The organism is Halococcus sp. PRR34 (assembly GCF_028617175.1).
Taxonomy (GTDB): domain Archaea; phylum Halobacteriota; class Halobacteria; order Halobacteriales; family Halococcaceae; genus Halococcus; species Halococcus salifodinae.
Genome location: NZ_JAQJDA010000010.1, coordinates 1 through 57671, shown reverse-complemented (window position 1 = coordinate 57671; position 57671 = coordinate 1). Strand labels below are relative to the sequence as shown.

General features: G+C 55.5%; 41 protein-coding genes and 2 pseudogenes (1 of these 43 running past the window's edge). 28 read left to right on the top strand and 15 right to left on the bottom strand.

Annotation, left to right across the window (positions count from 1 at the left end):
• Positions 1–794: the 3' portion of a hypothetical protein gene (locus PHA81_RS12905; protein WP_006078571.1), read on the top strand. 202 nt of this gene lie to the left of the window's left edge; the window shows 794 of its 996 coding nt (coding positions 203–996); the start codon falls outside the window, past its left edge; it ends in the stop codon at positions 792–794.
• Positions 795–1026: 232 nt separating this feature from the next.
• Here the strand turns inward: PHA81_RS12905 and PHA81_RS12900 are convergent, their stop codons facing one another.
• The gene (locus PHA81_RS12900) at positions 1027–1269 is read right to left on the bottom strand and encodes a hypothetical protein (protein WP_161606457.1); all 243 of its coding nucleotides are present in this window, start codon (positions 1267–1269) and stop codon (positions 1027–1029) included.
• A gap of 219 nt (positions 1270–1488) precedes the next feature.
• Here PHA81_RS12900 and PHA81_RS12895 point away from each other — a divergent pair, with 219 nt between their 5' ends.
• The 5 genes from PHA81_RS12895 to PHA81_RS12875 all read left to right on the top strand — a co-directional run bounded on the left by PHA81_RS12895 (position 1489) and on the right by PHA81_RS12875 (position 5437).
• On the top strand, positions 1489–2313 hold the full coding sequence (locus PHA81_RS12895; RefSeq protein WP_273837019.1) for an IS5 family transposase: 825 nt from the start codon (positions 1489–1491) through the stop codon (positions 2311–2313).
• A gap of 89 nt (positions 2314–2402) precedes the next feature.
• Entirely contained in the window at positions 2403–2561 is a 159-nt protein-coding gene (locus PHA81_RS12890) for a hypothetical protein (protein ID WP_006078573.1), read from the top strand.
• Positions 2562–2991: 430 nt separating this feature from the next.
• Entirely contained in the window at positions 2992–3252 is a 261-nt protein-coding gene (locus PHA81_RS12885; RefSeq protein WP_273837018.1) for a hypothetical protein, read from the top strand.
• 444 nt (positions 3253–3696) lie between these two features.
• Positions 3697–5034 carry a hypothetical protein gene (locus PHA81_RS12880; RefSeq protein WP_273837017.1) on the top strand — a complete coding sequence of 446 codons (1338 nt, stop codon included), beginning with the start codon at positions 3697–3699 and terminating at the stop codon, positions 5032–5034.
• Positions 5035–5176: 142 nt separating this feature from the next.
• Entirely contained in the window at positions 5177–5437 is a 261-nt protein-coding gene (locus tag PHA81_RS12875; protein ID WP_273837016.1) for a UPF0058 family protein, read from the top strand.
• 115 nt (positions 5438–5552) lie between these two features.
• On the opposite strand, the gene PHA81_RS12870 is transcribed toward PHA81_RS12875, so the two are convergent.
• Positions 5553–5915: a hypothetical protein gene (locus tag PHA81_RS12870; protein ID WP_273837015.1), complete on the bottom strand. Its 363-nt coding sequence runs from the start codon at positions 5913–5915 to the stop codon at positions 5553–5555.
• Between the two features lie 154 nt (positions 5916–6069).
• On the opposite strand from PHA81_RS12870, the gene PHA81_RS12865 reads away from it, so the two are divergent.
• The 3 genes from PHA81_RS12865 to PHA81_RS12855 all read left to right on the top strand — a co-directional run bounded on the left by PHA81_RS12865 (position 6070) and on the right by PHA81_RS12855 (position 7823).
• Complete coding sequence (locus PHA81_RS12865) at positions 6070–6363, top strand: hypothetical protein (RefSeq protein ID WP_273837014.1); 294 nt, start codon at positions 6070–6072, stop codon at positions 6361–6363.
• A gap of 536 nt (positions 6364–6899) precedes the next feature.
• Positions 6900–7184 (top strand): hypothetical protein, encoded by a 285-nt coding sequence (locus PHA81_RS12860; protein WP_273837013.1) that lies wholly within the window; start codon positions 6900–6902, stop codon positions 7182–7184.
• Positions 7185–7322: 138 nt separating this feature from the next.
• Positions 7323–7823 carry a hypothetical protein gene (locus PHA81_RS12855; RefSeq protein ID WP_273837012.1) on the top strand — a complete coding sequence of 167 codons (501 nt, stop codon included), beginning with the start codon at positions 7323–7325 and terminating at the stop codon, positions 7821–7823.
• Positions 7824–7836: 13 nt separating this feature from the next.
• On the opposite strand, the gene PHA81_RS12850 is transcribed toward PHA81_RS12855, so the two are convergent.
• Positions 7837–8301 carry a hypothetical protein gene (locus tag PHA81_RS12850; RefSeq protein WP_273837011.1) on the bottom strand — a complete coding sequence of 155 codons (465 nt, stop codon included), beginning with the start codon at positions 8299–8301 and terminating at the stop codon, positions 7837–7839.
• A 425-nt stretch (positions 8302–8726) separates the two neighbouring features.
• Here PHA81_RS12850 and PHA81_RS12845 point away from each other — a divergent pair, with 425 nt between their 5' ends.
• Together PHA81_RS12845 and PHA81_RS12840 are read left to right on the top strand one after the other, a co-directional pair.
• Complete coding sequence (locus tag PHA81_RS12845; protein WP_273837009.1) at positions 8727–8879, top strand: hypothetical protein; 153 nt, start codon at positions 8727–8729, stop codon at positions 8877–8879.
• Positions 8879–9121: a hypothetical protein gene (locus tag PHA81_RS12840; protein WP_273837008.1), complete on the top strand. Its 243-nt coding sequence runs from the start codon at positions 8879–8881 to the stop codon at positions 9119–9121. The genes PHA81_RS12845 and PHA81_RS12840 overlap by 1 nt, the downstream gene beginning before the upstream one ends.
• Before the next feature lie 1013 nt (positions 9122–10134).
• On the opposite strand, the gene PHA81_RS12835 is transcribed toward PHA81_RS12840, so the two are convergent.
• Positions 10135–15447, bottom strand: a complete 5313-nt coding sequence (locus tag PHA81_RS12835; RefSeq protein WP_273837007.1) for a DEAD/DEAH box helicase — start codon at positions 15445–15447, stop codon at positions 10135–10137.
• Between the two features lie 130 nt (positions 15448–15577).
• Here PHA81_RS12835 and PHA81_RS12830 point away from each other — a divergent pair, with 130 nt between their 5' ends.
• On the top strand, positions 15578–17059 hold the full coding sequence (locus PHA81_RS12830; protein ID WP_273837006.1) for an IS66 family transposase: 1482 nt from the start codon (positions 15578–15580) through the stop codon (positions 17057–17059).
• A 70-nt stretch (positions 17060–17129) separates the two neighbouring features.
• On the opposite strand, the gene PHA81_RS12825 is transcribed toward PHA81_RS12830, so the two are convergent.
• A complete protein-coding gene (locus PHA81_RS12825) occupies positions 17130–17753 on the bottom strand; it encodes a hypothetical protein (protein ID WP_273837005.1) in 624 nt (207 codons plus the stop codon).
• A gap of 55 nt (positions 17754–17808) precedes the next feature.
• Between PHA81_RS12825 and PHA81_RS12820 the strand changes: the two genes are divergently transcribed.
• Positions 17809–19197: an IS1182 family transposase gene (locus PHA81_RS12820; RefSeq protein WP_273837004.1), complete on the top strand. Its 1389-nt coding sequence runs from the start codon at positions 17809–17811 to the stop codon at positions 19195–19197.
• Between the two features lie 99 nt (positions 19198–19296).
• Here PHA81_RS12820 and PHA81_RS12815 read toward each other — a convergent pair whose 3' ends face one another.
• Both PHA81_RS12815 and PHA81_RS12810 read right to left on the bottom strand, forming a co-directional pair.
• Positions 19297–20571: a hypothetical protein gene (locus tag PHA81_RS12815; RefSeq protein WP_273837003.1), complete on the bottom strand. Its 1275-nt coding sequence runs from the start codon at positions 20569–20571 to the stop codon at positions 19297–19299.
• Positions 20568–22022 (bottom strand): hypothetical protein, encoded by a 1455-nt coding sequence (locus PHA81_RS12810; RefSeq protein ID WP_273837002.1) that lies wholly within the window; start codon positions 22020–22022, stop codon positions 20568–20570. Before PHA81_RS12810 ends, PHA81_RS12815 begins: the two co-directional genes overlap by 4 nt.
• A gap of 150 nt (positions 22023–22172) precedes the next feature.
• Here PHA81_RS12810 and PHA81_RS12805 point away from each other — a divergent pair, with 150 nt between their 5' ends.
• From PHA81_RS12805 to PHA81_RS12790, 4 genes are read left to right on the top strand one after another with little or no spacing between them, the layout of a single operon-like run.
• On the top strand, positions 22173–24362 hold the full coding sequence (locus PHA81_RS12805; RefSeq protein ID WP_273837001.1) for a Druantia anti-phage system protein DruA: 2190 nt from the start codon (positions 22173–22175) through the stop codon (positions 24360–24362).
• A 39-nt stretch (positions 24363–24401) separates the two neighbouring features.
• Positions 24402–25961 carry a hypothetical protein gene (locus PHA81_RS12800; RefSeq protein ID WP_273837000.1) on the top strand — a complete coding sequence of 520 codons (1560 nt, stop codon included), beginning with the start codon at positions 24402–24404 and terminating at the stop codon, positions 25959–25961.
• Positions 25962–25973: 12 nt separating this feature from the next.
• Positions 25974–27470: a hypothetical protein gene (locus PHA81_RS12795; protein ID WP_273836999.1), complete on the top strand. Its 1497-nt coding sequence runs from the start codon at positions 25974–25976 to the stop codon at positions 27468–27470.
• On the top strand, positions 27467–32068 hold the full coding sequence (locus tag PHA81_RS12790) for a DNA translocase FtsK (protein ID WP_273836998.1): 4602 nt from the start codon (positions 27467–27469) through the stop codon (positions 32066–32068). Before PHA81_RS12795 ends, PHA81_RS12790 begins: the two co-directional genes overlap by 4 nt.
• A 169-nt stretch (positions 32069–32237) precedes the next feature.
• Here the strand turns inward: PHA81_RS12790 and thrC are convergent, their stop codons facing one another.
• The 6 genes from thrC to PHA81_RS12760 all read right to left on the bottom strand — a co-directional run bounded on the left by thrC (position 32238) and on the right by PHA81_RS12760 (position 37775).
• On the bottom strand, positions 32238–33497 hold the full coding sequence (thrC, locus tag PHA81_RS12785) for a threonine synthase (RefSeq protein WP_337958937.1): 1260 nt from the start codon (positions 33495–33497) through the stop codon (positions 32238–32240).
• A gap of 73 nt (positions 33498–33570) precedes the next feature.
• A complete protein-coding gene (locus tag PHA81_RS12780; protein WP_273836996.1) occupies positions 33571–34284 on the bottom strand; it encodes a helix-turn-helix domain-containing protein in 714 nt (237 codons plus the stop codon).
• Positions 34285–34515: 231 nt separating this feature from the next.
• Positions 34516–35298, bottom strand: coding sequence for an aspartate/glutamate racemase family protein (locus tag PHA81_RS12775; protein ID WP_273836995.1), 783 nt, complete (start codon positions 35296–35298; stop codon positions 34516–34518).
• Positions 35288–36127, bottom strand: coding sequence for an ATP-binding cassette domain-containing protein (locus tag PHA81_RS12770; protein ID WP_273836994.1), 840 nt, complete (start codon positions 36125–36127; stop codon positions 35288–35290). Before PHA81_RS12770 ends, PHA81_RS12775 begins: the two co-directional genes overlap by 11 nt.
• Positions 36115–36984 (bottom strand): ABC transporter ATP-binding protein, encoded by an 870-nt coding sequence (locus PHA81_RS12765; RefSeq protein WP_273836993.1) that lies wholly within the window; start codon positions 36982–36984, stop codon positions 36115–36117. The genes PHA81_RS12770 and PHA81_RS12765 overlap by 13 nt, the downstream gene beginning before the upstream one ends.
• A gap of 2 nt (positions 36985–36986) precedes the next feature.
• Positions 36987–37775 carry an energy-coupling factor transporter transmembrane component T gene (locus PHA81_RS12760; protein ID WP_273836992.1) on the bottom strand — a complete coding sequence of 263 codons (789 nt, stop codon included), beginning with the start codon at positions 37773–37775 and terminating at the stop codon, positions 36987–36989.
• Between the two features lie 646 nt (positions 37776–38421).
• Here PHA81_RS12760 and PHA81_RS12755 point away from each other — a divergent pair.
• Positions 38422–39750 (top strand): hypothetical protein, encoded by a 1329-nt coding sequence (locus PHA81_RS12755; protein ID WP_273836991.1) that lies wholly within the window; start codon positions 38422–38424, stop codon positions 39748–39750.
• Between the two features lie 130 nt (positions 39751–39880).
• The gene (locus tag PHA81_RS12750; RefSeq protein WP_273836990.1) at positions 39881–40534 is read left to right on the top strand and encodes a hypothetical protein; all 654 of its coding nucleotides are present in this window, start codon (positions 39881–39883) and stop codon (positions 40532–40534) included.
• A gap of 288 nt (positions 40535–40822) precedes the next feature.
• Here the strand turns inward: PHA81_RS12750 and PHA81_RS12745 are convergent, their stop codons facing one another.
• Both PHA81_RS12745 and PHA81_RS12740 read right to left on the bottom strand, forming a co-directional pair.
• Positions 40823–42202 carry an amidohydrolase family protein gene (locus PHA81_RS12745; protein ID WP_273836989.1) on the bottom strand — a complete coding sequence of 460 codons (1380 nt, stop codon included), beginning with the start codon at positions 42200–42202 and terminating at the stop codon, positions 40823–40825.
• A gap of 1 nt (position 42203) precedes the next feature.
• Positions 42204–43466: a Zn-dependent hydrolase gene (locus PHA81_RS12740; RefSeq protein ID WP_273836988.1), complete on the bottom strand. Its 1263-nt coding sequence runs from the start codon at positions 43464–43466 to the stop codon at positions 42204–42206.
• Positions 43467–43557: 91 nt separating this feature from the next.
• On the opposite strand from PHA81_RS12740, the gene PHA81_RS12735 reads away from it, so the two are divergent.
• From PHA81_RS12735 to PHA81_RS12695, 9 genes and pseudogenes are all read left to right on the top strand, one after another.
• Positions 43558–45177, top strand: coding sequence for a D-aminoacylase (locus PHA81_RS12735; RefSeq protein ID WP_273836987.1), 1620 nt, complete (start codon positions 43558–43560; stop codon positions 45175–45177).
• Between the two features lie 172 nt (positions 45178–45349).
• Positions 45350–46822, top strand: coding sequence for a sodium:solute symporter family protein (locus PHA81_RS12730; RefSeq protein WP_273836986.1), 1473 nt, complete (start codon positions 45350–45352; stop codon positions 46820–46822).
• Between the two features lie 659 nt (positions 46823–47481).
• Positions 47482–48633 (top strand): phage integrase SAM-like domain-containing protein, encoded by a 1152-nt coding sequence (locus PHA81_RS12725; protein ID WP_273836985.1) that lies wholly within the window; start codon positions 47482–47484, stop codon positions 48631–48633.
• 478 nt (positions 48634–49111) lie between these two features.
• The gene (locus PHA81_RS12720) at positions 49112–50878 is read left to right on the top strand and encodes a ferredoxin--nitrite reductase (protein WP_273836984.1); all 1767 of its coding nucleotides are present in this window, start codon (positions 49112–49114) and stop codon (positions 50876–50878) included.
• Between the two features lie 119 nt (positions 50879–50997).
• Positions 50998–53268 (top strand): assimilatory nitrate reductase NasA, encoded by a 2271-nt coding sequence (nasA, locus tag PHA81_RS12715; protein ID WP_273836983.1) that lies wholly within the window; start codon positions 50998–51000, stop codon positions 53266–53268.
• On the top strand, positions 53265–54584 hold the full coding sequence (locus PHA81_RS12710; RefSeq protein WP_273836982.1) for an MFS transporter: 1320 nt from the start codon (positions 53265–53267) through the stop codon (positions 54582–54584). Before nasA ends, PHA81_RS12710 begins: the two co-directional genes overlap by 4 nt.
• A gap of 686 nt (positions 54585–55270) precedes the next feature.
• Complete coding sequence (locus tag PHA81_RS12705; RefSeq protein WP_273836981.1) at positions 55271–56143, top strand: NAD+ synthase; 873 nt, start codon at positions 55271–55273, stop codon at positions 56141–56143.
• 106 nt (positions 56144–56249) lie between these two features.
• Positions 56250–56339: pseudogene (locus PHA81_RS12700) on the top strand (IS5/IS1182 family transposase); the annotation flags it as partial.
• Positions 56340–56630: 291 nt separating this feature from the next.
• Positions 56631–57671, top strand: a pseudogene (locus PHA81_RS12695) (ammonium transporter); the annotation flags it as partial.

The window sequence follows — 57671 nt, the reverse complement described above, 5'->3', positions numbered from 1 at the left end:
ACACCCACGAGGCACTGAATGGCTACGAGCTCGACCGACTCCCACCGAAGGCCGAACCCTACGCGGCGGTGCTCGCACTCCACCCACGGTACGTGCTCGACGAGCGCGAAGGGACGCTGACCGAACTGGATGAGGTCGACGAGAGCGCGGTGCTAGACGACGCGCCGCACCTCTCGATGAGTGAGGAGAGCGAGTCCGAAGAGCGCGAGGAGCCGGATATCGACGTCTATGCGGACATGCTGTTGTTGATCGACGCGCTCGAACGCGAGGACCTCACGGCTCTCGACGCGGTAGAGACACCGGCGCTGGTGAACCTATACACGCTGCTGTCGGATGTACAGCGCAACGCAAACGACCTCCGGCAGGACGTGACCGACATACTACTCACCCGCGTCCAACACGACCGACCAGCACATGGCCAGTACGGCTCGGTCCAGCGGACGACGCGCCAGAATCGCTCGCTGAAAGACGACGAGAAAGTGCTCGAAGCGTTCGAGGGAACGGGGATCGATCGCGAACAGTTGGTAGGTGTCGATCGTGGGAAGGTCGACGAAGCGCTGGAAGTGGTTTCTGTGCCGGAGTCGGCCGTGTACGACGTCTCTGAAAGTGAGTACGTCCGGAAGGCCGACGTCGACGAAGAACGCAAGGAGACGCGGTTGCAGGGGCTGAAAGACCGGCTGGCGGTAAGTGACGATCCCGAGGCGGAGGTACTGCGCCAGGAGATCGACCGGCTAGAACAGGAGATCGAGGATCTGACGGAGTTCTCGCCAGGGAGTGCGTTTGGTGAGAGCTGACAGAAGCTGATTTGCTGGCCACCAGTATGGGATGAGAGCAATGAGTATGACCGCTATCTTGAAACAGGGATGCCGATTCGGGTGGCACGATTACGAGCCAGAGGGGACCACGACAGAGGACCGATTCGGAATCACACCCCGGGAACAACCGCCTCAGATGGTCTGGGTGTGTACTCGGTGTGGGGATGAGAAGTGGCTTGAGCCGGGTGTCTGGCCGAGTTGATCCATTCACTCAGACGGAGAAGTGCGACTGCTTCTCCACAAAGTATATACCGTTTATGGCCATTGTATTGAAATATCGGTGTGTGATATGGGAGTACTCACCAACCGGAAGCAGGAACGAGACGGCGATGCGCGGTACGTCTGCCGTGGGTGTGACGAAGCGTACGGGCTTGAACACTACATCTGTCCAGAATGCGGTGGGTATAGCGTTGAGCGATCGGAAGCCGGTCGATCGGTCGATTCCGCCGGCCACTCGCACTCGGGAACGTTGGGAGGTCGGGTAGTGGTAGAGCTCAAGCGACGGTTCACAATGGATCAACAATTCACCGAGAGCAACACTGCGAAAGTACAGAAATAAGGCAGTACGTTCGAGACGCGGGCTAATCGCTTATCGGATTGCCGTGTTGAATAGCGATCTAATCGACTGATATCACGGCTTAGAAGGATGAAGCCGAGGAATTCGACTCTGTCCATGGAAGTCGATCTCCTCGACTTCGTTGAGCGGTGTCGGCATCTAGTCAAACAAGCGTTGGGGAAGCACGCGGGCGAGCCCGCCAGCGGCGGGTTCGCCCGCTGGAAGCACGTCGTCCTACACTGTCTTCGGGTCGAAGAAGACCACAGCTACCGAGAAACGCCGAATCGGCTGGAGTACATGGCTGAAGTTCGTGATGTCCTCGACTTAGATCGGGACGATCTCCCAGACTACAGCACGATCTACAAATCGTTCGACCGGCTGGAAATGTGGGTGTGGCGGGCGTTGCTGCGCGTTTCAGCGCAGCAACACCCGCAATCTGGTCACGCCGCACTCGACAGCACGTTCTTTGACCGCTGTTCTGCCTCGTCGTACTACCGCCAGCGGTCGGGAAATACCGTCCAAACACTGAAAGTCACGACGCTAACCGATAGAGAGTCTCTTGCCGTTCTTGACGTACACATCTCAGCTCAGTGGAGACACGATACGAAGACCGGGCCGCAGGTCGTCCGCCGGAACGCGGACGACCTGCTGTCCGTGGCGGCCGACAAAGCCTTCCACAACTGGGTCACGAAATACGAATTCTACGCACTCGGCGTCGAGCCACTCATCTTACAGCGTGGATCGAGACCACTCACGATAGGACACAACGCGCTCATCCGCGCAAAAGGCTACTCTCAGCGCTGGATGGCCGAAACATCGTACTCGACAACGAAGCGCTCGCTCGGCGACGCCGTGCGAGCGCTCGGCTGGTATCGACAGTTCCGTGAAATCGTTCTCATGTTCGCCATTTCGAACATAGAACCGCTCTGTGAACCACTCTAACCGTGACTCAGCAGCTATTCAACACAGCATATCGGATTAGTCTCCTGAAAGTCGGTGGCTATATCGGAGTGCTGTGAGAGCGATCGGATATGCCTGAGTGTGAGAACTGCGGGAGTTTCGTGACCGAGCAGTACGTGCGGGTTTTTGCTCCGTCCGAGATGACGACTGTGCGCGTGTGTCCAGAGTGTCCGGACATGATCCGTGAGAAGGGTGGCGTTCGAGAGGCGAAGTCCCAACGGAACAACTGACGAGTATCGCTGAGAGGATGTTCCCAACGGTTGAATCGGTGTGCAGAGACTGCCGGATACTGGAGTGACCTTCTGGTGCCCCTGTTCAGCATATCAAGTTCGGGGGTTCTGGACCGGGGGTCAGGAAGGAGTACCTTCTGGACATCGTTTGAAATCTCCTCTTGCCGATTGAGCGATTAGATCAACGCTCATCTGTAGGAGATTGTTGATCGCTCTTGTGACGGAGATTGTTGGTGAAGCGCAGTCGGGCGATTTCGTTCTTGGACGATCGGATTAGAAGGGGATCGATCCGCCAGTCCCACCGCGTCATCCACCGATCTAGAGAATCCGCTTAAGCAACTCGGTCGCCACCAACAATGTGCTTCACAGGAGCGTCTACGAAAGTGGTGAGGCGATTTCTACCGTTACGGAGGAGAGTCAGACTGATGCGATGGCACAAGCTATCGACATACTCGTACGTGACCACGATTTGATCAGCCAGTTGGATTCGCTGCCCTATGTACCGGGCCAGAAAAAGGCGATCCTCCATTCCAAGCCAGAGCATCCGACGGGCGAGGAAATGCGCCTGTATCGTGAAATCTCCGATGGGTACTACGTTTTTGGAGCATTGGATAGTGATAGTAAACAGCGGTACGTCAGACAATTTGTGGAGAAGTGTGGCCTGGATGTAGATTTCAGTGGCGATTGGTGAGGATGTTCCAGACCGCGTTGTAACGTTCTGATTATTCAGTAGCGGTATCTTTACGTTCTCGGAATGTGGTGTGTGTGCTACTATGCCACAAGATAAGGTCGATACCGATGATCCAGAATCAGAGACTGAGGTGCTCGGGAGGCTTCCAAAACCGGGGTATGGCTGTGGCTCGTAGTGATTCGGTAGCGTTGCCGTCGCGCTGTCTGAACTGTGGGTTCGAGGCAGCTCCGGGCAGCGATGAGTGGAACTCAATTGATGCCCCACCATTGGGAACGATGACACAATGTCCGGAGTGTGGTAGTACGAATGTTTTGAGTCGGGCGTAGAAGCATATTCGTTCACGTAAATACGCCATCTGTCGATTCTGTTTTCGACGCAATGGATTTTTGGTACCGGCAATGTGTGCAGAAGTCTTATTTGGCTACATCTTCTACCCTGACTTGAATGGTCCAGGATGATGGAAGCACGGATGAAGACGATTCTGATTCTGTGGAATATGCTGGCCTTGAGGATCTTATTCCGTCTGAGGAGGAACAACAGGCAGCTATCTCACGGGTGACCTTCGACTGGTGTGAGACGGTTCGGGAGGCCGGTGATCGCTACCGTGAGGGGGAGTCGATTCGGGTACTTGCTGTCGAGCTTGAAGTGCCAATGGAGAAGGCTCGCCGGGCTGTGAAAACGTACTATCTCGTGTTTGGCGAGGCACCGATAGATACAGTTCGTGGCACGATCTTCGAGGATGGCCGACGGTATTTCCGAGGCGGCTTGGATGTAGGGGAGTTGGATACGGAGACACGGACAGAGGCAGAGGAACACGTACGGACGTTTGTTGGTCGGACGTTGTTGGATAACGAGTTGGATGCTGTTGATATCGAGGAACCGGTGCCGGAAATGGAGGTGCCGATGATCCAGGACATGGATGCCGTAGTTGGTTCTCAGGTGGAGAGGATGTTGGAATCGGTGAAGGAGGGGATGTCGATTTCGGGCGCGTTTGTAGGGAACCAGTTTCTAAGTCAACGCTTGGGGTCACAGATAGCTAATGGGTGGCAACAGACTGTAGGTGAGATGCGGAAGCAGAATGTTCGTGGATTCCAGCAGGCGGTGCGGGCAACCGGTATCGGGAAGAGTGCGTCGACTCCTGCACTAGCCGCAACCGCTGGGATTTCGTCTGTGGTAGCGTCGTCGGCAATGGCCGGATTTGAGCCATCGATGTTTCAAACGATGGGGCAACCGGCGCTCAGTGGTTTGCAGGAGGCTATCCAGACGATGCCAGCGATGTATTCGCCCACGGTACAGCAGATGATGGCCGGGGTTTCCCAGTCGGTAGTTGAGCAGATATCATACGAGATGCAGACCTTATCCGTGGTACCGGTGATGCGGATGTCGGATTTGCTCGAACAGTACCAGCTGCAGCCGTTTGCTCCGCTTGTTCAACAGGCGAATAACATGTCGGACGTTTTGGCCGGGGCTGGGACGATGGGAGCGGTGGCTGTACGGCCAGAAAGTCTCCAAGGCTTCGAGAAACCGGAGAAGCCGTGGTCACCGGCACAGCCAGAACCGGAGCCTGGTGTTCCAGATACCGACAGGGATTGGTGGTTGACTGATCGGGTACATGCTCAGTCGTCCGATATACTGTTTGTCGTGGTGTCTACAGCAGAAACAGGGTCAATTGGGTTCTTTTCCTGGCTGTACCCGGAGCAACAGCTGCTTGTTCTGGGTACGGGTCTCACCGGATGGACCGTGGTACAGGTCGCGATGTTACTTGCTCTCAACAGTGATTGACGGACCCCGGAAGATTGTCTCTGAATAGGATTTCTATGACAGCGGCGGTCGCTCTGAAATTGGTGGTTTGACTGGGTGAGACTTTGATTTTCTTTGATGCTCTAAAAAGACTTGACTGTCTCCAGAACATAGTACTATCACTATGAGAAAAGACGAATCGATCCAGATGCACGCGCTGCTTCGTGCGATGAAACAGCACGTAGAGGTGGAATACGGGATTGAGGCGGAGGCGTTTGAGGCGTATGAAGAGTTGGAGGTGCAGCCCGAACACGTCTTCGCGAAGAAAGGCAGTCACCAGGAGGCGGTGATGCTGTTGGCCAAGCAGATCGCTGACGAACTCGCCAAGAGCGGAAGCTACAGTTCGGACGAGGAGGAAGATGAGCGGGAACCGATCGCGGCATAGTTTCAGTTGTAGGGTTTTTATCCGTTTTCGCACCGGGTGTGGCGGTTATCGGTAAAGCCGTTACAGGCATGTTAGTGATCACAGGTCACGGCATAGAATGAGTTGTCTGTAGAAATCAACGTGAAACCAGTCTGTTCCAGTTGTTGTGATGGTCAAGGGGAATTCGAGAAGTCTCCAGGTCGTTGCTCCACGTAGGCTGGTTGGCGAGAGTAATTTTCAGATACAGTCTTTCCGGTAGAGAGGAGCTGTAGTTCGGATTGATGAAACGGCCGTCAAGCATGCACCATGCACACCGCTGGCCTTCGACCAACTGGTTGTATATCTCCTGGTCGTCGGCCCAGTACCACAGCGTGCCGTGCTGCCAGCTCGTAAGACGTTCATCCGACCGGGCACCGGTTTCGGCCTTGAGGTCGGCCACGGTCGTCCCCGGTGTGACGGTCACCGGGTCTTTGGGGAGGTAGATCGTTTTCCCCGCCATACTGGTATAGAGGTGCTACAGTGGCTAGAGTCTTGTGGCCGCACCCCATGGTTTCGGGTGAAGTTGTGTCTCGGCGGTGAGAACAATATCATATCGTTGATGGTCTGGAAGTACCGGCGGGTTTTCTGAATCTACGGCGGCACAGAGATATTCTATGAACAGTTACAACGAGTTGCATACCGGCCGGAAACGCTCTACGGTGTATTACTGGCTTGACTCGGATACTGGCGCGGCGCTGTACCATACCGGCGTGAACGAGGAGACGACCATCCCGTTTTTCGGTGATGTTGGGGCGGCGGAGACGTACCTGGAACAGCGGGCTGAATCAGGGGAGGAGGAACAGTACGGGCAGTACAGTTTGTACGAGGCGCGGACGAAGAAGGTCGGCGATGCGGTGGATGTGTTGACCGATCAGTCCGGGATCGAGGATTTCTTCGCTGATGATTGACTCATTCGGCATAGTGAGATGGTTGGTGCTGTTCGAGGTGGTGCGTGATGTGGTGGAGGAGTTGTTCGAGTTGCGGCCGTTCGACCTCCCACCAGGTCGGTGAATGGTGATACTCTGAGAGAACGTTCCGAACTGCTTTGAACTGGGAGAGGGTGAATCGGGGGTCACCACTGTCAACCATCTCGAATGCCTGGAACACTTCAAGCGGTGGTGGGCCAGCATCCGCTGTCACCTCTGTGGACTCCTGATCAATCCGGTCAAGGAGTACGTGGTGGAGTGTCCAGTGTTGTTCCGGCGTCAGTGAGAGTGTGACTGGGGGGCGGCGGGAGCGGCGGGTTGTTCATATATTGGATTATGGATTTTGGGATACAGTCGAACCGCCAATAAATCTTGCCACAAGTTAGCATAGTGGCGGGAGTCTATTACCACCCCCTATGGGGGTGTCTAATTCGCCTGATTTACGCTAATAGAAGCCGCATAAAAGCATCTCGTTTTTCAAGCATCTTAATACCCTATGCTCACAATGAGGTGCTGTGATGTCACAATCACCAGAGATCGACCAGATGGATGAAATCACGCTAAATTACGCTCTCAGCGCAGTTCAGGCGGGAGTAAACAAGAAAGAGGACGCTCTCGAAAAGGGCGCAACAGAAGAGGAAGCGTACACTCAAGGCGCGAACCAAGCTCGCGGGATCGTCCACTCGTCCGGTGCGGACGTTGATGATGTCGTTGAGCACCTGCTGGACCGTCATGGGTTGATCGAGTTCCTCCTAGAAGACCTGCTCACCGACGAGGAGTACGCTGAGCTGGTTGAAGAGTAGTTGCAGCTACAGTCTTGGTTTTCTCAGAGAAACAGGTGGTGGTTTGAGCGAAATACTTTTGTACTGTGGACCTAGTACGGTTTGCCAGGTGCACTCAATGTACCTAGCAAAACCTGAAATGGAGGAGGAGAGAAATCCGTGGCCCGACCACAGGTACCAGACCGGCTCAAAAAAGAGGTAGAGAACGTCCATGAACAGCATCACCAGTACCCAGCAGGCGTGTTCCAGGAAGCACTTCGAACAGTGACAGACTTAGCCAAGACCTCGTTCGAGAACGAACCGACCACCGAAAACTCCGATAGAGCTATGGACGACGTAGACCTCACCAAAGAGATGTACAACGGATTAGCAACGGTAGAAGAGGGTGGCTCGCTTTACGCGCTCAACCGAGACAGTCCCTTCCACGTAGAGTATGTGGATCGGGAAAGCTCTGTTAACGGCGGCGGCAAAGCCCGGGTCTACATGGAAGGACCCCAGGGCGGGAAGTACCGGTTAGTAGCTGACTCCGACACTGACACGCTCCTTATCGAGAACAAGAGTTCAGGAGAATGGGAGACGCATTCGACCCGGGTCAAGACCTTCAGGTACCGATCACCGTCCCACCCTGAAAGCGGTGAGAACTGGGAATGCTCGGCCTAATTGGTAGTGGCTTCTACCCCATGTTGAAGTGGTCTCTGAACTCGTCTCTATAGGCTGGATTCAGGCGATACACCGTATCGCCACTCCGCTGGTCTTTTTCGATGATGTCGTTGTCATCGCCGAACTTCTGGGTCATGCCCTTCCGAACCCCGCCAATATTCCCTGGTCGATCGATCGGGCGGCCGTATTCGGCCATCCCGGGCACGACATCTTCGGAGGTCACCCATCCGTTGTTGTCGCCGTAGTCTATCAGCGTCTGGATGAACGCTTCTTGTCCTCTTGAGAGCCGATTCATGACATCATCGGTCAGCTCGAACCCATTCATGCTTTGACTTTCTTGGTCCATGTTGGCTTCTATTTCCTCGGTCGTGTCGTCTTCATAGAAGGCTTCCAGTATTTTCGGCACCTTTTGCTCCTCTATGTCGCGTTCGATGTGGAGGTCTTCTCCCTCCAGTGTCAGATGGACTGTTCCATCCATGTCCCCCGTATGCCACTTAATGTAATAAATGCTTGCATCTTGTAGCATCTTGCTTGGAAGATGTGCTATATGCTTGGTCGATGGCTGCATCGTCAGCAGCAAAACGGTAAATACAACCCTTGATACATGTGTTTTCAGTGCCTGCGACGGTACTAGAGGGAGTCCGGAATTCCCAGTGGAGCTTCCGAGGACGAACCGCCCCCTCGCGGTGAGGCTGATGACGGGAGTGAGTGCATCTTCGTGAAGTAACGGCGGAAAGCTGGGGCGCGAACCAGTGAAACCATCATAGCTGGGTGACATTCCACCAGATCAGTGGGCTGCTGGCTGGCCACCAGTAGCGCCAAAATCCGTCGAGGCACTCGGCCTTCTTGGCCGTGTTATTTGGAGTCAATGACTTTTTCTCAGTACATCAAGACCTACTACATATGAGCGCCCTTAGTCCCACCCTGTTCGACAAGGACGAATTAGAGAAGTTTCGTAGAGGTGTTGACTCTGATACAGAGCTTGAGAAATTTCACACACTTGAGGATATGCATGACGAACTGGAATCATTAGAGGGCAACAATATCATAACTTGATGAGCGATGTTGGTCGTGCGCAGAGCATGCATCAGGAAAATCATCGAGAGCTAATGGACGCAATTACGCATTATGAGGACAACCCTGGTATCTGGACGTGGGGTGGCGATGAGGAAATACGAGCAGCTTTGATGGATTTCACGCGTGCACTTCACAACTATTTGGCTATGTGTGAATCGCTCAACGCTCTTGTGAAGGAGATTGTTGGTAGAGCGCAGTCAGGCGATTTCGTTCTTAGATGACCGAGTTAGAAGAGCATCAATCCGGCTGCTTTATCGCCTTGTTCGCCGGTATAGAGAATCCGATCAAGAAGCTCGGTTGCCACCAACAACGTGCTTCACAAGAGCGATCCATGTTATTTTCTTAACGTGAAAACTGAGTTACTACTTAGTTTGGTTCTGGGTCTTCACCCAAAACGGTTTGTCCATCTGTACACCGGTGAAGGTACGAACATTGGCTACAATTCTGGACTGCTGGATTGGTCTTGTAGGATTCGATGTCTCCCTCACTAGTCCAGAGGGCTCTATCATTCGTAATCCGGTCTCGGATCTGTCTCATGTCTTCCGTAGTCGGCACCATTCGGTCGAACTCTCCACTTCCAGTATGGGCTAATTGGACCCGAATCCGGTTGAGTTCGGGTTCATACGCTTCGTGGGCATAGAGTGCATATGCTTGCATCTGTATCGTCAGGTTACTGAATCGGTCATACGCACCTGTCTTCCAGTCAGTGACGACAAAGTCTCCCTCTGGGCTTCGCGTACAGAGATCTGGTTGGACGGTGACGGGCTCTTCGGCAACATCAAACGTCTGGCGAGTTTCGTGGGCGATGTAGCGGTGGTCCTCAAAGTGGGGCCAAATCACCCGGAAGAACTGCCTGATGTGATTACGGGCTGTACGAACTAATGACCGCGTGAAGGAATCGCTATCGAAGGTTACCTCATCCGTATCGTCAATCCGATCTGCAATCGTCTCAGCATTCGCTTCGACATACCTCCCAAGTTCGTCTTTCGCACAATCGGTTGCAGTCTGGAGATGGATGTTCTCACCTCGAGCCCACCGTGCTACCTGCCCCGCGAGAGATTCGTGTACGACTGTTCCCAGATAGGCTCCGGGCGACGGTGTATGCTCACTATATTCCCCGGTAGACTCGGTCTTTTGATATCGATAAAAGAACCGCCGTGGGCACTCTTCGAACAACTGCGCTGCCGACGCCGACCAGTTTACGTGTGCAAACTGTTCTGACCCATTCATTCCGCTATTGGAATTGATCGACGATCGAGTGAGCCACCTCTGGCAACCGTTGGGACAATTCGTAGTCTGAGTAGTCCTCGTCGTACGTCGCCGACGTCGGGGCACGTGAACGCCGCAGACTCGAACGAATACCGAACGTCATCGCCGTCCCGTCAATCTCGATCTCCCATTTATCGTCGTCAATCGCCCTGAGTGCAACGTCTTCTTCCTTCAACTTCAAGGCACGTTCGAGTTGCTTTGTCAGGCTCTGTGTCTTTTCAGGACGAAGCGTTGGTGGCGTGCCTGTCTGTGCGTAATCGAGCAAGGCCAGGCCTTCGTGGCGATTCAACGAGTCGTGGAGGTGGCGGTTCTGATACCGGCGCAGGCAGTTGTGACACGCCGTATCGCACGAACAGCTTTCGAGGATCGAACAGGCTTCTGCACACACGGCGTCGAATTCCTCCCAGACGCGCGATGAGAAGCCGGCACCGCCGGCGGTTGTGTCGAAGAGGAAGACCTCGATAACGCCTCGTGCATCGATGTCGGCGTGCTCTGCCGAACGAGTACGGAATCCACTTTCGAGTTCGTCATCTTCGATACCCAGCGCACGGGATGCACCCATGACTAATGCTTCGGCTAACGACTGTCCTGGTGTCTCGAACCACGCTTCGGATGGAACGAACTCCATCTCATCACCTAACGGGATTTGGAGGACGGTCAAATCACTGGGAAAGCGGTGGCTGAAACTCGTCGTGACTGTTGAGCCGGTACACTGGTCATCCCAGTCATATTCCCCAACAAACCGGAGATCCTTGGGGTATGGACGGGCGTGTGGGTTCGAGAGCGGGCCTTCGCGGCTAACGGCCCCACAATCGGTGCAGACCTCGAATCCATCCTCATCAGCCCCAAAGTTAGCGACAAGAAGTTGTTCGTCATTCATCCTCCCCACTATCGAATGGCCAATAGATTTCTGCTCTGCCATCTCGCTAGCGTTCTCACTCTCGTGGGAAGTCGACGTCAGCGGGTATTTTGGCTGTGTTGCGTAGGCTCGGTTCTCGTTGTAGTCCGACCCTTTCTCAGCTGCACCTGTCTCATCGACTTTAGGTGCAAACCCCTCCGGGGTGTACATCTGAAGGGAACTGACTGTCGCTCCCTCACAGACAGGACACTCCATACCCCTGGCTGCGAGACTCTCATCATGCTCGTCAAAGACTGTCTGACAGACGTCACACCAGTTCAACCAATTGAGGTCTCCCCAGTCTTCGCCAGCCACTCGGTTCTTCGGACTCTCCGGGAATTTGACATAGACTCCGTAGGACTCGTAGGTCTTCTTGTCCACGACGATTTCCCGGCCTGGCACGTACGTTGAGAGTGCCTGTTTCAGATCCCGAGACATCTGGTACTTGTTCTTCGGCTGTGACGACCCGGGCTCGTTTTCGCGCACGACGAAATCGGCCACATCAGTCGGGAACGAAAACGTTGGAAGTAGGGCTGCATCCAGAAGGACGGAAAGTAGATCGTCGTCCTCCGTGGATTGCTCTTCCCATTCTATCTTGGCTTGTAGATCCTGGAGTTCGCTTAGGAACTCTGTAGTGGCGTCGCGGACTAATGCGACCTCCCAGTCGGATGAACGTCCCTCTCCTAGTGCATCCGGAAGGAGGGCACCCAGTTGATCCAGCGTCGACGATGAATCGGCGAAAATCTCTTCGTCCAGCCAGTCTTCGAACGCGGCGAGCGTTTGATCGCCTTCTCCTTCAAAGAACTCAGCTGTACCTTTGAGGGAGCGGAATACGGCAGCTTCCGTCTCGACGGCCGATGGGTCGAAGAACCGAGCAAGCAGCGAGGCGTTGATATGCCGTCGGGCGATCTTTTCATTGCCAGCGTAGATGACCGGTGCGTTCCCCTCGCTCGTGATCATCTCCTCAGGGTTCTCGAAGTAATGTGACTCGTGAGGGGAGTTGTCCGCGAAGGTCACGATCGTCGAGAGCCCGGCCCCGCGACGCCCTGCGCGGCCAGCACGTTGCTCATAATTCTCTGGTCCTGGCGGAACCGTCCGCATAGCGACGCCGGTGAGGCTCCCGATGTCAATTCCGACTTCCATCGTGGTCGTACAACTTAACACGTCGATCGGCTGATCGGCCTCAGAGTCCCCGACGAGGATGTCCTGAAAGAGCAGTTCGTACTCTTCGGAGCGTGCAAACGCCTCGGAGTTGTCCTTTGCACTCAGTTGTGCCGAGTGCTCCTCTGAACGGAGCGTGAGTGGGTCCCGTTCGCCATAGAGCACTTCGCGTGGTGGGTTCCGGAGGAAGTTCTTGCGTGCCTGGAGATGGATGTCATCATCGCTTACCGCACTGAGAGTTCCGCGGCAACCATCGTAGGGGCACGAATCATTGAGTGAGACGACCGAGAACCGGCGACATCCTTCGCACCGGTACCAATCGTCGTCGAGTCGGAGATCGATTGTCGTTGCTTTCGGATTGACGAAGTAATTGCCGTGGGAGGCCCCAAACAACACCGGCTCTGTCGTCATCAACGCCCGTCTCAGACTATTCCACGCCTCTTCCGACACTTCGTCGTCGAGTGATTCTACAATATATTCAGGAATTATTTCGCTGTGGGGAATCCCCGTCTCGTCCGGGTCAATCCAATTTTGGTAGGGGTAGGAGTTCGACCGTCGTCTAGCTTCAATATTTGAGTCAAATGCCCGTTCCTCGCAGGCATGGCGAAGTGCCTCGATGAGGATGCTCTTGAGTTGGTCAGTCTCAATTTCAGGGACAGATTCGTCGATTTTCTCAAACACCTCCTCGGACGGTGTTGTGTACCCGACGAGGGCGCCGGTGATGGAATACTGTTCATCGCCCAACGATCGGAGAAGAAGTTCCTCATACTGGCGGGGACGCTCCGATAACGCATTGCGTGCGGCTGGCACCTCCGGAATATCGTCGATAGATTCGAGGTAGTACTCATCGACGATGTCGGACAGGTTCCCACGAATATCCTCGAAGTGGGAGCGTGAACCCTTATACACGACCCCCGACTGATTCGTGTATTGGTCGCTGTCGTCGAAGAATACGATGTTGTTTTTCGCACAGTAGACTGCGAACTCGGCGAATAACCGATCCATCGTGATTTCATCATCCGCAGATCCGATAATGTCGGTTAAGACCTCGCGGAACGAGTCAGATTCAACGTTCGATTGGAGATCGCGCGCTAAGCGGGCTGCCTTCTGTCGCCCGTCAGAGAAGCACAATACCTTCCGTCCCTCGTTGGGGAACTCCTCTTTGAGTGGGTCGGTCGGCTGGATACCGAACATCGACCGGACGCTGTGCGCGAATGGTTCCTCACCTTTGGTGACCAAATCTTCAACCTTCGTGTCGCCATTCGGACGGCGCCGCTCTTTGATTCCGCACGCCGGGCACTGAGTCCAGCTCCACGCTCCGTCCTCATCCGGAGGCTCTTCCGTCGGGACCTGTACCTCGATGTGAGTGGTCGATCCTTCGTCGTCCACATGCCGATCATCAACAAGGTGCCCGGAGGCAATCGAGAGGTTTCGTGAGACCGTCGTCTCGGCGAGCGATCGGCCGTGTTCGTGGTCCGGGTTCGGGTCCTCGCGAGGTTCCTCAACTAACAGATGGAGTTCGTCCAAGTTCTCGCTGCTCTCGGGATCTGACCACAGGAACGTTGGCCCGCGGTCGTTGTCAGACCGTCGATACGCTCGTAGATATGCTGCCCCACAGGTACGATGGCTAATCAGTTCGAAGACCCGACTGCCACAGGCCTCACAGGTCGTGAGCGGATTACTGTAGATGCGTCCGAGGAGGTTCTCTCCCTCAGTAACCCGGCGGCCGCTGCATTCGGGATTGATACACGCGTACTGGGCGGGGAGCCCTTTGAGGAACATATGCAAACGTGTCGGGAGCAATGCATGGCCCTCTCCCTGACGTGCTTCTGTACAAAGGTATAGAAGATTCCCTGTCGCCTCACGGGCCAGTTCTTGATTGATATCCTCGAACAACTCTTCGGCGAGCTCTGATAGGCGTAGTGGCTCTTCGCGAAGGTATTCGTGCGCCAAGCGGAAGAGAGGGTCCTCGACTAACTGGTCGGCGAGATACGAACGGATCGATTCTACGTCATCACTTTCGAGGGAGTCCCAGCCTCGTTCGCTCGCGACGTTACGAATCTTTGAGGGGTACTTGAGTTGGTAGCCAACCCGTTTTAACAGTTCAGCTGTACGCTTTTCGCTTGGCTCTCCACCTTCGTACTCTACCTGATCTCCTCTGATAACTGAGAAATCCTCCGGATCACCCGTTGTTAGCTGTGCCGCAAAGTCGGGGGCTGCTTCCTTCACGTCTTCACCCATTGTCGCACTCGTAAGAATGAAGCGCACACGATCGCGAGAGATGCCCAGCTTCTGGAGTAATCGATTTAGGAGGAGCGCGACCTCAGCACCTTGGGCGCCGCGATAAAGGTGAGCTTCGTCGAGTACGATATTCAGCTCGTTCTCCTTGTCTTCGGCAAGCCACTCACGGGTATCCTCGAAGAGAGGCTGTTCGATCGGCCGGAGTAGCATATACTCCAGCATCGAGTAGTTCGTGATCAAGAGATCCGGCGTCCCGCCATGGGGGTTGCTTCCATCGCGGGTGTGCATCTCTTGTCGGGTGAATAGTTCGGTATCGCCAGGTTGGGTGCGGAAATGCGTCTCCTTTCTCTTGTTTTTGTTCCGGAACCCTTCGAGGTCCTTGGCTGGAATGCGGCCTTTTTCTGCGAGCTGTTCATAGAGGTCCGGCTGTTCTTCCTCTAAGTCTAGATATCGGTTGATGATCGGTTTGACTAGATCATCGTTCTTGCTGGTGTCATATTCCCCGTGATAGGGTGTACGACTCGTGTACATCCCGAATTGTACACGCCGACCCATGTAGTCCTCAAGTGTATCTGCCCCGTCCTCATCACCGAAGAGTAGGCGCATCCGCGAGAGTTGATCCGCGACGAGGGCGTTCATTGGATAGAGAACTAATGTCCGTATCCCACGTTGGTCGGCTGTCTCTCCTCGTGCTGCCTCCTGGGCGAGCTGACCCAGAATTGAGTAGAGGAAAATCTCTGTTTTCCCGGACCCCGTTCCGGTGGATACGATGAGGTCGTCCTCGTCGCTGAAGAACGATTGGAGAGCGTCGGCCTGGTGTTTGTACGGCGGATCGAAGATGTCGAGATCGTCGTTTTCGAGCTTTTTCAGCAAACCGACGACTTCGTTCGGCAAGCCCAACTCTCTGAGGGGATCCCCCGAGACATAGGTTGGTGTGGCCTCGACCCATGGTTCGGTGGCCGTCTCTCCCTCGTCCATCAGGGCACGACGTTCCTTGAGAAGCCGCGGATGATGGAGGTGGTAACGTGATTCGATGGTATCTGTTTAGCGGAACAGTCGAGTCGAAACCATAGCTCTCAGGGAAAAGCAGGACGAACGGCCGCTAATCGTGCTTTCCGGGCCTGACGGATCGCCGGGTCGTCCGACCCCGGCGATCCGTTCTGTGGGTCGGTCGATCCTTCCTCAGCAGGATCTCGCTCTTCTCGCTGAGAACGCGTTTCTTCGTCAGCAAAACGCCGCCCAGAACGAACGAATAGAGGAGCTTGAAAATCGCCTCAAGAAGTACGAAAACGCTCACACACCGTCCAGCAAGCAGGGTGGTGCCGGACAACAGCCACAGAATGAGGAATCGGAGCAAGACGAGGAAAACGACGAAGCTGGCGGCGACTCCGACGCCGCCAGCGACTCCTCGTCTGGACCCGGACGCAACCCCGGTCACGACGGAACGACCCGGCCACCACCCGACCCGGACAGGACCGTCCGGGTCGGGGAGACGTACTGTCCCGATTGCGACCGTGTTCTTACCGATCCAGACGAGTACGTCTCTCGCGTCATCGTCGATATACCGCTCCCCATCCCGACCGAGGTCACGAAATACGAGCTCGGAAAGCAGGAATGCTCCTGTGGCAACGAAGTCGTTGCCGAACATCCTGACTGCCCGGAGACCGGGCGGTTTGGGCCACGTCTGTTGGCCCAAACCGCACTCCTCCGCTATCACAGCCGGCTTCCACACCGCAAACAGGCCGAACTGTTCGACTGGCAGCTCGACCATCCGGTCTCATCGGGAACGATCTACAACATGACCGAGCGGGTCGCAGACCGGCTGCGACCCGCGTACGAGGACGTTCGAGCCAGTGTCCGTGACAGCGACGTCATCTACTGCGACGAAACCGGCTTTCCGGTCGATGGCGACCAGCACTGGGTCTGGACGTTCGTGACCGACGAGGACGTCTTCTACACGGTCAACGAGAGTCGTGGTAGTCAGGTGCTGGAGGAAGTCCTCGGCGACGAACTCGCCGAGGACGCCACTCTGAGTTGTGACGGCTGGTCGGCGTATCCGAGCTATCACGGGAAACTCCAGCGGTGCTGGGCACATCTGCTGAGAGAAGCGAAGTACGTTGCGGAGCGGCACGAGGAGGCCGAACCGATCTCGGAGGTACTGCATGACCTCCACGAGGATTTGACCGCGTTCGACGAGGATGACCCGCCCGCCTCCGCCCGCGAGCGGAGGCGGGCGCAGGCCTCACTGTGTCTGGAGGAGTTGATTAGGGCGGATTACGAGTCCGAGGAAGTGACGCAGTTAGCCGAGAAGATCAGGAACGGGCTGGGCTGTTGGCTGACGTTCGTGACTGAGCCAGAGGTGGATTCGACGAACAACCGCGCAGAGCGCGCTCTTCGCGAGCAGGTGGTGATGCGGAAGATCTTCGGCGGACTCCGGTCGGAAACCGGAGTCCGCATCCACGAGACACTCTCGACGATGGTAGCGACGTGGGAACGGCAAGGACTCGATCCGCCGGATCAACTGACGTCGATCCTTGGGGGAGAGCAGGCAAAATCACGAACAGAGGCATCTACGACGGGACCGTGCTAAACACGTACATTCGATGTACTGTTGAAGGTCGTTCTCGAGCTCTTCCGAAACTTCTTTGATTGATTTCATGTTATGTGTTGTCGATGATGGTCACGGGCAGTTCGTCGAAGACCTCTCGTACTGAATCAGCATCGGTGTCCGAAATTCGCCATTGAAGTTGATACGACGATGTTTCAAGCCACTCTGCTCCGACTGCGTACAGCCAGCGCATCTGTGCCCGCGGCGGTGCAAAGTCACAACTCAACAAGACCTCCTCGTCATATCCGGTGAGTTCAACTGTCTGTGGGTCCTCGGTCATTGAGTCAAGGATTAGGCACGCATGCTTACGGTATTTCGGCGAAACAGTGACGGCCCTTGTTTTGCCGTCGCTCGATTGAACCTTTAACTGGTAGGTATCGGCGCCGTATTCGACTGGAACTCGCCACAAGCTGATCGCAGTTCCGTCTGCCTCTTCAATGACGAGCGGCTCACCGTCTACGCTGAATCCATAGTACTGTCCAGTGTATGGTGCCCAATCTTCCTCCGGTTCCCACGACTCCTGCGGTCGCTGTTCGATGTACTCACGGAGTGTGGCGGGCGTCGTAATCGGCGCCTCGTCCAGACTGATGTATTCGTCTTTAGATTGAACGGGGATTTCTGAGCCTGTCCAAGAAACACCGACCGGAAAATCAGATTTCACGAGTGCCGAGTTCACATGACGCAGATTTTATCTAGCTGAAACCCCTGTACAGCGTAAGGATCCACCCGCGATGTCCAACTTCATCCAATACGATCAAGGTCAGCAACACCTCCTGCCGAAGAACGTCGCGGAGTGGGTCGAAGAAGATAGCCTCGAACGCTACGTTTCCGACGTTATCGACCATCTCGACAACGAAGGCCGGCTCGATCCCTTCTATCCGGAAGATCGGGCGGACGGCCGTGGCCGGCCGCCCTTCCATCCCGTCATGATGCTCAAGGTCCTCGTCTTCGGCTACTGTATCGGCATCCGCAGCTCCCGAAAACTCGACCGTCTCCTCGAACGTGACGTCGCTTTTCGCTACCTCGCCGCGAATCAACACCCTGATTTCCGCACGATCAGCCTCTTTCGCAAGAACCACCGCGAGGAGTTCGAGCACCTCTTCGTCGAGATTCTTCGCCTGTGTCGGGAAGCTGGCATGGCCGAGATGGGCGAAGTCGCCCTGGACGGCCGTCGCGTCCAAGGCGACGCTGCCCTCGATCAAAATCGGACTCGTGAGCAGATCACCGACGAAATCCACGACATCCTCGACGAAGCCGCCGAGATCGACGCGGCCGAAGACGAGGAATACGGCCCGCACCAGCGTGGAGACGAGCTCCCGGAGGAACTCCGGGAGCAAAAGGATCGATTGAACCGACTGCGGGAAGCCAAGCACCGACTCGACGCCAAAGAACAGCAACGCAAGGAGGAACAAGCCGAGAAAATTCGCCAGAGAGAACGCGAGGAGGAAGAAATGGGTCGGAAGAAACGTGGCCGGAAGCCCACACCTCCGGAGGAGGTGGAGCTTCCGGAGGACACGAAAGCAAACACGACAGATCCAGCGAGTCAAACGCTCAAAACCAGCAACGGCTGGAAACAGGGCTACAACGGCCAAGCAATGGTGGACTGCGACACGCAGGTCATCGTCGCTCAGAACATCACTACTGACGCAAACGACGTCCAGCAACTCAAGCCGATGCTGGAGAACTGTGAGGAAGTGAACGGCAAGCGCCCGGAGAAGGCGCTTGCCGACGCTGGGTATTGGAGCAAAGCGAACGCACAGTTAGCGGATGAGCAGACGGAACTGTTCATCGCCACGATCAAAGACTGGAAGCGACGGAAAGAACTTCGGGAGGCGGATCCGCCACGAGGGCGGATCCCCAAATGGTACGGGCTGAAAGAACGCATGGAGCGGAAGCTCCGGACGAAACGGGGTAGGGGCATCTACCGCAAGCGCAGCCAGAGCGTCGAAGCAGTGTTCGGTCAGCACGTTACCCGCGGCTGCGACCGATTCCTGTTACGCGGAGAGACCGGGGCACAAGCGGAGTGGTCGTTGTTCTCAGCGACGCACAACCTGCTGAAACTGTGGCGGTCCGGCCGAGGGCCGGACGGCCACGAAGTGGCGAACGCAATCGCCGGATAACTGGGCGTGATTCTCTTTTTGTCGACGCTGCTGGATCGGTTTGCTGAATCGTGCAGCGGTGTCTTCGGCTGTCATCGGGTGACTGGTGGTGCGGGATTCTTAGACAGGCTCTTCTCTAGAACGCAATTCTGCTTCACTGGTGTCTGTGAGAATCCGTGTCAACCCCCGAAATTCGATATCAAGGCCGGACTCCAGGAATGGACGACTTGGATCCCCTGAAACGAGCACGGCCTCAGATTCGGAGATCATCACAGCTCGCGTCGGTGCTGGAGCATAGTACCCTTGTGAGAGTTGAATCACATCACCGAGGAACGTGATTGTGGGGCCGGTACGCTCTGTTAATGCTGCCTGGAACCACCCGACATCATCAGATACTTTGTCGGTGCCAGCAACTGGCTGGCCGAGAATAGCTGCCAGCTTATGGACAACCCAGTGGCGGATTGCGGTGATGTGTGCCTGTGGATACTGCTGTTCGCCCGCCTCAGCCTTCTCAGCAAGACCGAGTCGGATTGCCTCACCGACTATGGCGTCTCGGATGCTGATCTCGGTCGATGGTAGTTGATCGCCACTCACGCCAGTAAACCGCGTAGCAAATGCACAAAACGGTTTTTGGCCGAATCCCGCTTGCTGAAGGTGCTGCAACCGAGTATCATGTCCGGAGTCTTCGATGTCACCAACCGAATCATAAACTTTTGTTACTTTTCCAACTCCCCGGTCTCGGTGAAATCTAATGAGTTCCCCTTCGATTTTTTGTCCGATTCGGGCTTTACCTCCAGAGAAGTGGACAGGCAACCCGTCCACATACGCTATGAGATTACTGCCATCGGTGTCATCTATCGTTGCAGTAAATAATTCGTTCTTTTCGATAGGAAGTTTATCCCAGCGTTCACGGAGAATATCGAAGCGGATCCTGTAGCGTTTCCCACGTGCTCTTGCGTTCAGGATCTCTGCATATCCCGGTTCGCGTCCGACAACGTGTACTAAGTCGCCTTCGTTTGCTTGTACTGGCCCGAGTTCGACGACTTCACCTCCGGCAACCGCAAGTCCGAGGCCATACTCGTCGATCTTATCCACCTCAATGTAGGTTTGTTCTCCCTCTTGTGGTGGTTGGTCAGGAAGAAGGCCACTTACATGGCGTCGAATGTGGTCTTTGTAATTCTCCGCGAGGACCTTATCGGTCAGGCAAAGCGCGAAACGTATCGATGTTCCAGCTACTGAATCTGCTCCGAGATACCGCAATCGAACCGAGCGCCCGGGTTCGCATGTGACCGGTCCGATATTAATTCCTTGTCCATCGTATTTTACGGTGCAGGTTCCACGTTTCGTAATCTTGTCTACTTCCGCTGCAAACTCGTCACCGGGTTCCAGATTCATTGGTCCTCCCGGGGAAACCGGATTGAAACGGTTCCAATACCGTTGAATCGGATTTTGAGGTCATTACAGCCGCTCTCTACCCAATGGACGACCTCCGAGATAATGTCACTGATTGCTGTTACGTCTCGGCTGATTGTCGGACCGAGCGATGCGCCTTCAGCAAATGTAGCGATTACTTCCAACTCGAGATCTTCTGGCCCGACATATTCGAGGTTGGTGTGTAGTAAATGAGGGTTGAAATCAATGGGCATGCGCTTCGAAGATGGGTTTTCGATAGGTGAGAGAAATTCACGGTGTTCCTCATCTTGGATTTCGATACCAATTTGCCGTGATCCTGTTTCGGAAGTGTCTATGATCGTTGATTCTTCGGATGGGTGGAGGTGGATTAGACGATGTCGATCGGAGTTCCGCTGGTGGATACTCACACGGCGCGATCCATCATAGGGTACCTCAGTTGTGTAGTAACGAGGATTTCCAGGCCCAGTCCGGTCGATTTCGACTGTCTCGTTTGCATCTTTGGGGATGGAAACAACCTCGAATATTGGGTCGACTTCTTCGGAAGGAGTAACTCCGACGAGAACTGGTTCCTCTGGTGGTGCGTACAGGGGTGCCTCGACAGTTGGGTTTGTGTGTGCGGGTAATACAACGTCAGCATCGAAGCCGTAGTTTTCTGTGCTAAGGCCTCCCCCATAACGGTCGAGAAAAGGCTCCGTCTTTTCGGAAGCCCGGAACCCGACTAAGGATACATCCGCGAAGTCGTAGACATCGACGAACGACACTTCGGATTTTGGGGGGTTCTTTGCGACCAAATATACCCACATATCTTGGCGCACCTGGCGATCCGAGTTATATCGCTGTGCCCGAGTTTCGTTACCAACAAAGAGATCACCGTGTTGGAGCCCTGAAGTAGTCCAAGTGCCGGTGATACTTCCGAGTGCATCTGGACCTGTGATTTGGAGTTCGTAACTATTCGCTGTCGGATCGAGATCAAGCGTGACCTCTGCCTCCGATGGGTGGAAGTTACTCGATACAGGTGGATGTGTGATTCCTCCTGCCTCGATTTCGATCTTTTCTAAGAGTCTGTCGACGTCCTCATCTTCTTGGATTTGACCCCAATCGAGTGATGGAACGATGCCAAATAATTCAATTCCGCCGTCATGGCGTTGTCCGAGATAAGTCCGAATCGACCGCTCACGTTCGCCCTCTTCGATGTCTGAAGTACGAAGATCTTCAATCATCTTTTCGACACCTTCGTCGCTGGAGAGTGAACAGGAAATGTCCTTCAGAACGCCCTGCTTGTGAGCGAAATACTGGCGTTGAGAGCCAATTCGAGGGGTTAGGAACTCACCACATTCTGGGCATCGATAGTAGTCTGTCTTACGTTGTGCCTCCTCGATTGGAGTTTTCGTTCCCTCCGGGTCGAGCCCGAAGGGGATGGAAAGTTTACTCACGGGTGGATCGGAGGCCTCCGATTATAGTCCTGATAGTCCCCTTGCGCATGTGTTATCAACCCTGATCGATGGGTGGATTAAATCTATTGAAGAACTTCAAACATATAATCTCTCAAATGATCATGGCCAGATTCACTGGGTCGTTTAGGGGTGGGGACTGAGTTGAGTCGATACTCTTTTGGATTTCAGCAGAGAACGATTTGCCACGTTAACCAGATTATTATGGGTGCGAATTCTGAACGAGAAGTAGATTTTTCGCCTGATCTCCTAGACCAGTACCAACGGCGATTTGAGGCTCTGACCGACGAATTGATCGAATTCCAGGAAGACCTCGACAGGGAGGTTGCCATCAAGGACGAGATCCGCTATATCGAGAACAAAATTGAGGATGAGGTAACTGAAGGCCAGATTCGATACCTCGCAGCGTTAGAGGTTCTTCTAGATCTTATTGAGATCAACTATGACATCCGCAAAAACTCTGAACTACACATAGTTCGGCCGGATCCTGACCGCTACAAGGACGACCCCGAGGAGTTCAAGAAACAGGAACGTGCCATCCTCCAGAAAGAACGACGGGTACAGTTCCGAGAAGAGAGCGTCCGCGAGTTCGTCCGGAATATGGAGCGAGACACCTGCCGAAACACGAACGGCGGGCGAAGCGTCCTCGAACTGATTTCCGGTGGAGAACAACTCTATCAGGATTTAGCGCCGCTTCAGGACCATAGTCAAGAGGAAATATCTGAGAATCTGGAAGACGTTGTCCAACCATACATACAGAAGGTAGAGAAGGGGAAGAAGTGCGATCACTCTGAGTTGGATTTGATGGATATCTGGCGATACTTCCGCTATACTTGGCTAACTCCATACAACACGGTTCCTGGGAGAAACATCAATTTCCTTATCAGAAACGCTGCGAAGCCGAAAGATCCTGTGATGGGGATTGCGACACTGGCAAGCCCCATGATGAACCTGTCAGTCAGGGATGATCACATCGGCTGGACGATTGACGCGGTCGAAAATAAACTGCAGCGGAAGAAGCGGGTTCACGAATACGAGGAACAGCTGCCAGAAGAGAAGCGGACGCCGGACAAGAAATCTCGGACAGTCACTAATACAGAATGGCTAGAGACCGAGGAAGAATACGAAGAGAGAGTCAGCGAATTCTGCTCCAATATGCGAGAGACTCTAGAGAACTCCATTAATGATGCGATATCCAACATCCGGTACGACGACTTTGCCGAGGAACACTCAGAACTCTCTGAGGAAAGCTTCGTCAACCCGGACGAACGGGTTATCGAGATTCTTGAGGAGATAGAAGAGGAAGCTGAACAGACTATTGAAGAAGGCGAGGACGAGAACCCAGAGAAGATGGAGTCCTGGGAGAAAAAAAGTGAGACACCCTTGTTCCGGAAAAAACGCGCTCGAGCACTTCAAAAGCTTCTCCGCGACCGGAAATACTTCCAAGAACACAGCGACGAGGACGACGTCGAGTTCATCAGAACAGGTTTGAACAACGACTCTGGAAGGCGAGCCATCAAAACCGCATTGAAGGAGATCAAGAAGGAGCGGGTCGGTGCCGGGATGATGAACATCATGGTTTGTGGCGCAATCCCTCCCTACAACCGTATCCTCGGCGGGAAACTCGTGGCCATGGCCTTGACCGGTCCCAAGGTCATCAACATGTACCAGGACAAGTACGGCGACTACCAAAGTGAAATCGCCAGTTCGATGAAAGGTGAAGCAGTGAGCAAGCCCAACGAACTGGTTTTCCTCGACACCACCGGCCTATTCGAGATTGGCAGCGCCCAATACGACCGTATCCGGGTTCCAACCGACAACGGACAGATTGAATACGATCAAGTCGGCTACACTGAAGGCTACGGCTCCATCCAGTTCGGCCCCGAAACACGAAAACGGATTAGCCAGGTCACACAGTTAGAGGAAGGTCGCAAGGTGGTCCGAGGTCGGTTCGGAGAAGGTGTCTCTCCTCGTATCCGGAAAATCCGCCGTGGCCTGAAGAACTGCGGTTTAGAGACAGATCTATTGAAACACGAGTCCAGGCGCATTGTTTACGGAATCGATCTGGCGGAGAACTCCCAAGACTACCTGCTTGGAATCGACGACAACCCGGAATACTACTGGAAGTTCGACGACCCACAGAAAGAGCAGGAGTCAATCTACCAGTACTGGATCGATCGGTGGGCAAGCATGAGAGTTCAGAAACAAAACGTCTTGAAGAATATTAGGAGATTTGACAAGCAAGAATTCAAATTGAGCAGTGAGATCGATTTCGACAAACGACAAGCCAGCCTCAGTGAGTTCATTATAAGCAACAGTTAACATGACGGGAACATTCGGTCACCAACATCAACGATAAATATGGGAATTGAAACATCAACACTGAATCTACGATTCCTTTCACAGCTGGCACAGGGGGGCTTTGCTGAACAACTCACCGACGAGCAACGCAGAGAGATACACATAACAACCCGTCTGGACGGTGAGGAATACCTGCAGGACGCACTGGAAGACGGGAAACAGGTCGTTCTCACCGGGAACCCTGGAGACGGAAAAACACAGTACATCCTGCAGATGAAGCCCGATTACCCGGAGCCGGACTATTTCTATCTCTCCGACGCCTCCGAGTACGACGACTACACTGTTCTACTCGACAAATGGAAAAACGCCCTCGACGACGGCCGGCCTGGTATTCTCGCTATCAACGACGGCCCTCTTTACGAGATGACCACCCAGCACGCCGACGACTATCCCTTCCTAGAAAAAGTTCGAAGCCAGTTCCAGAATCAGATCATCTATGACGAAGGACAGGCTGACAACGCTGACTTCGACTCTATCGTCGTCATCGACCTCAACAACAGGAACATTCTCACGCGAAAGGTCATCGGCCAGGCTATCGAGAACCTGACTTCGAACAAGTTCCTCAAAGAGAACAACGGCGACGACATCGACGGACACATCGCCTATAACATGGACAAGATGAGGAATGATCGTGTCCGAGAAAATATTATCCGGCTCCTACAGTCCGTTGGCCATCTGGACGCCCACGTCACCGTTCGTGACCTCCTGAACTTTCTTGCCTACTGTATTACCGGAGCCAAAGGAGAGAGCATTACCGACTTTGACGAAGATCTGAAATACTACAACCTCGCCTTCAGTGGCAGCGGGAAGATCTTCACCCTCCTGAACGAATATTTCCATCCCCGCGATCTCACTCATCCATTCATCGACAGCAAACTTTGGGCTGACGCTGAAGAAGAGGTTTCACGGAGAGACGAAGAAGACTCAGAGGAAGAAGTCGACCAACGCTTCATCGAGAAGAAACGTAAGTTCTACTTTGAGGACGTAGCCATCAAAGACTACGACGCTCGCGACCTCTATCACGAGACCAACTACTCCTTCCATAACCAGCGGAACAGGGACCGTTCGGACGAAAGCGTGAAAGAAGACGTTATAGAGATGATTAACAGCTATTTCATGCCGGATTCTTCCAAAGGGTCCGACCTCCGAGTCTGGCTCTCCCACAATTATCGATCTAAAAGCTCTCTATCCCTTATCTCCCGGACAGAAATTCCCAAGCGCGAGTTGAATCGCCGAGTCCCGCAGCTCCATCCAGAAATCAGCGATGCAATGGACTACAATCACGACCACCACGTTCTCGAATACGAAGGACGTGACTCGACAGTCAGACTTCGGATTGATCCAGACCTATCAGAGACACTCGGTGCCCTGAATGGCAACATACCTTATATCCTACGTGGGAGGGAAGAAGAACAGCAGTTGCTCGAGTTTATGGAGGAAATCGAGTACAGGGAAAGCCACGATGAAGACTACGGCACCGTCCACATAATGGACACGGAAACTGGCGAACTCGAAATCCTGACAGTCAACGATGACCGGTACCAGATGGAGCGGAGGTGAACACCGATGCCAATGAGACTTAACGATGCAAACTCCGACGCATCGAAAGCCGCATTCGGATTCAAAGCAACCTCCGCCTCTCTAAAACCGGTGCATCTCTCCCAGGTCGTCTTCAGTAACATCCTGGGATCCACTCACCAGTCGGAGGGTCTGTTCAAATTCGTCGAGAAACCCGGGAAAACCCCCTCCAGCGACTTGGGCGAGAAATACCACGGCTTGTTCGAGTCGTCCCGCGATCTTAGTGACGAACAAATGGACAATCTTCGGTACAGGATGCGGAAGGTCTTGGACAACGACAACGCCCTCTACGCAAGTAGTCCACGGCACTCTGCAATGACCTCTATGAGCGACTGGTTCGTCGCCTACCGCCGAATCGGTGTAACACCTTCCCGGTTCATCTACACCGTACTGGACGAATCTGACAGCGACATCAACCAGAAGCTGACCGACCAACTTCAGGACCACCACGACGCTATCTCTCTCCTCTTCCGGCCACTCGCCAAAGATGGAGAGAAAGGCAACGTCACGGTCTCACCTTGGGAAGAACCTGTCCTCGGAGACGCATTCGGGGACGGGAAGATTGCGGAGGAGTTCGTTGAAGGCTTCGAAACCCTGTCGAAGCACCTGAAAGACTCCAACAGCGACTACGACCTGAACTACGCCCGTGACCTTCGCCGCACCATTAAATTCGGCGGATTCCTGCTCTACGTCTACATGGCCAACCGGCACAATGAGATTCGGCAAGACGGGGACAAAGACGAACCCGTCCCAATCGTGCTGAACTACACCGGGAACAGAAACAACCCGGTAGCCGACGCCAGCCTCGAATCATTCCGCGTCGTCGGGTCAGAGATTCAGTTAGCCACCCGGCTCGGCGTCAAGCACGTCCTCGACTTGCGGGGCTACAAAGATTACAGCGAGGAAGACGTCTTCCGAGAGATTGAGAACCACAATTTCCTGGAACTGAACCGGAATAAGGAGGACAAGATCGAGCAGGACTACGAAAAATTCGAGCAGGTATTCCGGGCCTCACGAGATCCCAAGCAGGATACCACCTTCCACAGGCTGGTGGACGCTGTCAGCAACGTTATCCACGACTTCTCGAACCGGTTTGACACGTACACACCGCAGTCCACAGCCCAGACCTTCGCCTGGCGTGCCGGGATCCTCAAACCACGAGGAAACCGGGCGAACAAACGCAGGTATCGGCCTGACCCCGAGATGCTGGAACCCATCCTACTCTCCGTAATCGAACCAGGCACGAGCATGTCCCTCCAAGATCTCTCAGAAGAACTCCGGGAACGATACGGGATCATCGTAGGCGGAACTGAACAGGACCGCAGCCACCTAGCGGAGTGGGACATCCGCCTCGGTGCCAGCGCATCCGAAAGTGATCCGCTGAACAACCAGAACTACGAGGGCTTCAAAGAAGCAGTATCCAGCCTTGGATACGCCGAGGAATACGCGGACGGCGTCACCATTGTCTCTGTCCCCGAGGAGGAAATATGAGCGAAACCACACAGACACAAGACAGCTCATACGAGAGCAACGAGGATCTGATCGGCAAAGCAATCGCCAACGAGACAGTCGACCAACTGACCGAGGAAAACATCGGAGTAATCATCGAATCGCCGCCCCGGTTCGACGCTGAGGAGTTCGTCGATATCCTCTGCAGTAACACACGGTACGATGTCGGCCTCGCAATAGTCAGCATCGATGAAGCAGAAATCGACGATCTCCAGTCACGGACAGAGGACTCCTCCGTCAGACTCACGGACAAAGTTAGTGTCGCCGTCAACTGGCGGAATGGCACCGACACCGGATTCGAATGGGACGGACGCATCGGACCAGAGAAACTGGTGATCCTGGTTCGGGGAGACCACGCCCGCCTGAACTCGATGAAAGATTTCGAGGGCATGGTCGACTTGCCTCTGGCAGAAATCACGCGAGAAATCACCGACCAGATGCAGGCCCAGAAACAGTTCGCCGACAGTCCTCCAGCCCAAGCTATCTGGGAAACCCTTGGATCTGACCTCTACGACAGGTTCGAAATTCCTGCAGTAGCTGACTACGCAACCTCGACGCTCAAAGAATCAGAACAAGCTTCACTCGACGCCCTCGGAACCGAACTCTACAGACTGCGGCTATTCAACGATCCGGGGCTCAACAACCCCGACGAAATCCCTGGCAGGCTTTCCGACAACCTGGACCTCGTACTGCGGGTCTCCCACATGTCGAATAGGGATCGACGCCGCCTCACTAACAGCGTCACCAAAGTCGACGACAGCGAAAGGGAAGAACGGGAACAATCCGTAGCCAAGCTTCGACGGTTCGAACGAACAGGTGACTCGGAGATCCTCGCCGACCTGACGTACAACGAGGTCAACGAGATATTCTCCACCTCCGGCCAGTCCAGCCAACGACGTTCAACCACCAGCACCCGGAGAGACGTCGAATCCGCTAGTGTGGAAGCAGTCTTCGACGACAACGACGAAGAACTGGAACGGCTTTCAGAAGAGTTCGATGACAAGTACCGAGAAGCCGTAGAGGAAGAAGAAAACCGGGTCGACATGGAGTTCACCGGGGATGAGCAGTTGGCCTTCGACGTCAACGACGACCTCTACTACTTCATTGAGCACTTCGTCACCGAGGACTCCTTCGGTGGTATCATCCACAACCCAGAGGACAGGCAGAGTGCGATCAAGAACTTCCAAGCCCTGAGAACCGAGAAGTTCCAGCCACGAGGCGAAGACAGCAGCTTCGAAAAACTCCGTAGAGTGGCTGAGAACAGCGGCAAGTTCGAGGACTTAGTTGAATCCATCGACCGATACGTAACAGCCCGCAGCGAACTCGTCGACGCCCTACCAGGACTACTATCCGCACCGCTCATCCGGCTTCTCGGAGACGAAGGCCTGCTTGAATCCGCAGAAGACTACATAGAGGCATACCGCGAAGTCCAGGACAAACTGGACAAAAAATACCGAGAGATTCAGGACGTCAGCTCCGAAGGCTCCTCCAAACTCCTCTCCGACTTCCTCCTATTTGACACTATCATCCTCGAATACGAAGACGACAGAGAACTCGTCCTCTCTCCACTCCACCCGCTCCACCTCTGGAAGTACTCCGAACTGGCGCGGGAGATGAAGGACGAAAAAGAGTCGCTGACCGAGGAAGAACGCAACTTCCTCGTCAACAGCGTCGAAGAACAGCCACACGTCCTCCGCAGCATCCACGTCGGCGGGAACTACCGACTGGCGGATGAGACCTACCTCGTACAATCCGCGGAGCTCGACAGGCTGCCAGTCTACACCCGAATCGAGAATGCTGCAGAAGGCACGAACTCCAAGTTCTACGACTACGTCCTCGACAAATTCACGTCAGCATACCCACCGTCCCGACGCCACCTCAAGATTAGCGTCATCGATCCCCTAGATCCTGTGGACCTCCTCTCTGATATCGCTGATCTGGCGGAGAAAGAAGAAATCCAAGGCGCGACAGTGGAGTTCGCCTTCATCGAGGACGAAGAGAAACCTGTCCTCAACGGCACTGCCTCACCCAGCGTCTCCGAGGACATCACCAACCTGTTCGGCCCGGACAACGACTCTGGGGAGTTCGAGATTGTTACAACCGAATACCCCAGCTACGACTCATACGCCGAGGGCCTGAAAGGCGACCCACAGCACTTCATCCTGATTAACGACCAGAGCGACTTCAGCATCCAGACCTTTGAGCGTGATGCCGAGACCACAATCCACCCGCTATACGTCCCGAAAGAGTTCGACTACGATCTGCTTGAGGACAAGATCAACATCTCGCCGTCGAAGGAAGGCGTCCTCTTCTCCGAGTACCAGGACCTGATCAACCAGCTGTATAATCAGCGGCAGGCTATCCACAATGCCGAGGTCAATGAACTCAACGTCGAAAAGGAGACTATCGACGAACTCCTCGACTCCGCGATCTGGGTCTCGATCTCCTCACCGCCGATGAACGGCAACCCGTTCTGGAAGGACAACTTGATCTCCAGAGAACGACGCGGCGAACGCGACTTCGCCACGTACTCAGAGGATATCGACTACTTCCGACGAGTCCTCCGCCGCATCATCACCGAATACCGTCTCGCGCCTGACGACACCGACTTGGAGGATATCGCGGAGAGAATCGCTGACCTGCAGCAAAGCGGCCTTCTCCGCCTCATCACCCGGGAAACCCTAGGCAGCGGAAAATCCAGAAACACAAAGGGCTTGCTTGGCTCGATTATCGCCGTCCAGTGGCTGCAGCAGACGCTAGCCGACCCTAAGCTGATCTTCTCCATCGACAACCCACGCACCCGGGAATGGCTGAATTTGGGAGACAGCGAGAGCCGGGCCGACATCCTTACTGTCCAGTTCGACGATGATGGCGGCCTTATCCTCGACATCATCGAAATCAAGACTCTGGAAGAAACCAGCGGCGCCTACACCGTCAAAGACGAAGACGGCACCAAGGTCGTGGAAGGAAACGCCGTCGACCAAGTCTTTGAGACGACAGACACAATCCGCGGCCTGTTCACCGGTGACAAAAATCTCACCACGTCGCCCCGGAAAGAGGCTCTCCGCGAACAGCTGTACTACGAGTTGACCTCCGCAGAAGGGATGGAGGGTAAGCAGGAGTGGGCAGACCGGATTAACGACGTATTCAACGGGGATGCCCAAATCGAGATCAACCCGAGGATCGTATCGGTTGAAGTCACCAGCGAAGCCACGTCGGACGAACGGGTCGACGGCGTAACTCCGAACGCCCAGTCAATCAGAGTCGACAAGCTTCCCCGCCAGTCAATCAAGCGGCTAATCGTCAGCGGCATCGAAGACCGGGGAGATCAGCGGCCCGAGGAGGATCCCGAAGAGGAAGCTGTCGCAGAAGAGGAAACGGACGAAGTCGACGAAACTGAGGTGGCAGCCGACGAGGAGGAAACCCGCGGGGAAGACACCGTCAGCGACGACGAAAAGACAGACGTCAACACCGAATCTGCTGACCGATTCGGCGATCCCGGAGAATACACCGACTTGGTAGAAACTCTGAAACGGGTTCTCAACGAGTTCAAGATCAACATCCGAAACATCGCCCCCGACGATATCGAGGTCGGACCAAACGTGGTCCGTTTCAAGATCCGTCTAGCACCAGGCGAGAAACAGAGTTCCCTGGAGCAACGGACAGAGGACATCGCCCGGGAAATGGCGTTCGAGAAAGAACCGATCGTCCAGCGACTGCCTGGAACAGAGTACGTAGCTCTGGACGTTCCCCGGGAAAACAACGTTGTGGTACCTCAACGCGACTACAGAGACCGGTACAAGCCGTCCGACGAGATCGAGACAGCTTCACTACCCTTCCTAGCAGGCGTCACACCAGACGGCGATGTCTACCGTTCTGACCTCTCTGAAGCACCGCACATGCTGGTCGGCGGAGCAACAGGCAGCGGGAAGACCGTGTTCCTGTACTCCCTGATTATGAACTTCCTGGAGCAGAAAGGCGAAGACAACGTCGAGTTCGCCTTGGTTGACCCGAAGGAGACCGACTTCATCTTCTTCGATACCCTGCCGAACCTTTCTAACGGCGAAGTGATCACTGACGCCGAAGACGCTGCCAACCTATTCGAGTGGCTAGTCGAAGACGAAATCCCGCGTAGAAAACAACTGCTGCGGGAAAGCGTCTGCCGTGACATTGGGGAGTACAACGAGCAGAACCCGGATGACCAGATGAAGCCGATCGTCGTCATCATCGATGAATACAGCGACCTACTCCAGCAACTTGGAGAAGACGCTGACGATACCGAGGACAACGTGCGCCGCATCGCCCAAATCGCACGGGCACAGGGTATCCATCTCGTCATCTCTACCCAGCGACCTTCACACGAAGCTATCGACACGGACCTCCGTGCTAATCTTGACACTCGGGTAGCTTTCCGGCTTCCAAAGCAGTCTGACTCTCGAATCCTAATCGACGAAGGTGGAGCAGAGGAACTTGGTGGAGACGGAGACATGCTACTGAAAGAAGCAGACAGAACCACTCGGCTCCAAGGCTTCTATGTAGACTCTGACGACATCCGCGAACTCATCAACCAATACCGGTGACCACTCTGATGCGGGAACAATATTTCCGCTATTCAGAACCGGCGGTAGCAGGCTTCGCGGTCCATGACCGAACACCATGCGACTCTTTCTATGACACGCTGAGAGTTTCAAAGCCAATTTCGAGGTAGAGCAAAACTCTCCAATAGGTGATCGACCTGAGATCTGGTCGTCAGTCGTCGGCCGCGGCGGGCTGGGCCTCGCCGTAGAGATCGTTGACTTCCTCGATCCGCGGGTCGACGCGATAGGCGTCGCCGGTGGCCTGTTTCGCGCTCTCGGTGTCTTTCAGCCCGAAGCCGGTCGTACAGATCACGACCGTCTCGTCGTCCGCGATGATCCCGCGCTCGCGCGCTTCCTTCACACCAGCGACGGGGGTTGCACCTGCGGGTTCGGCATAGATCCCTTCGGTCGAGCCGAGCAGTTTCTCGCCGGCGAGGATGTCGTCGTCGGAAACGAGGAGAGACGTCCCGCCACTCTCTTCGAGCGCGCGGCAGGCCTTGATCGTGTTGCGGGGCCGGCCGACCGCGATCGAGTCGGCGAGCGTGTCGGCGATCTCGTCGATGTCGTCGTGCTCGTGGAACGCGTCGTGGATCGCGCTCGCACCCTCGGCCTGGACGCCGAGCATCTTCGGGGTGTCCTCGACGTAATCGAGGTCATAGAACTCCCGGAACCCCTTCCACGCGCCCGCGATCGTGCAGCCGTCGCCCATCGAGAACACGAACCAGTCGGGGACCTCGCCGCGGACGGCCGACTGCTCGGCGAGTTCGAGGCCCACCGTGCGCTTGCCCTCGACCTGGAAGGGGTTGACTGCGGCGTTGCGGTTGTACCACCCGTACTTCTCGGTAGCTTCCATCGAGAGGTCGTAGGCTTCGTCGTAGCTCCCGTTGACGGCGAGGACGTCCGCGCCGTAGACGAGCGGCTGGGCGAGCTTGCCTTCGGGCGCGTCGCCCGGCACGAAGATGCGACAGTCGAGCCCGCCACGGGCAGCGTACCCGGAGAGCGAGGCGGCGGCGTTCCCAGTGGACGCGCAGATCACGATGTCGCGACCGTCGTTTTTGGCCTTCGTGACCGAGACCGAGCTCGCTCGATCCTTAAAACAGCCCGTCGGGTTCCGACCGTCGTCCTTGATGAGTGTAGTAACGCCGAGCTCCTCGCTGAGGTTTGGTGCATCGAGCAGACTCGATCCACCCTCTTCGAGCGTGACGACTTCCGCGTCGTCGTGGACCGGCAGGAACGGTTTGTACTTCCACTGACTCCGGATGTTGCCGTCGAGATCGGCGTCGAAGTTGTCGTGGATGACGTCGTAGTCGTACTTCACTTCGAGGATGCCCTTGACGCCCTCGTGCTCGGGACAGGTGTAGATGATCTGGTCGGGGTCGTACTCGGTGCCACACAACGTACACTCGAGCGTGGTGACGTGCTCCATGTCGATGACTCAAGTGAAGAGTTGCATCGGGGAATAGCTGCCCCCTTCCATAAAAGGGAAGGAAGAGTAACTCAACTTGTTAAATGTCACTAAGCAGCTTCGCCTCAGCCTTCCGCAGGTGTTCTAGAAATGTTGTTTTCGTAATATCTAGCTCTGAAGCAAGTTCGCGTGCCGATACCGCACGTGGCCACTGATAATAACCATTCTCTCGTGCGAACTCAAACATCTCACGTTGTCGCTCCGATAATACACTCGTCAAAGCAGTATCGGCATCATTCGTACGGTGAGATTGTGTGACCCGAGTCACCTCAATCTCGGCATCGTTTTCCTGACGAACGTCGGTAAGCAGTTCTTGGACGGTTTCTCGATTATGATGTGTGATTAACGACCATTCTTCATATCCATCGCTAATGTTCGTCGGGCCGTCGTAGATGAAGCCACGCGAGACAAATGCTTCGTCGATACTATTCTTTGCGTCGTATTCCACAAACACTTCCCGGACCGTGTTACCTGGTGCTGTAGCAGAGCTAGACTGCGACCCGAATGACTGACGGATCTCCTCAACGGAGCCCGTTAGCGACGATGCGCGCGTTGCGGTGATGAGATTGTCAACGCTCTTCTCATCATCAGCGTATACCGTGAATCGTCCGTTTGCGACGCCTGTGTCGGCAGTGTACGCACCATGCCCAAGGAGTCCTGCGTCAGTTCGCTCCGTGACCTCGATGGTCCAGCAATTCGGATGCCACAGCTTGAGTGTTAAGCGGAGCATCTCGTTCGATTCGGCAGATGTCATATGCTATCGTACAATGCACTCCAGTGGAGAAAAGGCTTTCAGCAACAGGGGTATGGTTTGAGGTTCGTTACCGGATCGTTGGCGGATACGCACTGGCGCACTATTGGTCGGAGGCGTTCTAACGACCGCCATTGAATCCTGGAAGCCAGCGATGTGGCCAGTCAATCAGTGCAACGAAATTTTAATCGATAGTATCATGTTGAATTTAATACTCCTGCGAGGTGATCGCCGTTATTCCGAAGCGAACGAGTCTCCCAGAAGATCGCCGCGGATTTCTTTCGTTGGTGGTGTGCCCCAGAGTCCTGTCTTGTTTTGCGTGAGTCCCTGTCTGTGGACCATCTCAGCGGTCACGACGGCATTCGCTATGGGATCGATGACGGGCGCACCGAGTCTGTTAGCCAGTTCCTCCTCGTAACCAGACATCCCTGAACAACCAAGGACAAACACTTCAGCCCCTGAGTCTGTGGCACGTTCGCCGGCTGCAGTGAGTTCCACCAGTGTCTGTTCGGGATCCCGCTCAAGATCGAGTACCGACAAGCCAGTTGCCTCGACGGTTGCCAGCCGCTGGTTTAGGCCGTACTGCCGGACGAGGTTCTCCATCATCGGTACCGCTCGTTTGAGGGCAACAAGAATCGAAAATCGGTGTCCGAGCACGGTTGCTATCCCCATCGATGCTTCCGCGACGCCGACAACCGGGACGTTGAGAACCTCCTTCAGCGGATACAGGCCTGGGTCGCCGAAACAGCCAACAACAACTCCGTCGACGTCACCTTGATACTCTGCGACAGTTTCGAGAAGTCCCCCTGTTGCGAGGTGGTACTCGTAAAATGACTCCAATGACTCCGGGCCACGGTCCGGACAGTCGGTGATGATTTCTGTCTGTGGTCCGGCAGCTCGGTCGGCAGTTTCGGCGATTCGTTCGGTCATCTCTGTCGACGTATTTGGGTTCACTACAAGGATCCGTGCACCGTCGGCTGAGGCTTCGTCGCTGGGATTCGCGACGTCAGCGACCATACTTGCTCCCAAAGTCCTCAATCGCCTCGTCTGGGGTCAGATAGGGCGTTTCTACGTCCGGGAACTCTCCAGACAACGAATGGCTTAGTCGGGCAATCTGCGAGGGCTGGACGGCGGATTTCGCCAGTTCCTCTGGTTGGTTGAAGACTACCTTCGGCTCGTCTTCAAGCAATTTTTTCCCATTCCGGAGGCAGATAACCCGATCACAGTACTGCTGAACGATAGGTATAATGTGTGTAACGATGATGATGGTCCGATCTTCCTCTGACTGGAGTTGCTGGAGGAAGTTCATAATCTCAAGACTCTGCCGTGCATCCTGACCGGTGGTCGGCTCGTCAACAATGATAGTGTCGGGCTTCATCGACAAAATTGAGGCAATGGCGACCCGCTGTCTAAGTCCTTTTGTGAGCAAGTTAGGGTGTTCCTCGAACCGTTGCTCATGAACGCCAGCTACCTCAGCCGCCTCGCGTACTCTCTCTTCAACCTTCTCTTCCTCCATGTCAAGATTGCGCGGGCCATAGGCGATCTCGTCCCAAACGGTTCGGTTGAACAGTTGGTGGTCGGGGTTCTGGAAGACGTACCCCACCTTCTCGACGATGTCCCCCGAATTCTGCTCGTCTGTCGTGGCCGTTCCATCGATTTCGACCGTTCCCTTCGAGGGTTCGAGCGTCGCATTGAGACATTTAGAAAGCGTGCTCTTTCCAGACCCATTCTGTCCAATAAGGCCGATGATTTCACCTTCGAACAGTTCGATATCGATGCCATCAAGCGCTTTTGTGCCGTCCGGATATGTCAGGTGCAAATTCCGGGTACGGATCAGTGGCGCCATACTGTTCCCTCCGTCGTATACTCCTTGCAAAATTCGAGACAGTTCTCGATATTGAGTGGAAGGTTCTCGGTACTGTCGAGGTCTGGCTCCAGCCCCCTAGCGAACATCGTTACTTCAGGGGCGAACAGACCATGAATTTCCTCATCGTCAAGCAATTCAAAGAAGCGGTGCGGGGGAGCACGCTTCGTTATTTCGCCGTTCTCAAGATATGCGAGATCATCCGCGAGTGGAGCGAGATGTTCAAGATCGTGTTCGGCGATGACGACGGTTTTATTCTCATCGATGAGATCCTCGATAATCTCGAATACCTGTGCCTTTCCGTGCGGGTCGAGCATGTTTGTAGGTTCGTCGAAAACGAAGACATCCGGTTCCATCGCGATGACGGAAGCCAAAGCAACTCGCTGTTTCTGGCCCCCGGATAGATCTAGCGGTGATTTGTCAAGAAGTCCTTCAACGCCGACTTTCCCAGCGGCCCACTCGATGCGTTCGTGGATTTCTTCGGGATCGAGTCGAAGATTTTCGAGCCCGAATACGATCTCATCGAGAACGTTCATCATGGTGAACTGGAGTTCGGGATCGGAGAAGACGAACCCGACCGTCGAGGCAAGCTCACGCTCGCCGTGGTTCTCAACGGGCGTCCCGTATAACTCAACTGTTCCTTCCATGATCCCATCCGTCGAGCGTGGTATCATTCCGCTTATTGCCTTCAGGAGCGTCGTTTTCCCGTTCTCGTTCGGCCCGACGATCCCAAATACTTGTCCCTCGTCAACGGTGAGGTTGATCCCAGAGAGGGCAGGTTCCTCGGCGTTCAGGTACGTCCACCTTAGATTGTCGATTGTGATTGCGTTGTCAGTCATGGTTATGTGCTCACTACCGCGTTCCGCAAGAGATCGTATACAATACCCTCATCGTACTGAAACCACCCTCTGAAAAATGAGAGATAGAACACGCATGCTGAAAGAACAAAGATGCCAACGATAACCACGTAGTCCTGAACACCGAGGGTATACATCCGCGCGAGATAGTTAGGGCGCTCTCGCTCCACAACCGAGAAGTCGAACTCGTGGTACCCACGAGCGAACAGCGCGTCTTCGATATCAGTGATACGTCGGATCGCCAGCGTGAACAGTGGGACTATGTACATCACGTAGTGCTTGATTCGGTTAGTTATGGACATCCCGCTGGTTTTGAGACCTTTCGCATGCTCAGCCTCACGAATGGTCGAGAGGTCGTCAAGAAAAAGGCCAGCAGACCGAAACGCGAGCGAGAGAACGTACACCACACCGAACGAAAGTTTGAGCTGACGGAGCGCGACGATGATATCGCGCTCACGATTGGTCGTTGCATAGAAAATGGCTGCGAATACGAGGGCGATGATTCGCCAGTAGTTAGCAAAAGAAAACATTAGAGGCTCGAAATATCCGACCACCGGTCCCCAGCGAAACGCGACCAATCCACTCGTGTCACCAGGGAAAAGGAGATACGTTCCAAGCATGAAAATAAACATCGTCACTAACAGCGGCATGAAGAACCGCAACCGACCGATGTTGACATTCGCCGTCAGGATTATGACGATCCAGAGGCCTACTAAGGCCATATTCACTTCGGTTGTAAGAACCGCGAGTGGTAAAATCGCGAACACCACCATTACGACGAACCGGGTCAAGGGGTGAAATGTGTAGACCCAAGATTCGGCAGGTACATACCCGAACAGCGTCTTCCGCTGATGTTGCTCTGTCTCTGTACTCATTATTGCCACCGCCGTATGGGGTAAGTGGTCATACCACCCATGCCACTCTTCTACGTATCGAACCGGATAAACAAGCGACCTCCTATGGGAGGGTGAGATGAAGAAGATGCTTGGTCTGACTGCGTCATCTGGCCTGCTTTGAGGACTATGGTTCCATTGAATCCGCTGACGGCGTCGGGGTAGGGGCCGAAATCGGGAAAATTTCCTGCTGTACTCACGCAATAACTGCGAAGATTCTTAGACCGCCAACTGAAACAGAGATGCCCCGGCTTGATCCGAGATCGAGGACGTGGTTCGTCTTCGCTCTCGGCATTACTGACGAAGCCAGTTTGGCGGATCCTTTCGCAGTACGGCGATTAGTCTGCTTACCTTAATCCCTACCGTATTCGCTTAACTACCAGCGCCAAGTGTGACCTTCTACTTTCCCTCTGCGAATTTAATCGAGCTGTGAACTACTGAAATTACGTCTTGACCTGAATGCCACCTCCCATAAGGGCGGTGTCTGCAACGGGAGTGAAATACTGGCCGCCCCTACTCGCTGTTCATGCACGAAACGGAAGAAAAGACGCTGAACAGCCTCGTTCCACTCAGTCTGATTCGTGCGTTTCAGTCGTGGTTTCGCGGGTTTCAGGGCCAGCGGGTCGGAGACCCGCGGCCCTGCCCCAAGTGCGGTGAAACCACCGTCTGGAAGAACGGCTACCGAACGGACCGGCTCTTTGCCATCCTCATCACTGAGGATGGCTTTGAGGAAGTTACCGTCGAGATTCAGCGCTATCAGTGCTCTCAGTGCCGCCACTCCTACGATGGCGATAGCTCGGAGTGGTTCTACGAAGACTGCGACTACGCCAAACCAGTCGTTGATCTCTGCTTGTTTCATGCCGCGGAGAATCCGTTCCACGCATGCGAACGGATTCTCCAGAACCAGTACGGCCTCCAAGTTGACCGCGATACGGTCCAGACCTACGCCGAGCGGTTCGGCGACGAAGTCGCCGACCGCCATGGCGTCAAGATCGCCGACTCGACCGTCTCGATGAACTTCCTCTCGCTACTGTTCGGCGTCAGCACGGTCGAAGACCTCAAAATCGAGTTCGCCGATGAACTCGCTGCTGAGAACATCGACGGTCTCGTCGGTGTCGCCGACGAGACCTACCCAACGAAGAAAGGCGCGAAGCAAGACCTCTACGAAGAGAATATGCGACGCAAACAGGACGGGAAACAGGCGAAGAAATGGCCGGAGGCATTCACCGTCGGAAGCTCGTATCTGCCACAGATCGGCTGTTTCGCTGGACTCCAGTGCCGGAACACAGCCTTCGCGCGAGCGCTGGCGCTCGCGCTTGTCTTTCCACTTCGTGGTGTGAACTACTGGCTGACCGACGATCATGACTCCTACAACGACATCTTACCGGATCGGGTGAAGTGTCTCGTCCACACGCTCAGGACACGCGCTCGCGGCGACGAGCGCGTGTCCGAACTGCATGAGGCTGGCAAGGTGGACGAGCTACGGGAGTACCTCGAAGACGAGTACGAAGTTGCCTACGAGGAGATAGTGGCAACGCTCAGGGAAGAGTATCCAGCGTTCTGGAACGACGAGGCGGAGGAATTCACCGGACCAGTGAGTACGAACGCGATAGAAGGCGGCAATTGGCGACTGAAGTACGGCCTCGGTGTTCCGTACGCGCGGTGCCGTGGGGCACGCGCGCGTACGTCGTTGTTGGCGCTACGGGATTCGATGTCGACGTTTGCGAACGGCGAACCGGCGGAGAGCTTCGCTCACCGCCACGGTTCGTTCAGTTTCGAGCAGGTGTTAGGGGAGGCTTCACCACGGTCGCTCCCGCCGCGAGAGGAAGATCACGTGGCTCAGGCAGCGGCGTAGAAATCGGAACGCGGAAGCAACAGGTAGTGCCAGCACTTCACCCGCGTACTCCTCACCACCCCTCCCATAAGAGGCCGTGCCTTTAATAACATACTCTGGATCGTTATCTATTACCATATGGGTTGATACCATGGCAACTAAAACAGAGGCTGCTTCGGACGAATCCAGTAGGTCAGAGCCTGCTGGTAAGAGCGTGTGGGAGGTACAGGAAGGCGAAAGTCGAGAATCAGGGCCTGTGCATGTCATTATGACGGCCCTTTTCATTGGTATTGGTATCGTTGTCGGAACGTTCGGTAGTTTGGCTGTCCCGATCGGATTCACATCAGCGTTCTGGCCGGGACAGGCTATACAGTCGGTCGGAGCCGTTTGGTTCGGTGCATGGGGGATTATTGCTGGAACCCTGTTTCCGGTGATATCAAACACTATCAGTGGATCCGCGCCAATACCGGTCTCAATCGCCTATATCCCTGGTAACCTTGTACAGACTGCGCTCGCCGCAGTTGCTCTGAAGCAATTCAATGGTCATCCCGCGTTGCGCGAGCGTCGTGATTGGATTCTATTTATCGGTATCGGCGTTCTCCTTGCAAACCTCCTCGGATCTCTCTGGGGAACCAGCGTATTGCTTGCATTCGGTCTCATTACTGCTGAAGCCTTCCCTGTTGTTTGGCTTGGATGGATGATTGGCAACAGCGTTCCTGGTATTATTCTAGGAGTAGTTCTTCTGAAATATGTCACACCAGTCATCATCGACAGTAAAGCGTTTGTGAAGAACTGGTGGGCCTAGCCATCTTAGCCGAAGATAACAGCAACCACTTCGATCGTCTACTCAAAGGTGCCTGCCAATGAAGAGAAACCAGGTAATAAGAGGTGATCTCAACAATTGAAACTCCCACTCGGCGTGGCGAGGAATGTGGACGGCGAAGCAGTTAACACGTCCATGAAATGGAGTTTCGACGGGATCAACGACTGGAGAAGATCGTTGATAAGAGCGGTCTAGCGGTGGTGCAGAATCCTACGTTAAATGGGTACAGGACGAGATGATTAGAATGACTTACAGGTGTCCGGGAACTCGTCATCTCGACCAGTCTGGACACTCGCGTTCAACAAATACACCGTGATCAGCAGTTCCGACAAGTTCCCCGTCATCAACGATCATCTCGCCTCGCACGAATGTCTTTTCGACTCGTCCAGTCACCTCTCGCCCCTCGTACAGAGAGAAATCCTGCTTTGAGGCGTCGTTCTGCTCGGTAATAATACAAGATTCACTAGGGTTGAACAGGACGACATCGGCATCAGTACCGGGATTCAACGATCCTTTTTCAGACATACCGAACGTTCGTGCTGGATTCGCGCTCATCAGTTTGACTAGATCCTGATGAGAAAAGTCCCCTTCTTTCACGGCGGTATCGTGAAAAATCGGCACGCTTACTTGGAGACTCCCGGCACCATACGGACTGTTCCACCACTCCGTCTGTTTGTCTTCTCGGTAATGCGGAGCGTGATCAGTCGATACCACGCTCAATACGCCTGCTTGGAGGTGTTCCAATACCGCTTCAACGTCATCAGGGCGACGGATCGGGGGTGCAATGAGCGGAAGATTCCCTTGGCGTTTATATACCGAATTGTCAAGTGTGGTGTAGTGGGTGCACGTTTCCGCACGGACTTGGCTCCCGTCTCCGATGTAGTCAGCGACGGTTTCAGCCGATTTCCGACACGACGTATGTACGCCGTAGTACTTCGCACCAGTCTCTGTGGCCAATCTGAGAATATCGTCGACGGCCATCGCTTCGGCATAATCTGGACGTGATTTGGGGTACCAGGTCGGATTCGTGTTTCCTTGATCACGGAATTCACTGACGAGATCTTGACAAATGTCGTCGTCCTCAGCGTGGAAAACGCCAACTGCGTCGAGGTCGGCAATGCGATCAAGCGCACGGCGAATGAATCCATTCGAGACACCGAAGTCATAAGCTGTGAACATCTTGAACGAGGTAACGCCCGCCTCGACGGCGCTCCCAAGTTCCTCTATAACGTCGGAGTCCTCAACGGTTAAACCACCATGGAGACCGTAGTCGACGTACGCACCCATTTCACTAGCCTTCTCGTTCTTTCGAGCGATTCCCTCCATCAATGGACGAGGCTCGTTTTTCAGGTCGTTATTCTCGGTTTGCCATGCGAAATCGAGGATGGTAGTTACACCACCGAGGGCGGCCGCGGCCGTCGCCGTCGCATAACTGTCGATTGAGGCCGAATCATCAATATGGACGTGTGGATCGACGAATCCTGGCATCACTAACAGACCCGACGCATCAATGCGTTCGTCGGCATCAAATGCTGTCCCGTCCCCAAGGGCGACGATTGTTTCGCCGTCAATTATGACATCGGCTTCGTACGTTCCGCTGGTTGTAACGCAGGTGCCACCGGAGATGATGGTTTTGGCTTCGTTTGACATGCTATCTCCCGTCTGACTCTTGAAGCACAGCATGGAGCAAGACGTCGGTACCAGCGACGACGTCCTCCCATTCTGTGTACTCGTCCTCAGTGTGACTAACTCCGCCAACGCTGGGAACGAAAACCATGCTCGTCGGACAAATCGTGTTGAGATAGTTGGCGTCGTGGCCGGCACCACTCACCATCTGTATGTACTCTACATTAGTGTGTTCGGCTGCTCGCTTGACCGTCTCGATGCAAGTGTCATCGAACGGTTCAGCGTCGACACGCATTATTTCTTCAACGTCCCACTCAACCCCCTCACGCTCCCCAGCCCATTGTATCTCATTCTGGATGTGATCAACAGCTGTTTGGACGGTCTCATTATCGTACGATCGGAAGTCGATGGTGAACTCAACTGATTCTGGGATGACATTAATGGAGTTAGGTGAGACATCCACCGATCCGACTGTCCCCACTAGGTCAGTTCCTGTGGTAGCCGTTATCTGCCGAACCGATTCGACAACGTTGCTCATCGCTACTAATGTATCGTTTCGAAGGTGCATTGGCGTCGGACCAGCGTGATCAGCCTGTCCCTCGAAAGAGACATTCATCCACGAAAAACCGTACACACCTTCGACCACGCCGACACTGATCTCCTCCTCGTTGAGGTACGGTCCCTGTTCCACGTGTAGTTCGAAGTACCTGTGAAGATCACGTGGTTCGCAAGGAGCGTCACCACGGTAGTTGATGCGTTCCAGTTCTTCGCCGAAGGTTTTTCCATCCTTGTCGCAGCGCCCGTAGGCGTATTCCAAGTCGAACCTGTCACAGAATACGCCGCTTCCTAGCATATCCGGCTGGAACCGAACCCCCTCTTCGTTACTCCAAGAAACTACCTCTATCGGCCGCTCTGTTTTGATCCCGGCGTTAACAAGCGTCTCAACTACCTCAAGTCCACCAAGGACCCCAATGACACCGTCGAACCGCCCACCGAAATACTGGCTATCGACGTGTGAGCCGACGAGGACCGGTGCGAGGTCGTTATTCTGGCCCTTTCGTCGTCCAAAGATATTCCCCATCTCATCTATCGTGGTTTCGAGGCCAACTTTCTCAAACCACTCAACCAACTGGTCGCGGGCCTCGCGGTTTGCGTCCGAGAGTGATGGGCGGTTCACTCCCTCTTTTTCGGTTGCAGCGATCTCGTTGAACTCGTCGAACCGACGACGTAGTCGCTCGCTATTGATCCGCACCTCTGTCCGATTGGACTCAGTATACGTTTCTGTCATCGGTAGCTTTCATACTTCTGTTTCGTATTTTACTTCCCTACCTCCCATGGGAGGATATGGGTTTAGTTCGGTCAACCCCAGTCCACTTTCTATGGTAGCCGAATCAATTGAATTCCTGAATGCAACTGTCCTCGATGGGAGTTGCGGCGATCCGTTCAAAGCACACGTCCAAGTAGCGGACGGTCGCATCCATCACATCGATGACACTCCCGCAGGCGCGGATCGGCAGGTGGATCTTGAAGGGGCCTGTTTGGCACCAGGCTTTGTCGATATGCACGCACACTCCGAACTTCGCCTGTTTGACCACCCGGACGCCGCTGAGAAGCTGACACAGGGCGTCACGCTTGAGGTGATGGGACAGGACGGCGTTAGCGTCGCACCAGTTCCCGAGCGTCACGAGGACGCGTGGGCGAAACGCGTTGAGTCATTGCTCGGACAGAAGGACGAGTGGGAATGGAACACGGTCGCTGAGTTCCTTGACTCGCTCGACTCCATTGAGACCGGCGTCAACTGCGCATATTACGCTCCCCACGGCAACATCCGTTCGCACGTTGCCGACTTTGATGACCGCGCACTTAACGGGGATGAACTCGCCGACGTGCGCGACCACCTGCACAAGACCATCGAAAACGGAGCGTTCGCCATGTCGAAGGGTATGATCTACCCTCCGAGTTCCTATGGTCGCGATCCTGAATTCGTCGCGCTTGGGGAAGTCCTTGCCGACCATGACACATTGATGGTTTCGCACGTCTGGAACGAAACGGACCATGTGGTCGACTCGATCGAACGGTACATCGACATCTGTGAGCAGGCTGGCTGTCAGCCCCATGTCTCACATCTAAAAGTAGGTGGTGAGTCCAACTGGGGTGCCTCCGAGCAGATCGTCGCGACGTTTGACGCGGCAACTGAACGCGGGACGACGGTTAGTTTCGATCAATACCCCTACACAGCTGGATCGACTATGCTTACTGCACTTCTTCCACCATGGGCCCGTACAGGCGATAGCGATCAGATGCTCGATCGTCTCTGCGACGAGTTAGTGCGCGACCGGATCCGTACCGATATCGAATCTGTAGAAGGAGAGTGGGATAACCTAGCGCGTGCAGCAGGAACATGGGACAATATCTTGCTCACCCGTACCAGAAGTGGGGATCACGAAGGCAAGACAATTGCCGACCTCGCAGACACGTGGGACGTGACGCCAGTCGATGCGATGTGTGACTTACTGGTAGACGAAACACTCGATGTGACAATGGCCGATTTCGTGATGGCTGAGGAGGACATAGAGCGGTTTCTATCCGATAGCCGCGGTACCATCTGCTCAGATGGTATCTTCGGCGGCAAGCCTCATCCACGAGCAATCGGCACGTTCTCGCGCCTCATCGAGCGATATGTCCGTGAGCGTGAAGTGCTCCCGCTTGATCGGGCAGTGAATAAGATGGCGGGTCACCCAGCCGATATCCTAGGGTTGCCGGATCGAGGACGCGTCGAAGAAGGATATGTCGCTGACCTCGTTGTTTTCGATCCCAGAAAAGTACGCGAGCGCGCGACGTACGAGAGTCCGTTGCAACTCTCTCTTGGGATGCAATTTGTTCTAGTCAACGGACAAGTTGTCGTCGAAGATGGCGAACTGACCGGCGCTCGTCCCGGTCGAGTTCTTCGATCGTTCGAGGAGTGGAATGGTAATGTCCGGCGCGACTATCGAGCCTGACTTCACCGAAATTTGAATTTGCAGACGTCAGTGGGTGTTCTTGGTAGTATGTAGTAAGGTGTTTCTTCCCAGAAGCTGCTTGTCTGACGATATCCAATCGTATCTGTGTTGGTCTTGGCCCCTTCCATGGGAGGTGGAAGAAAAAATAGCACCACGTGAATTCAGTGCAGGTATGGCACTGTCGAACACAGTAGTCGCAATCGTTGCCCTCTACATCATGATGATACTCGGAATCGGGCTCTACGCATCAAGGTATGTCGAAACTGATGAAGACTTCATGCTCGCTGGGAAGCGACTCGGGCCGATATTCATCGCTGGGACAGTCGCAGCGACGGAAATTGGCGGTGGAAGCTCTCTCGGTGTCGCCCAGCAGTCGTTCAATGACTGGGGACTCTCAGCCGGTTGGTATGTACTTACGATGGCAGTTGCGTTCATCGTGCTGGCGTTTATTGCGCCCCGGTTGCGGTCGACGTTGACAACGACCGTCTCCGAGTTTTTCAAACGTCGCTATGGGACAGGTAACCACCTCCTGACGGCGTTTGTCCTCCTTTTGCCGATGATCGGCCTCACAGCGGTACAGATCGTTGCCTCGGGAATCGTCCTCTCGATCATCGTCGGGATCGACTACCAGATCGCGGTGATTCTTATGGGGACTATCGCGGTCGGCTACTCGGTCGTCGGTGGACTCTGGAGCGTAACGCTGACTGATCTAGCTCAGTGGATATTTGTCATTGGGGGAGTCGTTCTTACCGTCCCGTTCGCGCTTAACGCAGTCGGTGGATGGAACACGATGACAACCGAACTTGAGCCGTGGCGATTCAGCCTGACTCAAGGAATCGGTTGGCGACAGATCATCAGCCTCACAGTAGTTTATATTACCAGTTTCAGCGTCGGTCAGGAGTACATCCAGCGGTACTTCGCCGCGGAATCCGACAAGGCCGCGAAGTGGGGTTCGTTTGGCGCGGCAATTACGTACGCACTGTTCGCGTTCGTTCCCGCGATATTAGGTCTCGCGACGCTGACCTACCAACAGCAGGGCAACACGATCCCCTTCGTGGCTGAATACGGTTCGCGCTATGTCCTACCAGGCTTTGCTTCGGTCGTGTTACCTGACCTCTTGCTCGGAGTTCTCTTTGGGGCACTCGTCTCCGCAACAATGTCGAGTGCCGACTCGGATCTTGTAGCAGCCTCCACGATCGTGGTCAACGACTTCTACGAGGAATATATCAACCCGGACGCTTCGCCCGAGAAACTGGGTCGCCTCACTAAGATTGTCACAGCTGTCATCGGCGTGATCGCGATTGTCGTCGCGATCTACAACGTGTCGGTGATTATTGATCTGCTGTTGTTTTCGTTCTCGTTCCGGGCAGCAGGTATCTTCATTCCCTATATCGGGAGTCACTACTGGGACGGAGGGAGCAGCGTCGGGTCATTCCTCGCGATTGCCGCTGGAAGTGCTGTGGTAGGACTGGAGGCGCTCGGTATGATCTCATTCGGGGCGTGGCAGGAGCCCGTGATTCCGGGGCTGCTTTTGAGCCTCATTTGTTTCATCGGTGGGAGTTACCTGTTTCCCGACGATGCCGAGCCCGCCATTGTCGGCAAGCTATTCGAGGATTCGATGGTGGAGACCGGGTCGGATGATTAGTTGAAGTCAGACAAGTAACTTTCTCCTGTCATATACAGACTCGAATTCATATCAGCGATCTAATTTCCGCAGATAGCTGTACATGACGAATCCAGCTAGTCGACTTCTGAGTGCCCAGTCGTCATCGAGACGTTCAAGGGCGAGGAAGACGCCCGTCCCTGGCTGATCCTCTCGAATCACGAGGGTCGCTCGTTTCACGGCGAGCAGTACATCGCGGTGACGCTCACGACAAAATCCTGGTTGGACGGCCTGATCGGCATTCCAGACGGGGGCTTCATGGTGGAGTGCCTGATGAGAGCCGAATCGTCCCGTAGGGGGTTCAGTCACTTGATCGAGAGGATATCGACTTCTGGCAAGGCCGCCTGCAGGGAGGTATCATCGATGAAGCCATCGCTGCTTTCGTAGACGAACTTCGCTCAGAAAATGATAAACCTGCATGAAGTGTATGAGACCAAATGTTGAGGATTGAGTGCCTGAAGCTGCTGTAATTGACGGAATTAGCGGGCTGTCCCGTTACTCGTGCTTAATCGAATAAGGACGAGTACTTTTACAGACCACCCCGCCCTCTGCCACAGCACACCAGATGCGACGACCCAGAACCACGGTTACTCGGCCTGAGACTAGCGATCAAGCAACCAAACGTGACGGAGGCTCGTAGCGTGGTGCGGATCGACGCCGTCATCGAGGACTTCCTGACAGACAAGGGCAAGGGCCAGCGCGGTGAGAGCGGGAACTACCGCCAGGATGCGGGTCGAGAGCTCGGTCGGTTCGTCGACTTCCTCGCTGATCACGAGGACGTCGTGACGACGTTCGAGGAACTGGATTCAGGCCACCTCCGCGAGTACGCGCGCTATCTCACCCGCCAGGGCTGGACCGCGGGCACAGTACGCACGTACTACGCGTACGTCTCGGCGTTCTGTGGCTGGGGAGTTCGTGAAGGCCATCTCCCCGAGAACGTCGCCCAGCGCCGCAACGCCACCGAGCCCATCCCCGACGACGGCGGTCACACGAGCGGCGACCAGCAAGCGTGGTCCGACAAGGATCGCCAACAGCTCACCACGTTCGTCGACGAGCAGGCCAGCACCGCGATCGATGAGATCGGTGAAAACCGAGAGGCGGCGATCAAAGCCTGCCGCGACCGCGCGTTGGTGTATCTTCTGTCGTATTCCGGAGTGCGGGGCGCGGAGGTCCTCCGTGATCGGAACGACGAGCGTCGCCAAGGGCTCTACTGGGAGGACACCTACCTCGGAGACCGTTATGCGACAGTGTTTGCCAAAAAACAGCGTCTCGACGATCGGGGGCTCCCCGAGCCGGTACTCCATCCGCTACAGATATACGAGAAGATCCTCGACGCGCCGAGCGAGAACTGGCCGGTGTTTCCCTCGTTTCATCGCCCGACGCTCTCGGAGTGTTTGACCGATGAGCTAACCGCCCGTGGGTACACTGAACCCGAAATCGAGGAGATGCACACGGACCGCTCGCAGATCGAGATTTGCACCGAGTTCGGTATCAAACCACCGTCGATGACGACTGGCGCAGGGCGACACGTCCTCAAGCGGCTCTGTGATGAGGTAGGTATCGAACTCAGTGACGACCACGACTATCTGATGCCCCATGGCGCTCGCCGCGGTGCTGGTGAAGTGCTTGTACGGACTTCAGGACACGCGGCGGCCGCCCGAGCTCTCGACAACTCCGAAGAGGTCGTTCGCGAGCACTACTCGCATATCGAAGCCGGCGAGCTCGCTGATCAGATGACCACCGCCTTCGAGGAAGCAGATCACCCGAGTACGATCGATAGCGAGCGAGAGTGAGATTTACATTCATAACCGTTAGTCGACAGCGGCCCCACCCCGGCTGCGGGAGCTTCTCACCCCACGGCGAGTCGGACTCACTCGTAGCATTATGGGCAGTCATCGAGACGCGGACGTAGGCGGTAATCTGCATGGTGTGGTCGGACACTCTAATCGTACCGCGAGTCAGTATATGAAAAACAGAGGTTTTCATATCTATATGGAAAACACCTGTTTTTCGCGCCAATTGCAACTCGATGCACGTACGAATCCGCTGCCACAGCTTCATCCACCATCAAAGACAATAACATATTATGACCTTGTACACAAGATACTCAATATTAAACTGACAGTATAGACGTTATCGGGGATCGAATATTATAACCTAAATGGGGGGATTTACATATATTGGTTGTGCTAACCTCATCCGTGAAAACCGAGACGCATGAACAGTCTCTCGGCGAAAAATGCCTAGAGATAAAATGGAGGGGTGTCGATCATGAGTAACAAAAAGGAAGACTGGAAAGACGGCCTCTATGGCGACGAGGTTCGTGAGAGGCTGATCGAGTTTGCCAACTCCGGATGGGAGTCAATTCCCGAAGACGAACGCGAGAAGTGGTTCTCGCGGTTCAAATTCTGGGGGGTCTTCCATCAGCGATCGGGACAGGAGAGCTATTTCATGATGCGCCTGACCAACTGTGGGGGCATCTTGGAGCCGGACCAACTCCGGGCCATCGGCGAGGTGGCCCGCGAGTATGCGACTGGACCGGTCGATAATCCGGAGTTCGGGAACGGCTGGATCGACTTCACGACGCGTCAGTCTGTTCAGCTTCACTGGATCAAGCTCGAAGATGTTCCTGCGATCTGGGAGAAGTTGGAATCCGTCGGGGTTTCCACTCGGTCCTCAGGTGGCGATACGATGCGCAACATCTCGGGCTGTCCAGTCGCCGGCAAGGATGCCCACGAATACGTCGAGACGCGACCGCTACTCGACCATATTCAGGAGAACCTGCGGGGGGATAATGCGCTTGCGAGCATGCCCCGGAAGTTCAACATCTCCGTGACGGGGTGTCGAGAGGGGTGTGCCCAGGATTCGATCAACGACGTGGCGCTCGAACCCGCCCGAAGGCTGGTCAACGGCGAGTCGGTTAGGGGGTTCAACCTCCGTGCCGGCGGTGGGCTCGGTGGCCGCGAGCCACGGCGGGCGCGTTCACTGGACGTCTTCGTTCAGCCTGACCGTGCGTATGACATCGTGCGGGCGTTCGTGGAACTCTACCACGCGGAGGGTAACCGTGAGAACCGGAACAAAAACCGCGCTAGATTCTTCGTCGACGACTGGGGAACCGATGACATCCGTGAGGCGCTGGTCGAGAAGACCGACTTCGCTCTCGAACCCGCAGGGACGAATCTTCGGGACGGGTACACCTACAACGCCGGGGCATCCAATGGACAGGGCAAGCACGATCATATCGGCGTTCACGGACAGGCAGACGGTCAGTACTACGTTGGACTGAGTACGCCCGTCGGGCGAGTCCCCGCCGACGAAGCGATCGGACTTGCCGATCTCGCCGACGAGTACGGAAGCGGCGAAGTCCGACTCACTCGCCGGCAGAACCCGCTGCTCATGGATGTTCCCGAGGAGAACCTTGACGATCTGCTTGCCGAGCCACTCCTCGAAACCCACACTCCCGATCCGGGGCTGTTCACGCGCGGAGCGATGGCCTGTACCGGGACCGAGTTCTGTTCGCTTGCGTTAACCGAAACCAAGGTTCGTCTGGCAGTGATGCTCCGCTGGTTCCGTGCCAACATCGAGCTACCCCAGGACCTCACACAGCTCAAACTCCACTTTTCGGGCTGTACCGCCGACTGTGGACAGGCGCTGACCGCCGACATCGGGCTTCAGGGCATGCGCGCCCGGAAGGACGGCGAGATGGTCGAGGCGATGGATGTCGGCGTCGGTGGCGGGATCGGCACCAAACCCGAATTCATCGAGTGGGTACGCCAACGGGTGCCAGCCGACGAGGTGCCGGGGATGATACAGAACCTCCTCGAAGCGTTTGCTGCCCTTCGAGAGGACGGACAAACCTTTCACGAGTGGGTTGAGGCGACCGGCCACGAAACGATCATCGAGCTGGCCGAACCCGAGGAGACCACCTACGACGATCCCTGTTTGACTGACGCGAAACAGTCGTGGTATCCGTTCGACGACGGTGAGAGTCCGGCTCCGACCACCGCCGACGGAACTCCCCTTCCGAGCGATGACTGATAACGAACTGTCCGTCGACGCTGTCCCACAAGCGCCGATGGATGTCGCACCAGAGCTTGTGCTGGGACTAACCGACCAGACCGCGCGTAAGCTACGATCGGGGAGGGATGACTCGATCGATGGGTGAGCCAGTACAGACCACCTGCATGCGATGCGCAGTCGGCTGTGGCCATATCCACGAGGGCGTCGATGTCGGCTATGGTATCGCCTCAGTTCGAGGTGATGTCTCTCATCCCGTCAGCAAGGGGTTAGCATGTCCACGCGGCATCCGTGAGAGTGGCGATCCCGACGGTAAGTGGTTAACACAGCCGCTCGTCAGAAAAGAGGGAGAGTTACTGCCGACGACGTGGGATGTCGCGCTCGGTCGTGTGGTCACGGCATTTGAGGACGTACTAGAGCGCAACCCGGACGGTAACGGGATCGGGATCGGAGTCCTCGGCAGCGGGCAACAGACCAACGAGGCGGCGTACGCGCTCGGCAAACTCGCGCGTGGTGGCTTCGGCACCCGCTATTACGACGCCAACACCACCCTCTGCATGGCGAGTGCGGTCACCGCCTACTACGACGCCTTCGGCAGCGACGCGCCTCCCTGTACCTACGACGACATTCCCAACGCCCGTACCCATCTCGTGTGGGGGGCGAACCCTGCAGTCGCCCACCCGGTGATGTTCCGATGGATCCACGAAAGCGCGCAGGCACCGGACAGCCAACTCGTGGTGGTCGATCCCGTCGAAACGATGACCGCCGAGCAGGCGGCCACACACGTCCGACCGAACCCAGGAGGCGATCTGGCGCTCGCACGGGCCGTCCTCGCGAGAGTCATCGATCGTGATCTCGTCGATATAGACTTCATTGAACACGCTACCGTTGGCTTCGAAAGCCTTTCCAAAGATCTGCCAGCAGCCGATCAAGCGGCTACAACCGCTGGCGTTCCCCTCGAAATGGTCGACGCGCTCACGGATGCGCTCGCCGATCCGACACTGTTGTACTGGGGAATGGGCATCAACCAGAGCACTCAGGGAACGGCTACAGCAGGAGCGCTTATTGACCTTTGCCTTGCGACCGGGAACCTGCGGCCAGGTTCCGGGCCATTCTCACTGACCGGACAGGCAAACTCGATGGGCACTCGCGTGTGCTCTTCGAAGGGAACGTGGCCTGGACACCGCTCGTTCGCCGATCCGAATGAGCGGAGCGCTATCGCAGAGGCATGGGGAATTCCCGTCGATCGATTGCCTGACGGTACCGGCCCCGGTCCGGTCGGTATCGTCGAGGCGATTGATGACGGACCGATCGAGGCCCTCTGGGCCGTGGCGACTAACCCGGTTGCGGGACTTCCCGACGCGACAGCAGCCAGTGAACGACTCGACGAGACGTTTCTAGTAGTCCAAGACGCGTTTTGGAGCGAAACCGTCGAGATGGCTGATGTCGTGCTCCCGGCGGCGACGTGGGGCGAATCCGACGGGACTGCGATGAACATGGAGCGAACCGTCTCGCGGGTCCGCCCCGCGACTGATACCCCCTCGGGGGTCAGAAGCGATCTCGGAATTATCGCCACGCTTGCGGATCGGCTCGTCCCGGAGCTGTTCGACGTCCACGATCCCGAAAGCGTCTTCGCAGAGTTCGCCGCACTGACCGCTGGCACCGACGCCGACTGCTCTGGCATCACCTACGACCGCCTCGATCACGAGAGCGCGATTCGCTGGCCCGCACCGAACGAAGAATCAGCGGGCGGCTATCGGTACTACGATCCCGACGGTGCTGATGTTCCACCGGCCGTTGCTGACGGGCACACGTTGACCCACTCTGGTGACGAATCGACAACGACTGGTAACGGACCGAGGGGGGCCAACGAGTCGGCATGGACATTTCCGACGCCATCTGGCCGGGCACGCTTCTCGACCGGACGACACGACGACGTTCCCGAGCCACCGAACCAGGAGTATCCGTTGACGCTCACTACTGCGCGCGAATCTGGTGGTTACAATACGGGTGTACGGACGCGAACCTCGCCTGATCAAGCGGAGGCACTCATTGCGCGCATCAACCCGGAAACACTCGCGGACCACGAGGAAGCGCTTCGTACCGAGGACGACTCACAAACGACCAGTACGACCATCGAATCACGGCGCGCGTCGGTGTCGGCGTGCGTCGAACCAGATGAAACTATTCCCACTGGAATGGTCTGGCTGCCGATCCATCACCCAATGACGAATCACCTGACCATCGCCGCGACCGATCCCGAATCGGATGAACCGAACTACAAACAGTGTGCAGTGCGCCTCACTGCTCCCCATGCGGACCGTGAGGCCGGAGGCGAGACGGAGCACGCGAATGAGGCCGAAAGCGAGCGGTCCACGTCTGTTGACCGCCTCGCGGAGATTCGCCAATGAGCCTGATCCGAATGACCAAGTGGCGGACGCTCGTGCTTGCCACGATCGGGTTCAATTTCTCGTTTCTGATCTGGTTTTCGTTCGCGCCATTCACCGGGCCGATGGCCGATGAGTTCGGCCTCTCGCTCGGAGAAATCGGGATTCTCGCAAGTGCGGCAATCTGGCTTGCCCCGTTCGGCCGGATCCTGACCGGGTGGCTCTCGGATAAGTATGGCGCGCCCACCGTCTTCGCGATCGTCCTCGCTTACGTCGGCGTGTTCTCGATGGCGAGTGCGTTCGCCCAGAACTACACCGTGTTCTTCATTGAACGGCTGATTGTTGCCACCGCGGGCATCACGTTCGTCATTGGGATCCAGCACGTTTCGGAGTGGTTCGAAGCGGATCAACTGGGGACCGCCGAAGGGATCTATGCAGGCATCGGCAATGCTGGGGCTGCGGGTGGCGCGCTGATCCTCCCTCGGGTGTTCCCGACGAACTGGAGCGGACCACTGTTTGAGACAAACTGGCGGGCTGCGTTCTTCTACACCGGGATTGTCTCGATCGGGCTTGCGATCGCGTACTACGTATTGGGCGAGGCAGCCAAAAGCGAAGCGAAACGCCGGGCAACCGAGAACAGCGCGAGTTTCGAGGACTGGGTTCACACCGCGACCCGGTACGGAACTGTGGTACTCGCCCTCGCGTATATCATGAGCTTCGGGCTCGAACTCTCGATGAACGGCTGGCTTGCGACGTACTATCGCGAAGCGTTCGACACGAGCAACCTCGTACTTGCGAGCACGTTCGCGGCGACGTTCTCGGTCGCAGCGGGCCTTCTGCGGCCGATCGGTGGCTACGTCAGCGACCTACTGGCCAGGCACGAACGGGATATTTTGCCCGTGTTTACGGGACGGTACCGCGAGCAGTGGACGTTCGTCTCGCTCATGTTCATCGTCGTGGCAATGCTCACGATGACACTCGCTGGCTTATCCGGGCAGGTCCTCGTGGCAGTTGGGACAGGCTTTCTCGTTGGGATGAGCTGTGCCTTTGCCGAGGGGGCAATCTTCGCCCAAGTTCCGGCGATGTTTCCCGACAGTTCGGGCGCGGTGGCGGGCGTGGTCGGCGGGATCGGGACCATTGGGGGGATCGTCTACCCACTGGTGTACTCGTCGACGCTCTTCGGAAGCCTCCACATCGGCTACGCGGTCGTAGCGGTTTCGATGGTTCCGATCGTGTTGCTCAATGCGTGGGTTTACCGTCCGCAGATAGCTCGCCGCGCACATCTCGACGGATTCCTGACGCAGGGGTCCGATGCTGGAATATCTCCTGACGACGACTGACAATGGAGCTGTGAGCCGCCGAGCCGATTTTCGTTGGGGTGGTTCCAGAGGTCGGCTAGCAAGATTCGTCATGCATAGCGATCTATGAAGTTCACACTGCCGATGTTGATTTCGCACCCAGTCGTGCATGAGCAATCTACCTGCCCGACTTCAGTACAGATGGTTATGAATGAGGGATCGGCCCAGCTGACCTCTACTTAGACCGTCAAAGAAACAACTGAATGCTACGAACATTTACCCGGAAAGAGTTGATTGACAGGATTCTCCACGGATCCATGACAGACGATGCTGGTGGAAGCCAACTCTAACTTCCATTTAGAATGAGTTGATGTGCCAAAATCTCACCACGAGGACACATGGTGGCTCAGGGCCAACTCTAACCCTTCGCGTTGGTCAACAATAGTTGTCCTATCGTCTAAATCGTTGCCTGAACACCTCCATTTTGTCGTGATCACCTCACTTCTACACACTTCTCCCTGATATATTAGCTCTTTCGGTCGTTTATGACTTGTTGCCAAGCGGTCGGATCAGGCCGGGGTTAGAGGGCGATCGCTGATGATCCGTCAGAAAGTGGATGATATAAACAAAATCTTGGCATATCACAGGAGCGACGGCAAAAATATGAACAACTGAACCGGAATCCGTTTAAACTCTGGTATCTAGTCCGATATCGTAGTGATAAACGCATGAACAAGGTAAAAGAGAGCGACGAAGAACACAGTGTTAGTCAGAGTTATCTCGGGCAGAAAAATGGGTTTTTGACATCCACTGCTGAATTGCAAGCGGTTCGTTCCGAGGTGGTCACATTCATCCGGGACAACGTCGAGGATACCGCGGTAGTCGCGATGAGTGGGGGGATCGATTCGACCCTAACCGCAGCATTAGCAGTCGAAGCAATCGGCAGTGAAAATGTGATGGCGCTCTCTCTCCCCTGCAAAAAGACGGATGATGAACACACTACCGACGTACAGACGATCGCAGAAGGTCTTGGCGTCGAGTACCACTCGGTTTCGATTCGGCCCCTCCTCGATCTCTTCGAGGACCACATCGCGCCTGAGCTCGATCCTGCCGGTGATCGAGGATCAATCGGGAACGTGATGGCGCGAATGCGGATGATGTGCGCGTACTATGCATCGAATGCCGGCAATCGACGCGTGCTTGGGACGAGCAATCGATCGGAGCTACTGCTTGGATACTTCACAAAATACGGGGATGGTGCGGCGGATCTGTATCCCTTGGGTGAGTTCTACAAGACTGAGGTTCACGCCCTCGCGGATTTCATTGGGCTCCCACAGCGAATCGTCCACAAAGAGCCGACTGCGGGCCTTTGGACCGGCCAGACTGACAAAGCTGATCTCGGTGCATCATACGATGTACTCGATCCAATCCTCCGATCGTTCGTCGATGAAGATGCGGATGCCACGACTATTGCCGACGAGGTAGATGTCCCCCAACAGTTCGTTGAGGATATCATCACACGGTATTACGAGAACCGACACAAGCGTTCCATGGCCTCGACGCTTGAGCTCAAAGATCGACAATCTAGCGTATCCACCTGATCTCTTCATTCACTTTACCCGGATTCAAACTGCTCTATTGAAAATGGACGACGGCGACAGGATTGCTCCGTAATGAGTTTGAGGAAACGAGGTCGAGAAGTCGATTATGGGAGTCGCGCTTCTCGACCTCGTTGAGACAGCACGGCGTGTAGCCAAACAAGCGTTGGGGAAGCGAGCGGGCAAGCCCGACTCGGGCGCGAACGCCGTCCCAACGCAACACCTGCCGGAATCAAAACCAACGAGCGTCCGATTCCGACCGTCCGAGGCCCCGCTTTGTGGACGAAGAACGACCTTATACACATAACATTATACGTCATATTGGCCATACGAATACTAAGAGAGCCAGAAAACTTAGGATATCAACCCAACAATTATGTAGACCCACTACCTGCACTTCCAGCGTGAGACTGATGACGAATATGGCCGAAATCGGCGAAAAGATAGACGGTTGCAAGAAAAATAGCACCAATACTGCGGGGGTGCGAGTATGATTGGGGAGGTGACGGTACCGCTTCAGGCGGGCGGGATGGAAGCGGTCGTCGAGAGCGTCAACCTCGTGTGGGTGCTCACGGTCACGTTCCTGATCTTCTTCATGCACGCGGGGTTCGCCATGTTGGAGGCGGGCCAGGTCCGCGCGAAGAACGTCGCCAACCAGCTCACGAAGAACATGCTGACGTGGTCGATTGGCGTTGTGGCGTTCTTCTTCGTCGGCGCGGGCGTCTCGTCGGTCGTCGGCGGGTTCACGAGCGGCAGTGGAGCCGCGATCGCCGACCTGACCGCGGTCTGGAGCGGCGACTCGGCCGCGTGGGTGAGCTGGCTGTTCGGCGCGGTGTTCGCGATGACCGCCGCCACCATCGTGAGCGGCGCGGTCGCGGGCCGGTGCAAGCTCCGGGCGTACGTCGGCTACACGATCCTGCTCGCGGCGATCATCTATCCCGTCGTCACGGGCTTCACGTGGGCCGGCGGCTTTCTCGCAAACGTCCTCGGCGTGGGCTTTCACGACTTCGCGGGCGGGATGATCGTCCACGGCATGGGCGGGATCGCGGGCCTGACGGCGGCGTGGGTGCTCGGCCCGCGGATCGGGCGCTACGGCGACGACGGCTCGGTGAACGTGATCCCCGGCCACTCGATGTCGTTCGCGGTGCTCGGCACGCTGATCCTCTGCTTCGGGTGGTACGGGTTCAACGTCGGCACCGCGGCCGCGCCGCTCGCGATGACCGATGGTGCGGCCGAACTCGGCTCGTTCAGCTACGTTGGTCGGGTCGCGCTCACGACCACGCTCGGCATGGCCGCGGGCGCGATCGGGGCCGCCGGGGCCTCGTTCGCGAAGAACCGGAAGGTCGACACGCTGTACGTCGCCAACGGGATGCTCGCCGGACTGGTCTCGATTACCTCGATCACCGACGCGATCGTCTGGCCTGGTGCGCTGGTCGTCGGCCTGCTCGCGGGCATCCAGCTCCCGCTGGTCTTCGAGTTCGTCGAGAAGCGCCTCCGGATCGACGACGTCTGTGCGGTGTTCCCGGTCCAC

Excerpts from the sequence above, each read along its gene's own strand:
- PHA81_RS12895 (WP_273837019.1), top strand. The coding sequence starts at position 1,489 with ATGGAAGTCGATCTCCTCGACTTCGTTGAGCGGTGTCGGCATCTAGTC.
- PHA81_RS12890 (WP_006078573.1), top strand. The coding sequence starts at position 2,403 with ATGCCTGAGTGTGAGAACTGCGGGAGTTTCGTGACCGAGCAGTACGTG.
- PHA81_RS12885 (WP_273837018.1), top strand. The coding sequence starts at position 2,992 with ATGGCACAAGCTATCGACATACTCGTACGTGACCACGATTTGATCAGC.
- PHA81_RS12880 (WP_273837017.1), top strand. The coding sequence starts at position 3,697 with ATGGTCCAGGATGATGGAAGCACGGATGAAGACGATTCTGATTCTGTG.
- PHA81_RS12875 (WP_273837016.1), top strand. The coding sequence starts at position 5,177 with ATGAGAAAAGACGAATCGATCCAGATGCACGCGCTGCTTCGTGCGATG.
- PHA81_RS12870 (WP_273837015.1), bottom strand. The coding sequence starts at position 5,915 with ATGGCGGGGAAAACGATCTACCTCCCCAAAGACCCGGTGACCGTCACA.
- PHA81_RS12865 (WP_273837014.1), top strand. The coding sequence starts at position 6,070 with ATGAACAGTTACAACGAGTTGCATACCGGCCGGAAACGCTCTACGGTG.
- PHA81_RS12860 (WP_273837013.1), top strand. The coding sequence starts at position 6,900 with ATGTCACAATCACCAGAGATCGACCAGATGGATGAAATCACGCTAAAT.
- PHA81_RS12850 (WP_273837011.1), bottom strand. The coding sequence starts at position 8,301 with ATGGATGGAACAGTCCATCTGACACTGGAGGGAGAAGACCTCCACATC.
- PHA81_RS12845 (WP_273837009.1), top strand. The coding sequence starts at position 8,727 with ATGAGCGCCCTTAGTCCCACCCTGTTCGACAAGGACGAATTAGAGAAG.
- PHA81_RS12840 (WP_273837008.1), top strand. The coding sequence starts at position 8,879 with ATGAGCGATGTTGGTCGTGCGCAGAGCATGCATCAGGAAAATCATCGA.
- PHA81_RS12835 (WP_273837007.1), bottom strand. The coding sequence starts at position 15,447 with ATGGACGAGGGAGAGACGGCCACCGAACCATGGGTCGAGGCCACACCA.
- PHA81_RS12820 (WP_273837004.1), top strand. The coding sequence starts at position 17,809 with ATGTCCAACTTCATCCAATACGATCAAGGTCAGCAACACCTCCTGCCG.
- PHA81_RS12815 (WP_273837003.1), bottom strand. The coding sequence starts at position 20,571 with ATGAATCTGGAACCCGGTGACGAGTTTGCAGCGGAAGTAGACAAGATT.
- PHA81_RS12800 (WP_273837000.1), top strand. The coding sequence starts at position 24,402 with ATGGGAATTGAAACATCAACACTGAATCTACGATTCCTTTCACAGCTG.
- PHA81_RS12795 (WP_273836999.1), top strand. The coding sequence starts at position 25,974 with ATGAGACTTAACGATGCAAACTCCGACGCATCGAAAGCCGCATTCGGA.
- PHA81_RS12790 (WP_273836998.1), top strand. The coding sequence starts at position 27,467 with ATGAGCGAAACCACACAGACACAAGACAGCTCATACGAGAGCAACGAG.
- PHA81_RS12780 (WP_273836996.1), bottom strand. The coding sequence starts at position 34,284 with ATGACATCTGCCGAATCGAACGAGATGCTCCGCTTAACACTCAAGCTG.
- PHA81_RS12775 (WP_273836995.1), bottom strand. The coding sequence starts at position 35,298 with ATGGTCGCTGACGTCGCGAATCCCAGCGACGAAGCCTCAGCCGACGGT.
- PHA81_RS12770 (WP_273836994.1), bottom strand. The coding sequence starts at position 36,127 with ATGGCGCCACTGATCCGTACCCGGAATTTGCACCTGACATATCCGGAC.
- PHA81_RS12765 (WP_273836993.1), bottom strand. The coding sequence starts at position 36,984 with ATGACTGACAACGCAATCACAATCGACAATCTAAGGTGGACGTACCTG.
- PHA81_RS12760 (WP_273836992.1), bottom strand. The coding sequence starts at position 37,775 with ATGGTGGTGTTCGCGATTTTACCACTCGCGGTTCTTACAACCGAAGTG.
- PHA81_RS12755 (WP_273836991.1), top strand. The coding sequence starts at position 38,422 with ATGCACGAAACGGAAGAAAAGACGCTGAACAGCCTCGTTCCACTCAGT.
- PHA81_RS12750 (WP_273836990.1), top strand. The coding sequence starts at position 39,881 with ATGGCAACTAAAACAGAGGCTGCTTCGGACGAATCCAGTAGGTCAGAG.
- PHA81_RS12745 (WP_273836989.1), bottom strand. The coding sequence starts at position 42,202 with ATGTCAAACGAAGCCAAAACCATCATCTCCGGTGGCACCTGCGTTACA.
- PHA81_RS12740 (WP_273836988.1), bottom strand. The coding sequence starts at position 43,466 with ATGACAGAAACGTATACTGAGTCCAATCGGACAGAGGTGCGGATCAAT.
- PHA81_RS12735 (WP_273836987.1), top strand. The coding sequence starts at position 43,558 with ATGGTAGCCGAATCAATTGAATTCCTGAATGCAACTGTCCTCGATGGG.
- PHA81_RS12730 (WP_273836986.1), top strand. The coding sequence starts at position 45,350 with ATGGCACTGTCGAACACAGTAGTCGCAATCGTTGCCCTCTACATCATG.
- PHA81_RS12720 (WP_273836984.1), top strand. The coding sequence starts at position 49,112 with ATGAGTAACAAAAAGGAAGACTGGAAAGACGGCCTCTATGGCGACGAG.
- nasA (WP_273836983.1), top strand. The coding sequence starts at position 50,998 with ATGGGTGAGCCAGTACAGACCACCTGCATGCGATGCGCAGTCGGCTGT.
- PHA81_RS12710 (WP_273836982.1), top strand. The coding sequence starts at position 53,265 with ATGAGCCTGATCCGAATGACCAAGTGGCGGACGCTCGTGCTTGCCACG.
- PHA81_RS12705 (WP_273836981.1), top strand. The coding sequence starts at position 55,271 with ATGAACAAGGTAAAAGAGAGCGACGAAGAACACAGTGTTAGTCAGAGT.